The organism is Pseudomonas sp. NFACC37-1 (assembly GCF_900101575.1).
Taxonomy (GTDB): Bacteria; Pseudomonadota; Gammaproteobacteria; order Pseudomonadales; family Pseudomonadaceae; genus Aquipseudomonas; species Aquipseudomonas fluorescens_AA.
Genome location: NZ_FMUZ01000044.1, coordinates 1 through 42,505, shown reverse-complemented (window position 1 = coordinate 42,505; position 42,505 = coordinate 1). Strand labels below are relative to the sequence as shown.

Genomic DNA, 42,505 nt, shown 5'->3' with positions numbered 1-42,505 from the left:
CATCTGATCGAACGTTCCCTGATTTCGCCAGCCGCGAAACCGTTGATACACCGTTGACCATGGGCCGAAGCGCTCCGGCATGTCTCGCCACACAGCACCCGAGCAGAGCACCCAGAGCACACCATCGAGCATCAGGCGGTCGCTCAGGCGCGGCCGCCCTCGGCCATGAGTTTCGATGAAGAGGTCGGAGACCACACCCCAGGCCTCATCCAAGAGTTCGTAACGCTTTGCCATCACAGAATTCCTTTCCGTCGATGGCGGAGGACTCTACAAAATCTCAGCGTTTGAGGGGCGGCAATTGGGTTTCTCGGGATTTCGTACAGAACCTAGCACCCTTCTTCAGCCGCTAACATGGGCGACTGTGGTCGCTGGCATGAGACGTGCATTGCTGCACGGACTAATGTCTAAGTCCGGGGTGGTTGTGTGGATCCGTTACATTTAGTGACCCGATTTTCTACTGGGGAGGTTCACCCACAAAGGCGTCTTGTCGCCTGGAATGAGTTCATGAGCGATGTCTACTACCCTATAGATGTCGTAGCGCGCGCCCCTTCTTCGTTCTCAGGGATTATTGAGTCTACCCAAATTGGCGCCGTGGGAATCACCCGTTTTGCTGCCGATGCGCAACGAGCATTGCGAAGAAAGGTACATGGGGGACGAGATGATTCAGACTTTTTCGCGTTGGTCATGCCCACGATGCAGACCGAGCGCTTTTCGCATTTGGGTAGATTAGGAGACGTTGCGCCTGGTCAGGTCGCGATATTTAACTCAGCAGAAGAGTATCGGACTGATATTCCAGATGGTACTAGAAATGTCACAATTAAGATTCCCGCCGACTTGTTCCGGGCTATGTGCCCGAAAATCGATGCAGTTTGCGGCCGAGTCGATGTCGCTAATTCCCGTTTCGTGCCACTTCTGACGCAATTCGCATTGCAAGCTTTGGAAAGCGCGGCCTGTCTTTCTATCGAACATGTCAACAGCTTAGAGAGAGGCTTACTAGAACTAGCCTTCTTGATGATGGATGTTCCCGAGAGCTACGCAGGGGATGATTCAAAACCAGTGATAGACCATTTCTTTCACCGAGTGATGGCCTATATCGCGGCAAATTTTCAGGATCCGGATCTCGCACCTGAAAGAGCAGCTCAGTCCCATAGAGTATCCATCCGATATATTCATAAGATCTTTCAGGCTCACGATACCACTTTTGGGCGTGAGCTTCGTCTCGCACGTCTCAGGCACGCTCAGAAATTACTCCGAGAGAACTTGCAAAATAAATCTCGTCAAATGACAATTGCTGAAGTTGCCTATAATTGCGGCTTCTCTAGCCAGGCACTTTTTTCCGTTCGTTTCAAGGAGGCTTTCGGATACTCTCCGCGGGATGAGAAAAGTCATTAACATCGCTTTATTAAAAGCAATAAGCGGTCACTGGTCATCTGACTATCTCATGGATAAGGGCCAAGCAAGCCCATTTAAACCTGACCAAGTTACATCCTCCAACAGTAAACGAGTCGTGTTTATTGCTTCAGTTCTTAAATCGCGGCGACTCCCATCTTAGGCACCAATAGACTGACCGATATTGGAATCTTCATCTGCGAGTAGTGTGGGTTACGCATTGCGGTCGTGCAGGGGAGCGAAGATCGGAGTTCTCATCCAGCAGATTGACCCCCGCGCGAAAAGCGGTACCGAGAAGCGCAAGCAGACTCGGCTTTGGTCTTTCCTGCTCAGCCCGGAGCTTACGCGCTGGGCACCGCTGAGATCTCCCAGCTTCTGTGCGGAGAACGTCCCGACGTGCACAGGGTCTCCGACTGAGGGAGATCAGAGCATGGCTGGCGTATAAGCCATGCTCCGTGTTGCCTTCTGCTTCGCATAACAGCATCGGCAACCCGAATTCCTGATTTCACAGCCCAATGGCTGGCTCATCGATTTCCCTTGTCAACGCTTCCCCCTCCACCTCACGGTGCAACACGCTTGACTCGGGCCTGGTTGATTCGCCATTTCTTACCAGTAGCGACCTTTCATCGACTTTCCTCAGCCAGCTCTAACTGGCGCTCTAAGCGTCCGGCCAAATCACCTTCCTGACCCCGACGTCAAAGGCGATGGTGTCCGCCTAATCATCGCCGACCCCCTTTGATTAAACGTTAACCCTGGCCCTCGGATCAAACTGCGCCTTGCGCCGCACACCTTTCAGCAACGTGTCGTAAACTATCAAAGTTGATATTCGCCCCGGAATTGACCGCCACCAAGGTTTGCCCACGCAGACCGTGACGGGCGACATATCTGCGAATGCCCGCCACCGCCAACGCACCGGACGGTTCGGTGATGGAGCGGGTATCGTCGTAGATCAGCTTGATGGCGCTGCACAATTCGTCATTGCTGACGGTGATGACTTCGTCGACCCAATCGCGGCAGATCTCAAAACCATAGGCGCCGATTTGCGCGACCGCGGTACCATCGGCAAACCCGTCGACACTCGGCAACACCACCCGCTCCCCGGCCTGCAGTGCGGCGAGCAGGCAACTGGAGCCTTCGGGCTCGACCCCGATGATGCGCACCTCGGGCCGCAGGTATTTGACGTAGGCCGCAATGCCGGCGATCAGGCCGCCGCCGCCCACGGGCACGAAGATCGCGTCCAACGGGCCTTGTTGCTGGCGCAGGATTTCCATGGCCACCGTGCCCTGGCCGGCGATCACATCCGGGTCATCGAAGGGCGAAACGAAGATGCAGCCGGACATCTCGGCCAGTTGCACCGCATGGGCCAGGGCAAACGGGAAGCTCTCGCCGTGCAGCACCGCTTCGGCGCCCCGGGAGAGCACGCCCAGCACCTTCAATTCCGGCGTGCTGCACGGCATCACGATCCGCGCCTGGATCCCCAACTCCCGCGCCGCCAGTGCCACGCCTTGCGCATGGTTACCCGCCGACGCCGTCACCACGCCGCGCGCCTTTTGCTCGGCGGTGAGCTGCACCAACTTGTTATAGGCGCCGCGTATCTTGAAAGAAAAGGTCGGTTGCAGGTCTTCGCGCTTGAGCAACAACTGGTTGCCCAACAATGCCGACAACACCGGCGCGGCTTGCAGGGGCGTACGCACCGCCAAGTCATAGACCGGCGCGGCGAGGATCTTTTTCACATAGTGTTCAAGCAATGCCGTATCAGCGGTGTGAGGGACGGGGAACGTGCTCATAGGTGTCTCCTGGTTTCTTAAAGGCATTGGAGACGGAAAAACAAAACCCGCCTCTAAGGCGGGTTTTGGTACAGCCGTGTGCTATCCCGCCTTATGAGGAATGGCGATAATAATGCTTGGCTGGCTGAAGGCTTGAAATGGCATGTCACGAAACTAACCGGCGGTGACCAAGCAAGTCAATGGCGATGCGCCATTTATTTCGCCCCCAGAAGGGCAATTGGAAATGAGGAGGAGTTGCAAGGCTGCGAGGATCGAGACGTCGAGCTGATAGTCGAAGCCGGCTTGAGCGGCGGCCGGCGATCTCATCGATCCTCTCTTCGAGCGAAGGCAGCACAGTTGTCCGCAGCGCTAAGCCCACACCGATAAGCCTTAGCGGCGGTATGACCGCTAGCATCTGTGGCTCGTCGAAGAAGGAGACGTCGAGACCGTTGAACACGGCTGATTCCAGCCTGTCGGCTACCTCAGAGCGAAGATCGTTAGGCAAGACGCTGAGGTGATGAGCACGTGCCATAGGTGGCGATCTGGGGATCGTTGCTAGTGAGATCAAATTGCCAGCATGGCGGTCGAAGTAGATTGGAAAACTGCTTGACGGCTTTGACGAACACGGCCTCGCTCGAACGATAGGAAAGGAAGTGGAACAGCATCCAATTGCGGTGTAATTCGTCGGGCGTGTGACCAAGTCGTGTGACCAGAGCGTCGTCGAGCGTTGTCTGGATGACAAGCGCATCTCGAATGAGCGGCGAGCCCTCGCACGTGAAGCGGCTAAGAATGGTCTCGATAGTCGCGCCTCGTATGAGCGCCGCCATCATATGGGGCTTCTGGCGCAGAATCTCCGTTAGGGCGTCGGAGATCGTCGGATGGGCGAAGGTCCATCCCCGGAGAAATATCTCGCCTACCTGATTCAGCTGCGATTTTTGTCGATCCTGTTGATCGCATTAGTAGCACTCACCGTTGTTCCTCACGTTGGCTTTCTCATAGCTCTTCTTGACCTGATCACCTGATAGTAATCGAAGGAGTCATGCCGCAGCGCTTCATTCCTTGGTCTCCTCAAATCTGTCCGACCTTGATCGCATAGCCTGACTTCAGGTTGCCAATCAGCAGATACCCGCTGTGCGCTCAGAAAGTCCGTTGTAGGTCGCCCGATTTGCAGCATGTAAATGTGTACTTAAAAACCGTGACTGGAGATAGATTCCAGTGAATCCAGAAACGAAAAAAGCGGCTAAAGACCGCGATTTCCGTGGCTTCTAGGCGTTCAGAGGGCCTTAGTGGAAGCAAATATGGCGCAGCGGACGAGACTCGAACACAAATACGCCTCTCAGATGGCAGCTCTACCAGGATCCATGATATCCGTGGGAGTAAATGTGGGAATAATTTTGTAGACATGAAAAAGCCCAACCTTTTCAGATTGGGCCAAGTCATTGAAAAATATGGTCGGGACGGAGTGATTCGAACACTCGACCCCTAGCACCCCATGCTAGTGCGCTACCGGACTGCGCTACGCCCCGACTAGGCGTGAATCTTGTTCCGCCTCTCAACGGAACGCTCAGGAATATATCGCAAGCTTTTGAAAACTGGAAGTATTTAAAGCAGAAATTTTATTTCTTGAGCACCACCAGCACATCTTCAAGCTCGGCGATCATCTGGCGGATCATTTGTTTGTACTGGGTTGTATCGTCCTTGGCCTCATCACCGGAGAGGCGCAGGCGCGCGCCGCCGATGGTGAACCCCTGGTCGTACAGCAGCGCGCGGATCTGCCGGATCATCAGCACGTCTTGTCGCTGATAATACCGGCGGTTTCCGCGGCGCTTGACCGGGTTGAGTTGAGGAAACTCCTGCTCCCAATAGCGCAGCACGTGCGGTTTTACCGCACACAGCTCGCTGACTTCACCAATGGTGAAGTAGCGTTTGCCCGGGATGACGGGTAGTTCGTCGTTATGACTTGGTTCCAGCATAAGCCTCAACTCGGGCCTTCAACTTCTGCCCTGGACGAAAGGTGACCACACGGCGAGCCGTGATCGGGATTTCTTCTCCCGTTTTCGGATTGCGGCCAGGCCGCTGGCGTTTGTCCCGAAGGTCGAAATTGCCGAAACCGGACAATTTGACCTGTTCGTTGTCTTCCAGAGCGTGCCTGATTTCTTCGAAAAACAGTTCGACCAATTCTTTGGCCTCCCGTTTATTCAGGCCCAGCTCCTCATACAGACGTTCCGCCATCTCAGCTTTCGTCAGAGCCCCCATACGTCACTTCCTTAACGTGGCGTTCAACCTGTTTTCGAGCGAGGTGAGGATATTCTGCGTTGCGGTATTCACCTCATCGTCATTAAGAGTGCGCGATGGATGCTGCCAGGTCAAGCCAACTGCAAGGCTTTTTCTATGCGGATCAATGCCTTTACCCTGATACACGTCAAATAGCCTGAGGTCCGTCAGCCATTCGCCTGCATTTTCACGTATTACGTCCAGTACAGCACTGGAAGCAACGTCACGGTCAGCCAGCAACGCAAGGTCACGACGCACTTCAGGAAAGCGCGATAACTCTTGGAATTTCGGCATTTTCCCTTGGGCCACTTCGGCCAGCACCAGCTCGAAAACGAAGACTGGACGATCGAGGCCCAGGGTTTTCGACAGTTCCGGGTGGATGGCACCGACATAGCCGACTTCACGCCCGTCTCGCTCGATGCGTGCGGTCTGCCCTGGGTGCAGCGCCGGGTGCTTGCCTGGTACGAAAGTGAATGCGTCGAGCGCGCCGGCGAAGCCCAGCACCGCTTCCACGTCAGCCTTGACGTCGAAGAAATCGACGACATCGCGACCTTGCGCCCAGCCTTCCGGCAGACGGCTGCCACAGACGACACCGGCCAGCATCGGCTCTTGCTTCAAGCCGTCCAGTTGACCGACGAAGCGCAGGCCGCTTTCGAACAGACGCACGCGATCCTGCTGGCGGTTGAGGTTGTGCTGCAGCGACTTGACCAAACCAGGCCACAGCGACGAGCGCATGGCCGCCATGTCGTTGGAGATCGGGTTGGCCAGCAACAGCGGCTCGACACCGGGGCTGAACAGCTCGAACTGGCGTGGATCGATGAAGCTGTAGGTGATCGCTTCCTGATAACCACGGGCCACCAGCAGGCGACGCAGTTCCGGCAGATCGCTGCGGGCTTCGGCCTTGGCTTGCGGGGCCAAGCGCGCTTGCGGGTAGCGAACCGGCAGACGGTTGTAGCCATACAGGCGAGCCAGTTCTTCGATCAGGTCGACTTCCAGGCTGATATCGAAGCGATGGCTTGGCACTTCGACGCGCCACTGCCCTGCCCCATCGGCGCTGATGTTCAGGCCGAGGGCGCTGAGCAGGCGTTCGACTTCGGCCGGGGCCATTTCCATGCCCAGCATCTGGGTGATGCGCTGGGCACGCAGGGTGACCGGTGCAATCTTGGGCAGGTGCTGTTCGCTGACGGTCTCGATGATCGGGCCGGCTTCGCCACCGGTGATATCCAGCAGCAGGCCGGTGGCGCGCTCCATGGCTTCACGGGCCAGCTGCCAGTCCACGCCACGCTCGTAGCGGTGCGAGGCGTCGGTGTGCAGGCCATAGGAACGCGCCTTGCCAGCGACGGCGATCTGGTCGAAGAACGCGCTTTCCAGGAATACATCGCGGGTCGTGGCGGATACGCCACTGTGCTCGCCGCCCATTACGCCAGCAATCGCCAAGGCGCGGGTGTGGTCGGCAATCACCAAGGTGTCGCTGCGCAGGGTCACTTCCTGGCCGTCGAGCAGCACCAGCTTTTCACCCTCTTCAGCCATGCGTACGCGGATGCCGCCGTTGATTTCGGCGAGATCGAACGCATGCAGCGGTTGCCCCAGCTCCAGCATCACATAGTTGGTGATGTCGACAGCGGCGTCGATGCTGCGCACGTCGGCGCGACGCAGACGCTCAACCATCCACAGCGGTGTTGGCTTGGACAGGTCGACGTTACGGATCACGCGGCCCAGGTAACGCGGGCATGCCGCCGGCGCCAGGACGTCAATCGAACGCACTTCGTCATGCACCGCCGGCACGGCCGCGACCACCGGACGCGTCACGGGGGCGGCATACAGCGCGCCGACTTCACGGGCCAGGCCGGCCAGGGACAGGCAGTCGCCACGGTTCGGCGTCAGGTCGACCTCGATGCTCGCATCGTCCAAGTTCAGGTATTCACGAATGTCCTGGCCCACCGGCGCATCGGCCGGAAGCTCCATCAGGCCATCGTTGCCTTCGCCGACTTGCAGTTCGGCCTGGGAGCACAGCATGCCGTTGGACTCGACGCCACGCAGCTTGGCTTTCTTGATCTTGAAGTCGCCCGGCAGTTCGGCACCGATCATGGCGAACGGGATCTTCAGGCCTGGGCGCACGTTAGGTGCGCCGCAGACCACCTGGAAGGTCTCCGCGCCATTACTGACCTGGCAAACCCGCAATTTGTCAGCGTCCGGGTGTTGCTCGGTGCTCAACACCTCGCCCACCACCACGCCGCTGAATTCACCGGCGGCCGGCGTGACGCTATCGACCTCAAGACCGGCCATCGACAGGCGAGCAACCAGCTCGTCCCGACTTACCTGCGGGCTTACCCAGCCGCGCAGCCATTGTTCACTGAATTTCATCCTGTTCTCCTAATAGATTCGTTACGGGCCTGCGACCTAGCGAAATTGCGCAAGGAACCGCAAGTCGTTGTCGAAGAACAGGCGCAAGTCATTCACACCGTAACGCAGCATGGCCAAGCGCTCGACGCCCATGCCGAAAGCAAAACCCGAGAATTCTTCCGGATCGATACCGGACATACGCAGCACGTTCGGGTGAACCATCCCGCAGCCCATCACTTCCAGCCAGCCAGTCTGCTTGCAGACGCGGCAGCCTTTACCGCTGCACATCACGCATTCCATGTCGACTTCAGCGGAGGGCTCGGTGAACGGGAAGTACGAAGGGCGGAAACGCACCGCCAGCTCTTTTTCGAAGAACACCCGCAGGAACTCTTCGATCGTGCCTTTCAGGTCAGCGAAATTGATGTCGCGATCGACCAGCAGGCCTTCGACCTGGTGGAACATCGGCGAGTGGGTGATATCGGAGTCGCTGCGGTACACACGGCCTGGGCAGACGATGCGGATCGGCGGCTGCTGCGATTCCATGGTGCGGACCTGTACCGGCGAGGTATGGGTGCGCAACAGCATGTTCGCATTGAAATAGAAGGTGTCATGCATCGACCGGGCCGGGTGATGGCCTGGGATGTTGAGTGCCTCGAAGTTGTGGTAGTCGTCTTCGACCTCAGGGCCTTCGGCAATGCCGTAGCCGATGTGGGTGAAGAACTGCTCGATGCGTTCCAGGGTCCGGGTCACCGGATGCAAGCCACCGGAAGTCTGGCCACGGCCAGGCAGGGTCACGTCGATGGACTCGGCGGCGAGCTTGGCAGCCAGATCCGCCTCCTCGAACAACGCCTTGCGCGCATTGAGGACTTCTGTGACACGCTCCTTGGCAACGTTGATCAGCGCACCGACCTGCGGACGCTCTTCGGCTGGCAGGTTCCCCAGGGTCTTCATCACCTGAGTCAACTCGCCCTTCTTGCCAAGGTAGTGAACCCGGATTTGCTCCAGGGCATTGATATCTTCAGCGCTTTGCACAGCCTCTAGTGCTTGAGCGACCAGCGCGTCCAGGTTTTCCATGTACAGACTCCAGATACAAAATAGGGGAAGAGCTTTAAGGCTCTTCCCCTATTTATGACGTTTGACACCTGGGCCCACAGAGGTGAGCCCGGGTGACTGCCGGGGGTACTTAAGCCAAGGTGGCTTTAGCTTTCTCGACAATCGCAGCAAACGCCGCTTTTTCGTTCACTGCCAGATCAGCCAGAACCTTACGGTCGATCTCGATGGAGGCTTTTTTCAGGCCAGCGATGAAACGGCTGTAGGACAGACCGTTAACACGAGCACCAGCGTTGATACGAGCGATCCACAGAGCGCGGAACTGACGTTTTTTCTGACGACGGTCACGGTAGGCGTATTGGCCTGCCTTGATTACCGCTTGCTTGGCAACACGGAATACGCGGGAGCGCGCGCCGTAGTAGCCTTTAGCAAGTTTCAGAATTTTTTTGTGACGCTTACGGGCAATGACGCCACGCTTTACACGAGCCATGAGTTACTTCCTCTATTCTTGATCCAAAAATTAACGAAGGCGCAGCATGCGCTCGACTTTTGCCACGTCAGACGGATGCAGCAAGCTGCTACCGCGCAGTTGACGCTTACGCTTGGTCGACATTTTGGTCAGGATGTGGCTCTTGAAAGCGTGCTTGTGCTTGATACCGTTAGCAGTTTTCAGAAACCGCTTAGCAGCACCACTTTTGGTTTTCATCTTTGGCATGTTCGGATACTCCGCATTCAGTTGATAAACATAATCGCAAGGCCTGCCGTGCCCTGGTGATTACTTCTTCTTTTTCGGGGCGATGACCATGATCAGCTGGCGTCCTTCCATCTTAGGATGCTGTTCGACCGAACCGTACTCGAGCAGGTCTTGTTCAACCCGCTTGAGGAGTTCCATCCCCAGCTCCTGGTGGGCCATCTCACGGCCGCGGAATCGCAAGGATACCTTGGCCCTGTCCCCATCACTCAGGAAACGTACCAGGTTGCGCAGTTTTACCTGGTAATCCCCTTCCTCCGTCCCTGGACGAAACTTGATTTCTTTTACCTGAATCTGCTTCTGGTTTTTCTTCGCCGCGGCAATCTGCTTCTTCTTCTCGAAGATCGACTTGCCGTAGTCCATCACCCGGCAAACCGGTGGGACTGCGTCCGCGGAAATTTCTACCAGATCAAGCTTTGCTTCTTCAGCAATACGAAGCGCTTCATCAATCGAGACGATGCCAATCTGCTCGCCGTCAGCGCCAATTAACCGAACCTCGCGTGCCGAGATATTCTCGTTGATCGGGGCTTTCGGTGCAGCTCGTTTATCTTGTCTCATTTCACGCTTAATAATAATTACTCCAAATCTGGGCGACCACGCCGGGAAACCGCTTGCGCGAGGAACTCAGCGAATTCGGCGACGGGCATCGAGCCCAGGTCAGCACCTTCACGAGTACGCACAGCGACAGTCTGCATCTCGACCTCCCGATCTCCAATAACCAAGAGAAAGGGAACCTTGAGCAAAGTATGCTCGCGGATTTTAAAGCCGATCTTTTCATTTCTCAAGTCGGACTTGGCACGAAATCCGCTTTGGTTGAGAGTTTTTTCGACTTCAGCGGCAAAATCTGCCTGTTTATCAGTGATATTCATGATCACTGCCTGGGTCGGCGCCAGCCACGCAGGGAACGCGCCCTCGTAGTGTTCGATCAGAATCCCGACGAAACGCTCGAACGAACCGAGGATCGCGCGGTGAAGCATGACCGGGTGCTTGCGGCTGTTGTCTTCGGACACGTATTCGGCGCCCAGACGGATCGGCAGGTTAAAATCGAGCTGCAGGGTACCACACTGCCAGACGCGACCGAGGCAATCTTTCAGCGAGAACTCGATCTTCGGACCGTAGAAGGCCCCCTCGCCCGGCTGCAGGTCATACGCAAGGCCCGCGCTATCGAGGGCGGCGGCCAGGGCCGCTTCGGCGCGATCCCACAGCTCGTCGGAACCGACGCGCTTTTCCGGACGAGTGGACAGCTTCATCTCGACTTCGGTGAAGCCGAAATCCCGGTAGACGTCCATGGTCAGCTTGATGAAGGCGGCGGATTCGGCCTGCATCTGCTCTTCGGTGCAGAAGATGTGCGCATCGTCCTGGGTAAACGCACGCACGCGCATGATGCCGTGCAGCGCACCCGACGGCTCGTTGCGGTGGCAGGCACCGAACTCGGCCAGGCGCATCGGCAGCTCGCGGTAGCTTTTCAGGCCCTGGTTGAACACCTGCACGTGGCACGGGCAGTTCATCGGCTTGATGGCGTAGTCGCGGTTTTCCGACTGAGTGGTGAACATGTTGTCGGCGTAGTTGGCCCAGTGCCCGGATTTCTCCCACAGGCTGCGGTCGACCACTTGCGGCGTCTTGATCTCCAGGTAGCCGTTCTCACGCTGGACCTGGCGCATGTACTGCTCGAGCACCTGGTACAGGGTCCAGCCGTTCGGGTGCCAGAACACCATGCCCGGGGATTCTTCCTGGGTGTGGAACAGGCCCAAGCGCTTGCCGATCTTGCGGTGATCGCGCTTTTCGGCTTCTTCGATACGCTGGATGTAGGCCGCCAGTTGCTTCTTGTCCGCCCAGGCAGTGCCGTAGACGCGCTGCAACTGCTCGTTCTTCGCATCGCCACGCCAGTAGGCGCCGGACAGCTTGGTCAGCTTGAAGGACTTGAGGAAACGCGTGTTCGGCACGTGCGGACCGCGACACATGTCGACGTATTCTTCGTGGTAGTACAGGCCCATGGCCTGCTCATCCGGCATGTCTTCCACCAGACGCAGCTTGTAGTCCTCGCCACGGGCCTTGAAGACTTCGATGACTTCGGCGCGCGGGGTGACTTTCTTGATGACGTCGTAATCTTTCTCGATCAGCTGCTGCATGCGCTGTTCGATGGCGGCCATGTCGTCCGGCGTGAAAGGACGCTCGAAGGCGATGTCGTAATAGAAGCCTTCGTCGATGACCGGCCCGATGACCATCTTCGCGCTCGGGTACAGTTGCTTGACCGCGTGGCCAACCAAGTGCGCGCAGGAGTGGCGAATGATCTCCAGCCCCTCTTCATCCTTGGGCGTGATGATTTGCAGCGTGGCGTCGCTGTCGATGACGTCACTGGCGTCGACCAGTTTACCGTTGACCTTGCCGGCCAGGGTGGCCTTGGCCAGGCCCGCGCCGATGGATGCGGCAACCTCGGCTACGGAAACCGGGTGATCGAACGAACGTTGACTGCCGTCGGGAAGAGTAATAGTTGGCATGGCGCCTCCTCTCCTAGTGGTGACCCCTACCAAAGGTCACGTGGGTTGGGATGAGCCAGTACAAGATCCAGTCCAGGCCATTCAATGACGAACGCCTGCCTTACAGCGGCAGGAGCCTTGCGGCCAACCGGGAAAACCGAACCAGAGTGACTGGGATTCAAATCAGGGTTATTCGGACTCTTTGCCACCGGGACGAACAATCATCCGCAGCCTGGAAATAGCCGAGCCCGGCATGCTAGCACAGATGAACGGTCATCGATGCACAAGGCTGTCACAGGAAGGCAAATCGTCCGCTTTTATGCCAGAGTGCTGAACTTGATCGGCCCTAGCGCCCTCGAATCACAGAACATCGACCCACAAGGAGCATCCCCGCATGCGTCTCAATACTCTGTTCGCCGTAGTCGCCCCCTTTGTTCTGCTGCTGCCGTTGAATGCTCACGCCGACTGGCCGAAGGGCGAGCGGGATAAATACATGGCCCAATGCACCCAGGCGGCTACCCCGCAGATTGGCGCGGCGGCGGCCAAATCCCACTGCGCCTGTGGTGCCGACGCCATCAAGTCCTACCCGGCCTCGGAGATCCAGGCGCTGATGGACAACAAGGCCACCCCAGAACTGCAGCAGAAAGCCCTTGGCGAGATCGCCAAATGCAAGGCCAATGTGCCTGCGAAAAAGTGAACAACTGGAGTCTTTGAAGCCGCCCGGGGCTGATAAAAGGCCAAAAAAAGCGCTTTTTCGTACTATTTATGCAGGTTTTACAGCTTTTTTTATCGTCTTTACTTTCGGCTCAAAGCCTTTAAAACCGGGCCTTTCAGCGGGCAAAGGCGATAAAGTAAACACGACTGATTGGCAAACAGCGCCTACGGGGGGCTCCCAAATCGAACATTTCGACTATGATACCCGGGTGTGCCCAGTTGGCCTGAGCAGCACAGTACACTGAAAATATATGTTTCTTGGAGATACACCATGTCTAATCGCCAAACCGGCACCGTTAAATGGTTCAACGATGAAAAAGGCTTCGGCTTCATCACTCCTCAAGGTGGCGGTGACGACCTGTTCGTACACTTCAAAGCTATCGAAAGCGACGGTTTCAAAAGCCTGAAAGAAGGCCAGACCGTTTCCTTCGTGGCTGAGAAAGGCCAAAAGGGTATGCAAGCTGCACAGGTTCGCCCAGAGTAATTTCTCGGCGTACAAAAAAACCCCGTCCATGTGACGGGGTTTTTTATGGGCGATCGAAAAGCGTCAATCAGCCACAGTTCACCCGGTTGATCACCAGGTTGGCATCGGTATTGAGATTCAGGCGATCGGAGCGGTACTCGAGCGTGACCATGTCGTTGGGCTTGAGGATCCGGGCATTCTGCGCACCGGCACGGGTGCGGGCCTGCTCCAGCAACTGTGGCGAGGCCTTCTTGCCAATGGCGAACTCGGCGGCCTTTGCTTCACAGCGGCTGTGACCGGTCTCGGCAGCCACAGGTTCGGGGGTCGATTCAGAGGTGCTGCTGCAACCGCTCAAGAACATGGCGGCCAGCAAAGTACTCAATGACGCGAGCTTCCAAGGCATGAAGCCTCCTTTTTTCGATGAATAAACAGAGAACGTGCGACAGCCCAAACGGCGCTTGGTTTCAACACCGCAGGCATCAGCCTGGGGAAAGCTGGCAGTTTGCCTGAGCCCGTTCCAGGTGTTCAGACCTGAATCGTGACTGGATATGAACGCAGCTCAATAAACGTCAATGTAATCGAAGGGCGGATTGGGCCAGTTGTCCTTCAGCGCATTGTAGATCTGCATGACCCAGACCTCGTCACTGGCAGCGACCCGGCCGACGTACCCCGAGCCCTTCGCCCAAGTTTCGAGCCGAAACCGCAAACCCTCGATGTCAACGCCACCGACCACACCCGAGGACAAGTAGGCGATGCCGTCCTTGGTCACGCGCAGCTGGGTATGCTCGTCGTCACTGGCCGAGGCCAGCAATTGACGAACCGCCTCGACGGTCAGGCCACCAGGAGCGTTCAAATCTATCTGCACGGCGAAGCTCCTTTGAAAAATAAAGGAACAAGTGTCGCACAGCCCTCCCCCAATGCCTAAGTCGCAGTGCCAAATCCCGGGCAAAAATGTTTAACTCAGCCTACAGACCTCCAACTCGCGAGCCCGACCATGAGCACCGTCAGTATCGAAGCCACCATCAATGCCAAATGGTCGGAGGGCCACAGCTCCTATAGCCCGGGCAGCCCGGAGGAGCTGGCAATCATCTGCATAGAATTGTTGGTGAAAGAGTTGGGGATAGAAGTCGCCCGCAACTTCATCCAGCAGACATTCGAGCGCTACCCGAGCATCGTCGACGCCGCGGATTGAGGCACGCGCCCCACAGGTCCAGCCTGGGGGCGCTATGCCAGGCAGATTACTTCAGGCGCGCCAGGCGCTCGGTCAGCAGGTCAAAGAACCCTTGGGCGTCACCGTTTTCCACCCAGAACGCGTTCTTCGGCGCCTTCAGGCCATCGTACCAGTCGACGATGGTCTGCCCGAACGTCGGGCCCTCGCGACTGTCCACGACGACATTGACTGAACGGCCGGTGAACAATTGCGGCTTGAGCAGGTAGGCAATCACGGTCGCGTCATGCACCGGCCCGCCCGTCATGCCGTAGTGCTCCATGTCGCCCTTGACGTATTCGTTGAGGATATCGCCCACCAGCTTGCTGGCATTGTTGTTCAGCGCCGCGATCTGCTTCAGGCGTGCCTCGCTGGTGAGAATCTTGTGGGTCACGTCCAACGGCAGGTAGGTCAGCTTCACGCCGCTCTTGGCCACCACCTCGGCCGCCTGCGGATCGGCGAACAGATTGAACTCGGCCACCGGCGTGATATTGCCGCCGTTGAAGTGCGCACCGCCCATGATCACCACTTCCTTGATGCCCTGGACAATGTCCGGTTCCTGGACCAACGCCAGTGCCAGGTTGGTCTGCGGCCCCAGCATGGCAATAGTGATGCTGTGGGGCTTGGCCGCCTTCAGCGTGTCGATCAGGTAGTTGACGGCATTGCCTTCGGCCAGCCCTTTCTTCGGCTCGTGCACTGTGACACCCGACAGGCCTTCCTTGCCATGGATGTTCTCTGCGTAGATGGGCGTGCGCATCAAGGGTTTCGGCGCACCGGCATAGACCGGCACGTCTTCGCGCCCCGCCCACTCACGGGCCAGGCGAGCGTTGCGCGAGGTCTTGTCCAGGCGCACATTGCCGGCGACGGTGGTCAGCGCACGGATATGCAGCTCCTCGGGCGACGCCAGGGCGAACAGCAGCGCCACCACGTCGTCGGCGCCTGGGTCGGTGTCGATGATCAGGTCGATCTTTTCCGCCGCCTGGGCGCTCGTTGCAGTGATCAATGACAAAAGCAGCAGACTCCGGATCAGTTGATGCATTTTCTCAGCATAGCGGTGCATAGCGCACTCCTTGTGCAGGGTTGAACAGGGTTAGAACGTCACTCCAGCGACCAGCACGATATTGCAGTATGGCGAGCATTCGCCTGTGCGAATGATCGCCCGCGCCTGTCGGCTGATAACCTTGAATTGCTCATGGCTGACCAACGCCCGCTCACCCAACGCCCGCTCGGCATTCAATGTCTCCAGGGTTGTCAGAGCCAACGGCTGCTTATCGAGGATTTCCTCGGCCAGGACATGGCTTTCCACCTGCATTTCGCTGAGCACCACCTTCAAGGTGCTGACAAAATCAGGAATGCCATGGGTCAAGGCCAGGTCGATCAATTCGACCTGGGGCGGCACGGGCAGGCCGGCATCACCGATGACCACCTTGTCGCCATGGCCGAGGGAAGCGATCAGTCGGGACAGTGCCACATTCAATAACGGCGTCTTTTTCATGATTTGAAAGCCTGTACTTCCAGCAACGTGGGGATTGAAGGTTGCGCGCCGGCGCGGGTGACCGACAGCGCGGCGGCGACCTGGCCGAAACGAATCGCATCGACCTCGCTTTTGCCGCTGGCCAAGGCTGCCGCGAAGCCTCCGACAAAGGTATCTCCGGCGGCCGTGGTGTCCACTGCCTTGACCCGCGGGGCCGGGAAATGCTCGAAGCTGGCGCCGTTGGCAAACATCAGCCCCTGGGCCCCCAGGGTGACGATCACCTTGCCGGCACCGGCGGCGATCAAATGCGCGGCGGCGGCCTCCGCGGTTTCCAGGGAATCCACTGCCAGCCCGCTCAGCACCGCTGCTTCGCTTTCATTGGGAATCAAGTAGTCGATGCAGGCGTACCAGTCGGCGGGCAACGTATGGGAAGCCGGTGCCGGGTTGAGGATGACGATCTTGCCCAACTCACGTCCGCGCTTGAGGGCATGGCCGACGGTGGCATCCGGCACTTCGAGCTGACAGACGATGACATCGGCGCTTTGCAGCACGTCATCGACACCGTCCAAGACCTGGGCAGTGAGCGCTCCGTTGGCACCGGCGACGATAACGATCGCATTCTGGCTGTTGTCATCGACGACAATCAGCGCCACGCCGCTGGAACCCTCCTCTACGCGGACCGCCTGGCAGTCGATGCCCTCGGCCAGCAACGCGCCGCGCAATTGTTCGCCATAGGCATCGTCGCCCACGCAGCCGACCATCGACACCTGCGCCCCCAGGCGCGCGGCGGCTACCGCCTGGTTGGCGCCCTTGCCACCCGGAATGGTGGCGAACGACTCGCCGATCAGCGTTTCACCGCCACGGGGCAAGCGCGGCGCCCGGGTCACCAGGTCCATGTTCAGACTGCCTATTACCACTACTTTTGCTGGCATACATCACTACTCGTCAATTCGGTTCAGCGGTATTGGGCGAATGTACCGGACAGCGGTGCAGTCGACTCTCGCAAGACAATACTCGGCGTCACGATCCGCTGGTCGGTGGCAAGGCCCGGCGTAGCGATACGCCGCAGCAGCACTTCGGCCGCCATCTCCCCGAGCTGCAGGATCGACTGCCCCACCGTGGTCAACGCCGGGTAGACATAGCGGCTCATCTGGATGTCATCGAAACCGATGACCGACAGTTCGCTGGGCACGCGCACGTTGCGTTCAGCCGCAGCGCGCAGCACACCGATGCCGATCATGTCGTTGGCCGCGAAGATCGCGCTGGGCGGTAGCTGTTCAAGCAGTTGCGCGGCGGCGCGGTAACCGCCGGTACTGGTGAAATCGCTCTCGAGCATGCGCTCGACAGGCAGCTCGATCCCGGCCTCTTTCAGCGCCCGGCAGTAACCGGCCAGGCGCATCTGCGCCACGCTGGTATCGGCCGGGCCGCCGATGAAGGCGATGTCGTGGTGACCCAACTCCAGCAGGTGCCGGGTCGCCAGGTAGGCGCCGTATTCATGATCGATGCGCACCAGGTCCGCGTCGACACCATCGAGCCCGCGGTCGACGATGACCATGGGCGTGCGTACGCTGGCCAGGCCCTCGGCCAGGCCGACATCACCTCCGGCGGACGCGAAGATCAGGCCATCGATGCGTTTTTCCAGCAGCACCCGCAGGTAGCTGCGTTGCTTGTCCGGGTTGTCGTCGGAGTTGCACAGGATCACGCAATAGCCGTTGCGCTCACAGTAATCCTCAATGCCCCGGGCCAACTCGGCAAAGTAAGGGTTGAGGCTGTTGGGCACCAACAGGCCGATGGTCGCCGTGGTCTTGGCCTTGAGCGAACGGGCCACGGCGCTGGGCACATAGTCCAGGCGCTCGATGGCCGCCTCGACCTTGAGCCGCACCTCTTCGCTGACCGGCCGCGTCTTGTTTACCACGTGGGACACCGTGGTGTAGGAAATCCCCGCGAGCGCTGCTACATCCTTGATCGTCGCCATGGTTCAGCCCCGCCGACTGGCGCGCTGACTGCGATAGGTATCGAGCACGACCGCCACCACGATCACCGCGCCGGTGATGATGCGCTTGGTCGGCTCGGTAGCGCCGATCTGCGCCAGGCCCGCCGCCAGCACGGAGATGATCAACACACCAAAGAAGGTACTGATGACCGAGCCGCGCCCACCCATCAGGCTGGTTCCGCCGATGACCACCGCCGCGATCACCTGCAGTTCCAGCCCCGAGCCGGCGTTCGGGTCCGCGGCCTCCAGGCGGGAAATCTGGAACAACGCCGCCACGCCGGCCAGCAAGCCCATCAGGCTGAACACCAGGATCTTGTAGGGTTTTGGATTGATGCCGGCCAGGCGCACGGCTTCTTCATTGGTGCCGATGCCGATCAGGTAGCGACCGAACACCGTGCGGGTCAGCACCGCCTGGGCAATGAAGATCACCAGCAAGGCGATGATGAACGAAGGCGAGATGCCAAAGGCGATGGGGTTGGACAGCCAGGCGAACGAGTCGCCAATGTAGGCGGTCCGGGATCCGGTCATCTGGTACGCCAGGCCCCGGGCCATTTCCAGCACGCCGAGGGAGACGATGAACGATGGAATCCGCCAGGCAACGGTGATCGAACCGGTGACCGTACCCGCCAGCGCCGCCACGGCCATGCCGAGCAAGGCCGATGGCCAGACACTCCAGCCCCAGCCGAGCACGGCCACGCTGACCGTCGAGGCCGCCAGTGCCAGCACCGAACCCACCGACAGGTCGATGCCACCGATGATCAGGATGAACGTCATGCCGACCGCCAACACCATCAGGTCGGGGATCTGGTTGGCCAAGGTGCTGAACGTGTCATAGGACAGGAAGTGGCTGCTCAGGGTTGAGAACAGCGCGACCATGGCCAGCAGTGCGCCAGCCAGGCCCAGGTAGGTCCCGAGGCCATAGAAGTTGCCACTCGATTTGCCGACGGCAGATGCGGTTTTCATGAAAAATCCCTAGGCGCTGCTTCGTTGAGCAACGCATCACGTTTCTGGTAGCCGGCGAATGCGGCGGCAAGCAAGTCATCCTGGGTCCAGCTGTCGCGCTCGAAGGTGTCGATCAGGCGCCCGGCGGACAGCACGCCGATTCGGTCGCAGATCAACATCAGTTCCCGCAGATCACTGGACACCACGACCAGCGCCTTGCCCTGGCGAGTCAGCTCGCCGAGCAGCGCATAAATGTCGAATTTGGCGCCGACGTCGATGCCACGGGTCGGCTCGTCGAACAGCATGACCGCACAATCGCGTTCGAGCCAACGACCGATCACGACCTTCTGCTGGTTGCCGCCCGACAGCTCGGACACCAACTGGGTCGGGCTGGAGCTGCGGATGCGCATGGCATCGACCTGGCGCTGCGCCAAGGCCAGTTCGGCGCTGCCGTTGACCAGGCCGGCACTGGAAATCTCCGGCATGTTACCCAGGGCAATGTTGGCGGCGATGGACTGCGTCAGCAGCAAGCCTTCGCCCTTGCGGTCTTCGGTGATCAACGCGATGCCATGGGCCACCGCATCGGACGGCGAGCGAATGCTCACGACCTGGGCTGGCGAACCCAACGCCACCGTGCCGCTGTCGGCCGGATCGGCACCGAAGATCAGCCGCAACAGTTCGGTGCGCCCTGCCCCGATCAGGCCAGAGATGCCGAAGATCTCGCCACTGCGGACTTCGAAGGACACGTCGCGGACCTTGTCGGAACGGGTCAGGCCTTTAACGGTCAACGCCGGCGCGCCGATCTGGCGGGGGCCAAGGTCGATATGCTCGCCCAGCTCCCGGCCGACCATCAGGGTCACCAGTTGCTCGCTGTCGTAGTTGGCCATCGGCTCGACGCAGACCAGGTTGCCATCGCGCAGTACCGCAATGCGCTGGGCGACCCGTGCCAGTTCTTCGAGGCGATGGGAAATGTAGATGATCGCCACGCCACGCGCCTGCAAGCGGGTGATCTGCTCAAAGAGCATTTCGACTTCGCGGGCAGTCAGCATGGCGGTCGGTTCATCGAGAATCAGCACATGGCAATCGCCAATCAGGTTGCGGGCGATCTCGACCATCTGTTGGTGACCGATCCCCAGCTCGCCGACCAGCGTGTCGGGATCGATCGCATCGAGCCCCACCTGGGCCATGGCCTCGATGGCCGCCTTGCGCAATTGCTTGCGACTGATCCAGCCGCCGTGGCTGGGCAGGTTGTCGAGGAACAGGTTTTCAGCCACGGACAGGGTCGGCAGCAGGTTGAGTTCCTGCATCACCATGCGTACGCCCAGCTCTTCAGCCTGGGTCCGGCTGCCGGGACGATAATCCTGCCCCTGAAATTGCATCTGCCCGGTCGTCGGCGTCACCAGCCCGCCGATGATCTTGGACAGGGTGCTTTTGCCGGCGCCATTTTCACCGGTCAGCGCCAGCACTTCACCGCGCATCAACGTCAGGTTGATATCGGTCAGTACCGGCTGGGCATAGGTCTTGCCGATACCGCTGACGCACAGGACAGCGTTCGGGTCGCGAACGGACATAACAAACTCTCCAATGCGCTCGCCCGGATGGGCGAGCACCGTTGTGTCGCCAGGATTACGGCTTGGTCACCAGCTCGACCGGAGTTTCGATAACGCCGTTGGTACCGCTGTCGACTTTTTCGCCCTTGAGCATCTTCAGCGCTGTTTCGATGCCGAACACGGCCTGCTTGGCGGCGAACTGGTCGGCCGTCGCCAGGACACGACCGTCCTTGAGCATTGGCTTGATGGCGTTGATGTTGTCGTAGCCGACCACCTGCACTTTGCCGGCCTTGCCCGCCGCGCGCACGGCCGATACGGCACCGACCGCCATGCTGTCGTTACCGGCCAGCAGTGCCTTGATGTTCGGGTATTCGCTGAGCATCGACGCGGCAACCTGGTTGCCCTTGTTGATTTCCCAGTCGCCGGATTGCAGGGACACGACCTTGACCTGCGCCGCCTCCATCGCATCCTTGAAGCCCGCGGTGCGTGCCTGGGCGTTGGTGGTGGTGGAGACACCTTCGATGATGCCGACTTCGTCACCGGCCTTGAGTTGCTTGGCCAGGTACTCGCCCACCAACCGCGCGCCCTTGCGGTTGTCGGGGCCTACGAACGGCACATTGATGTTCTTGCTCTTGACCACGGCCGGATCGAGTTGGTTATCGATGTTGATGACCGTGATGCCGGCATCCACGGCTTTCTTGATCACCGGCACCATGGCCTTGGAGTCCGCTGGCGCGATGATCAGGGCATCGACCTTGGACACGATCATCTGCTCGACGATGCGGATCTGGTTGGCGGTGTCGGTTTCATCCTTGATCCCGTTGGAGATCAGGTCGAAATCGGCGGAGTGTTCCTTCTGATAAGCCTTGGCGCCGTCTTCCATGGTCAGGAAGAATTCGTTGGCCAGGGATTTCATGACCAGGGCAACCTTGGGCTTTTCTGCGGTCTGGGCGAATGCCGAGGAGATAGGCAGCGCAGCGGATGCGGCCGCAAGCATGGCGACAGCGAGAAGACGTCCAGCGAATGGCAACTTCATGGGTTCACTCCGATCTTATGATTATTGTGAGCAAATCAATGCACGGAATGCCGCGCAAACGTTTGCGTGAAGTGAACTATGGTAAGGCTTCGCAGATTTGTCAACGTTGCGGTTTGATCCGCAACGTCGCAGCTCAACGTAGAAGCTCAGGCCGTCGTATTGACCACCGAACCCGAACCGCTGCCCTTGGACAACTCCGTGACCAAGTGACCAGTGACTTCCAGCAAAGCGCCACTGGTGTCGGCGATCTGTCCCTGGACTGCCATGACCGCCGAAGTCTTGGCTTCCTCCGTGGCATAGTCGCGTGCCTGTGCAGCAGCCAGTTGCTGTTGCTGCTCCCTGAGTTGCTGCTGAAGCTCTTGCATCCGCTTGAGCAGCACCTGGACCGCCACGCTCTGGGTGCTACCGCCCTCCTGCGCCTGGTCGGTTGCTTCAGCGCCGGCGCCCATGCCCGTGCCCGTGCGGACCTTGCCCGAGGTTTGCGTTGTACCCAAGGCCTCATCGGCGGCCTGGTCTTCTGCCTCGCTCAAAGCCTTCAGGGTGGCGGCGGATTTTCCACCGATGGTCACCGCTGCCGCATTGGGAAAGCCGATGGAAAACGACATGTCAAAACTCCATGAAGGGGGATTCCTACGAAGGTCATCGCCCGCCGAAGCCGTTTCTTGAGCGCCCACTGAAACCTATCGATAGCTTCGTCACCCTGAGCGGGTAACGCCTGTGTACATCAGCCTATAAAAAATTCCTTTTTCCCACACCAAAACGAAAAAAGGGCTGTCAGACGATCTTCTTGAATTTTAAGTAGTTGCGTAAATGCCTACGGTTAAATACTGTATGCCCGTACAGCTTAATAAGGATAATCCTGTGGCCACCCCCTCCGCTGCAACCACCCCCTTAGATTCCTATACACGACTCGGCCTCCGGGTCTCGAAAATCATCAACGCCCCCACCGCGCAAAAAGCCAAGGCCGCCCTGATCTTCCGCCTACCCGACGAGCCGGTGGATGAGTGGGAGCGCCTCTTGGAAGAGATCGACGAGAACGACAACGTGACCCTCGCCTATCGCGACGATGGTGGTGTGCAGGTTTTCTGGGTTGTGCCGAAGGAAGATTGAGCCTGATGAGTGTTCGCTGTTTAGCTTTTTTGCTTGTGTTCATCGCCATGGGCGCACAGGCCGGTGCTCCGCGCACCTTCAACGAAGCCAAGAAAATCGCCTGGAAACTCTACGCCCCGCAATCCACCGAGTTCTACTGCGGCTGTAAGTACACCGGCAATCGCGTGAACCTGGCCGCCTGCGGTTACGTACCGCGCAAGAATGCCAGCCGTGCCGCCCGCATCGAGTGGGAGCATATTGTCCCGGCCTGGCAGATCGGCCATCAGCGTCAATGCTGGCAAGAAGGCGGTCGCAAGAACTGCACCCGCTATGATCCAGTCTATCAACGGGCCGAGGCCGACCTGCACAACCTGGTGCCCAGCATCGGGGAAGTGAATGGCGATCGCAGCAATTTCAGTTTCGGCTGGCTGCCGGAGCAAAAGGGCCAATACGGCTCATGCCTGACCCAGGTGGATTTCAAGGCAAAGAAAGTCATGCCCCGCCCCTCCATCCGGGGGATGATCGCCCGGACCTATTTCTACATGAGCAAGCAATATGGCCTGCGCCTGTCGAAACAGGACCGGCGCCTGTATGAAGCCTGGGACAAGACCTACCCGGTCGAAAGCTGGGAACGTCAGCGCAACCAGAGCGTGGCGTGCGTCATGGGACGTGGGAACGAGTTCGTGGGACCGGTGGACATGAAGGCCTGCGGTTGACCTCGCACTTGTGAACAGCACAAAACCAACTGTGGGCGCGAGCTTGCTCGCGATAGCGGTGGATCAGCCAACGTTGATGTTGACTGACATGTCCCTATCGCGAGCAAGCTCGCTCCCACAGGTTTTGGGCCTTGGCTGATTTTTTGGGCTGCCCGATTATTGAGCCGTCGGGTAATCCACCACCAACGTCTCGATGTTGCGCTTCTTTGCCCGGACCAGGGCGGCCATGACCTGTTCCTGCTTGGCTTGGGCTTCGGCCTCGGAACTGAAAGGGCCGACCAGGACGCGCTCCTTGCCGTTCTCCCGCACCACGTTCGACATGAAGCTGTGCTCGATGAGCCAACCGGTCAGGTCGCTGACAGCCTGCGGTGTCTCGCCACGAACCTCGACGGCCCACTGCGGCGCGGCAGCGACGGCCGGTGCGGAGGTCGCGGCGGCTTTCGGTTTCGCAGCTTCGACGTCACGCCCTTCACCGCATCCTGCCAGCACCAATACCGCGATAACCCAAGCCAATTTACGCACAACGTTTCCCCTGGAAGACATGAGGCACGGATTTTAGCACCCGTGCCCGTCAAGATCGCCGCAAACAATGCTCAAAACACGAGAATCCTGCCCGGCGTCTCTGTATAGTCGCACCCTGGGAATTAATGCTGCATCTGCACGTCAGAAAGAGGCACCCACATTGTGACACTTAGCACTAATCTATAAGCAGTACCGACATCTGCACTGTCTGAATCAGGTGCCCTATAAAGCAATCAAGGAGAACACCATGCTGATACTCACCCGCAAAGTCGGTGAAAGCATAAACATTGGTGACGACATCACGATCACCATTCTGGGCGTTAGCGGCCAACAAGTACGGATCGGCATCAACGCCCCGAAAAACGTTGCGGTGCATCGTGAAGAGATCTATCAGCGTATTCAGGCCGGCCTTACCGCCCCTGACAAGCCGCAAACTCCCTGAACATTGCAGCAGTCCGCAGCCAGCCCGTTTGCATCGTCGCAATGGCTGGCTAAAGATTCTGGCCGACTGCGCCGCACCCTGCCCCACCCCGCCTTCTTTCGCCCCGCCCGTGAATCGATACTAATGGCATGGCGCTTGGCATGGCTGTCAGACGTTTCGTTTTAATGATGACGAAGCAGGCGTTCGCGGCCGGTCAGCCCAAGCCCACGCCGCGCGCCATGCCTGTGGCGGCGACGACCATCAAGATCAGCAACAAGGCTTCGATGTGGCTGATCCGTGCAAGTCGGCCGGCTTTCGAAGGATCGATCGCCCTCCCTTTGCCCAGTGCCATTCGCCATTTGATCAGGGCGATCATCGGTACGATCTCTAGCAGCAGAATCAGCAGCAGCAACGTCATCTTCAAGTGAAAAAGCGGTTGATGCAGGTAGTAATCCGTGCCTTTTTCATACCCGCCGAAAGCGCGCATCCCACCGGTTACCAACAGCACCAGGGCCGACAGGCCCCACAGGTTGTCAGCGACCAAGACACCCCGTATCGCATCCACACCGCCTGCCAGGCGCCTTAGCGCCGTGCCGCGCGTCAGCACCGCCCAGAACCCTAGGGCGAACGCCAGCAGATGAATTGCCGCAAGCGACCAATGAGCCAACATGGAAGACTCCTGACAGTGGGAACGTCGAATCGACCAGACAGTACTAGCTCATGAAGGAATGATTGCCAGGCTGAGCACAAAAAATTGTGGGATCTTCAATGTATGCGATGCCTGTGGACCGCTCAAAAAACTGTGGGAGCGAGCTTGCTCGCGATGGCAATCTTTCATTCAACATTATCGTTGACTGATTCGACGCTATCGCGAGCAAGCTCGCTCCCACAATTGGATGAACGCCACTGGCCCTGTGGGAGCGGGCTTGCCCGCGAAGACGGCGGCTTATTCAACATCTCAGTGACAGAGACACCGCTTTCGCGAGCAAGCCCGCTCCCACATGGACTCGGGTTGACTCAGTCCGCCAATCGCCAGGTCGTCCCGCCCTTCCCGTCTTCCAGCACCACGCCCATGGCGGTGAGCTGGTCGCGGATGCGGTCGGATTCGGCCCAATTCTTATTGGCCCGGGCAGCCAGGCGTGCCTGGATCAATGCCTCCACCTCGGCGGCGTCCACACGGCCTGCGGCACCGGCCTGCAGGAAGTCATCGGCTTCGAGCTGCAACACACCCAGCACGCTGGCCAGTTCTTTCAGGCGGGCCGCCAGACCAGCCGCGGCATTGAGATCGCTCTCACGCAGGCGGTTGATCTCACGCACCATCTCGAACAGCACCGCGCAGGCTTCCGGCGTGCCGAAGTCGTCGTTCATTACTTCGGTGAAACGCGCCACGAACGCTTCGCCACCGGCAGGCGGCACGGCGGGCAGGCCCTTCAAGGCATGATAGAAACGCTCCAGGGCGCCCTTGGCGTCCTTGAGGTTGTCTTCCGAGTAGTTGATGGCGCTGCGATAGTGGCTCGACACCAACAAGTAACGCACGACTTCCGGGTGGTACTTGTCGAGCACGTCGCGGATGGTGAAGAAGTTGTTCAAGGACTTGGACATCTTCTCGCCGTTGATCCGGATCATGCCGCAATGCATCCACGCGTTGGCGTAGGTCTTGCCGGTGGCTGCTTCGCTCTGGGCGATTTCGTTTTCGTGGTGCGGGAACTCCAGGTCGCTGCCGCCGCCATGAATGTCGAACGTCTCCCCCAGGCAGCAGGTGGACATCACCGAGCATTCGATGTGCCAGCCCGGACGCCCGGCGCCCCATGGCGATTCCCAGCTCGGCTCGCCCGGCTTGACGCCTTTCCACAGAACGAAGTCCAGCGGATCTTCCTTGGCTTCGTCGACCTCGATCCGCGCACCGATGCGCAGGTCTTCGATCTTCTTGCGCGACAGCTTGCCATAGCCCATGAACTTGCCGACGCGGTAGTACACGTCGCCATTGCCCGGGGCGTAGGCGAAGCCCTTGTCGATCAAGGTCTGGATCATCGCGTGCATGCCCGGAATGTGGTCGGTGGCACGCGGCTCCATGTCCGGTTTCTTGATGTTCAGGCGCGCTTCATCTTCATGCATCGCGGCGATCATGCGCTCGGTCAACGCTTCGAACGACTCGCCGTTCTCGTTGGCGCGGTTGATGATCTTGTCGTCGATGTCAGTGATATTGCGCACATAGGTCAGGTCATAACCGCTGAACCGCAGCCAGCGGGTCACCAGGTCGAAGGCGACCATGCTGCGACCATGGCCGAGGTGGCAGTAGTCGTACACGGTCATCCCGCAGACGTACATGCGCACCTTGTTGCCATCCAGCGGCTTGAAGACTTCTTTGCTCTTGGTGAGCGTGTTGTAGATCGTAAGCACGGTGTTTCCTTAAGACTTGATCACTGGCCCCACGAATCACGCAGGGTCACGGTACGGTTGAATACCGGCTGGCCTGGTTTCGAGTCCTTGATATCCGCGACGAAGTAGCCTTCGCGCTCGAACTGGAAACGGTCTTCCGGCTGTGCATTGCCCAGCGAGGGTTCAGCACGACAACCGGTCAGCACTTGCAGTGAGTCAGGGTTGATGTTGTCCAGGAAACTCGCGCTGTCTTCGGCCTTCTCCGGGTTCGGAGAGCGGAACAGGCGATCGTACAGGCGCACTTCGCACTCGACGCTGGCAGCGGCCGGCACCCAGTGGATCACGCCCTTGACCTTGCGGCCCTCAGGGTTCTTGCCCAGGGTGTCCGGATCGTACGAGCAACGCAGCTCGACGATGTTGCCGTCGGCGTCCTTGATCGCTTCGTCGGCACGGATCACGTAGCTGCCGCGCAGGCGCACTTCGCCGTTCGGCTCCAGGCGCTTGTAGCCTTTTGGCGGCTCTTCCATGAAGTCATCGCGGTCGATGTAGATTTCACGGGCGAACGGCAGTTTGCGCACGCCGAGTTCTTCTTTTTGCGGATGACGCGGCAGTTCGAGGTTTTCGACCTGGTCTTGCGGGTAGTTGGTGATCACGACCTTCAACGGACGCAACACGCACATGGCGCGCGGGGCATTCGCGTCCAGATCCTGACGGATGCTGAACTCGAGCATGCCGAAATCGACCACACCGTCGGAACGGTTGGTGCCGATCATCTCGCAGAAGTTGCGGATCGACGCCGGCGTGTAGCCACGGCGGCGGAAGCCCGACAGCGTGGACATGCGCGGATCGTCCCAGCCATTGACGTGCTTCTCGTCCACCAGTTGCTTGAGCTTGCGCTTGCTGGTGATGGTGTAGTTCAGGTTCAAGCGGCTGAATTCGTACTGGCGCGGGGTGGCCGGCACGGGCAGGTGCTTGAGGAACCACTCGTACAACGGACGATGGCTTTCGAACTCCAGGGTGCAGATCGAGTGGGTGATGCCCTCGATGGCGTCCGACTGACCATGGGTGAAGTCATAGTTGGGGTAGATGCACCATTTGTCGCCGGTCTGGTGGTGATGGGCGTGACGGATGCGGTACATGATCGGGTCGCGCAGGTTCATGTTCGGCGAGGCCATGTCGATCTTGGCACGCAGCACCCGTGCGCCGTCCGGGAACTCACCGGCGCGCATGCGAGCGAACAGGTCCAGGTTCTCTTCCACGCTGCGCTCACGGAACGGGCTGTTCTTGCCCGGCTCGGTCAGGCTGCCGCGGTATTCCTTGGCCTGCTCGGGGGTCAGGTCGCACACGTAGGCGTTGCCGGACTTGATCAGTTCCACCGCCCAGTCGTGCAACTGGTCGAAATATTGCGAGGCGTAGCGCACCTCACCGGACCATTCGAAACCCAGCCACTTGACGTCGCTTTCGATCGCGTCGATGTACTCCTGGTCTTCCTTGGCCGGGTTGGTGTCGTCGAAACGCAGGTGCGTGACGCCGCCGAACTCCTGGGCCAGGCCGAAATTCACGCAGATCGACTTGGCATGACCGATGTGCAGGTAGCCGTTGGGCTCCGGCGGGAAACGAGTGACGATCTGTGTGTGCTTACCCGAGTCCAGGTCCGCCTGGATGATCGGGCGCAGGAAATTGACCGGCACGGCCGGGCCGGTCTTGGAATTCGAGGTAGGGTCGACAGTGGGCTTGCTCATAGGATCCTTGAACAGACAAGTGCGCGGCCGGGTGCGGCCTGATAAATCAAAGCCCGTATCATAGCCGATGCTGTCAAGCACCTGACAGGCCAGGCCGGCAAACGATTGAATTTAATCGCCGGCCAGATGAAAAACAGCCTCGAAATTCGTGCCCGGCACGCTAAACTGCCCAACCTGGCCGATTGCAGCCAGACCGGTTGCGGGCGTTTGTGCCCCGAAACCCACGAATTCCTTGAAAGAGTACCGACCATGAGCAAAGTCAAACTGACCACCAACTTCGGTGACATCGTTCTGCAACTGAACGCCGAGAAAGCGCCGCTGACCGTGGCCAACTTCATCGAATACGTCAACGCCGGCCACTACGAAAACACTGTGTTCCACCGCGTCATCGGCAACTTCATGATCCAGGGCGGCGGCTTCGAACCGGGCATGAAGGAAAAGAAAGACAAGCGCCCGAGCATCCAGAACGAAGCCGACAACGGCCTGCCGAACAAAAAGTACAGCGTTGCCATGGCCCGTACCATGGAGCCGCATTCGGCCTCCGCGCAGTTCTTCATCAACGTGGCCGACAACAGCTTCCTGAACCACAGCGCCAAGACCGTACAGGGCTGGGGCTACGCGGTGTTCGGTGAAGTGATCGAAGGCACCGACGTGGTCGACAAGATCAAGGGCGTCGCCACCACTTCCAAGGCTGGCCACCAGGACGTCCCGGCAGACGACGTGATCATCGAGAAAGCCGAGATCATTGAGTGATACTGCTGATTTCAGACTTGCATCTGGAAGAGGAGCGCCCGGACATCACCCGGGCGTTTCTGGATTTACTCGCCACACGCGCCCGCTCGGCGCAAGCGTTGTACATTCTGGGCGACTTTTTCGAAGCCTGGATCGGCGACGATGCCATGACGCCGTTCCAGCGTTCCATCTGCCAGGCCCTGCGCGAATTGAGCGACAGCGGCACGGCCATCTTCCTGATGCACGGCAATCGCGACTTCATGCTGGGGCAGGCCTTTTGCAAAGCGGCCGGCTGCACCCTGCTCAAGGACCCGAGTGTCGTGCAACTCAATGGCGAGCCGGTGCTGCTGATGCACGGCGACAGCCTCTGCACCCGCGACGAAGGCTACATGAAGCTGCGGCGCTGGCTGCGCAACCCGGTGACGCTGTTTATCCTGCGGCACCTGCCGCTGGGCAGCCGCCAGAAACTGGCGCGCAAACTGCGCAGCGAAAGCCGCACGCAGACACGCATGAAAGCCAATGACATCGTCGACGTCACGCCCGAAGAGATCCCGCGGATCATGCAGCAATACGGGGTGAAGATCCTGGTCCACGGCCACACCCACCGCCCTGCCATCCACAAGCTGCAACTGGGCGAACACGCCGCCCGGCGCATCGTGCTGGGGGATTGGGACAAGCAAGGCTGGGCGTTGCAGGTGGATGAACAGGGGTTTGCGTTGGCGCCGTTTGGGTTCGCCCCGCCGCCGCAGCTGCCTGCCCCCCACCCAACCTGAGATCCCCCTGTGGGAGCGAGCTTGCTCGCGATAGAGGTGTTTCAGTCAACATAAAAGTTGACTGTCAGGCCGCCATCGCGAGCAAGCTCGCTCCCACATTGAATTGTATTGACCTTTGGATCAGTGCCCCGCCGACGCCGGCCCCGCCTTCGCCGCGAACGGCGGTTTGGCCAGCCAAACCAGCAGGATCAACCCCATGAACGCCCACCCCAGCAGCGTGAAGTAATCCACGGTGGAGAGCATGTACGCCTGGCTGTTGAGAATCTGGTCGAGCTGGGCATAGGCCGGTGTGCTGGCACCGCCGAGCTGGTTGAGCGCTTCACGGGTGGCGGGCTCGAAGGTGCTGATGCTTTCGCTCAGGTAGGCATGGTGCTGGTCGGCCCGACGGATCCAGATCCAGGTGGTGAGGGACGCGGCAAAGCTGCCGCCCAGGGTCCGCAGGAACGTCGCCAGCCCCGCGCCGTCGGCGATCTGGTGGGGCGGCAGGTCGGACATCAGGATGCTCAGGGTCGGCATGAAGAACAGCGCCACGCCGATGCCCATGAACAACTGCACCAAGGCAATGTGCTGGAAATCCACCTCGTTGGTGAACCCGGCGCGCATGAAACAGCTCAGGCCGATGGCCAGGAACGCCAGGCCCGCCAGCAAGCGCAGGTCGAACTTGTGGGCATACTTGCCGACGAAGGGCGACATCAACACCGGCAGGATACCGATGGGTGCCACCGCCAATCCGGCCCAGGTCGCGGTGTAGCCCATCTGGGTCTGCAACCACTGCGGCAGAATCAGGTTGATGCCGAAGAACCCTGCGTAGCCCCCCACCAACACGATGGTACCGATGCGAAAGTTGCGATAGGCGAAGAGCCGAAGATTGACCACCGGATGCCGGTCGGTCATCTCCCAGATCACGAACACCGCCAGGGCAATGACCGAAATCACAGCGCCCATGATGATGAAGTTCGACTCGAACCAGTCCAGGTCGTTGCCCTTGTCGAGAATCACCTGGAGCGCACCGACACCGATGATCAGCGTGATCAACCCCACATAATCCATCGGCTGATGGCTGGTGACCACCGGCCGCGCCTTGAGTTGCTGGCGCACCACCATCACCGCGAAGACGCCGATGGGCACGTTGATGAAGAAGATCCACGGCCAGCTGTAGCTGTCGGTGATCCAGCCGCCGAGGATCGGTCCGGCAATCGGCGCCACCACCGTGACCATCGCCAGCAACGCCAGGGCCATGCCCCGCCTGGCCGGCGGGTAGACGGCGATGAGCAAGGTCTGGGTCATCGGGTACAACGGCCCGGCCACCAGCCCCTGGAGTACCCGAAAGCCAATCAGCTCCGGCATCGAGGTGGAAATGCCACACAAGAATGAAGCGAGCACGAACAGCATCGTCGCCCACAAAAACAGCTTCACCTCGCCAAACCGACGGCTGAGCCAGCCGGTGAGCGGCAGGGCGATGGCGTTGCTCACCGCGAACGAGGTGATCACCCAGGTGCCCTGCTCCGAGCTGACGCCCAGGTTGCCGGAAATGGTCGGCAAGGCGACGTTGGCGATGGTGGTGTCGAGCACTTGCATGAACGTCGCCAGCGACAGCCCGATAGTGCTGAGCAACAGGCTGGGCGGCGTGAAGGACGCGTTATTGCTCATTGCGAAATCCTATGAAACAGAGGTGGCGAAATCGTTTAGGTCAGGACACAAACCCTGTGGGAGCGGGCTTGCTCGCGAAGACGATTCCACGTTCAACATCTGTGTTGACTGATACTGCGCATTCGCGAGCAAGCCCGCTCCCACAGGGTTCTGCACCATCCTGCTGATGCAGAGGCCGGCCTGCGACAGTGCTCAGCGCTGCGCGGTCTTGCTCGCCGCGGAACTGTTGTCGTGGATCAGGCGGGTGATCATCGCGTCGGCCTCGGCCAACTGCCGGTCATAGACCTGGGTGCTGAACGAGGCTTTCTGCGGTGGCTGTTGGGCCAGCACCGGGCCGCTCTGGTCGTGCAGGTTGACGCTGACCTGGGTCGACAGGCCGACTCGCAGCGGATGTTTGGCCAGTTCTTCGGCATTGACATGAATGCGCACCGGCACCCGCTGGACGATCTTGATCCAGTTACCGGTGGCGTTCTGCGCCGGCAGCAAGGCGAACGCACTGCCAGTCCCGGCGCCCAGGCTGTCGATGGTGCCGCTGTACTTCACATCACTGCCGTACAGGTCGGCTTCGATGTCCACCGGCTGGCCGATGCGCATGTCGCGCAATTGGGTTTCCTTGAAGTTGGCGTCGATCCACAGCTGGTCCAGCGGGATCACAGCCATCAACGCCGTGCCCGGCTGCACCCGTTGGCCCAGTTGCACGGTGCGCTTGGCCACATAGCCGGTGACCGGTGCGATCAAGGTGCTGCGGGCGTTGGTCAGGAAGGCCTGGCGCAATTGCGCGGCGGCAGCTTGCACATCGGGATGGGACGACACCACGGTATCGTCCACCAAGGCGCTGGTGGTCTTGAGCTGTTGCCGGGCATTGGCCAGGGCATTCTGCGCCGAGGTCAGGTCATCCCGGGCGTGGGACAACTCCTCCTGGGAAATCGCTCCGCCGGCCGCCAGGTTCTTGCGGCGGCTGTAGTTTTCCTGGGCCTTCTGCACTTCGGCCTCTTGGGCATTGACCTGCGCCCGCATGCCATCGACGTTGCTGTACAAGCCACGCACCTGGCGCACGGTCCGGGCCAGGTTGGCCTGGGCACTTTGCAGCCCGACTTCGGCATCGTTCGGGTCGAACTGCACCAGCACCTGGCCTTCACGCACCAGGTCGCCGTCATCGGCACCGATGCTCACCACGGTGCCGGTAACCAGCGGCGTGATCTCCACCACGTTGCCGTTCACATAGGCATCGTCGGTGCTTTCGCTCCAGCGGCCATACAGTTCATGCCAGCCCCACACGCCCAGGCCCGCGAGTATGACAATCAGCGCCAGTGCCAACAGCATGACTTTGCGCTTGCGTGGGTTGCCGCTGTCTTGTGTATTTTCGGATTGAGTCGTTTCGGCAGTCGCCATGACAAGTACCTCGAATCAGTGGGTCGGCGTGGCAGGGGTCGGCGTGGCCGCCGCCAGGGTCTGGGCTTCGAAACCACCGCCCAGGGCCTGCATCAGTTGGATCGACAAATCGATCTGCTCGGCATTCAGGTTCGCCAGTTGGCGCTGGGCCTGGAGCAATTGCTGCTCGATGCTCAGCACGTCCAGGTAATTACCGATGCCCGAGCCGTAGCGCTGGACCACGGTGTCGTAAGAGTTCTGTGCGATGTCGGTGGCATGTTGCTGGGCACCGATCTGGCGAGCGATGTCGCGCAACTGGTTGATGGTGTCACTGACATCGCCAAGGGCCGTGACCAGGCTCTTGTTGTACTGCGCCACCGCCAGGTCGTAATCGGCGTCCCGGGCATCCAGGTCCGCCCGTAGGCGACCACCGTCGAAGATCGGCAACGACACGGTGGGCGCCACATTGAAGAAGCGGCTGGGCGAACCGAACATCGCATCGCCGAGCAATGACTGCACCCCCGCCGCCGCGCTCAGGTTGAGGTTGGGGTAGAAGTTGGTCTTGCCGGCCTCGATGTTCTTGCTGGCCGCCTCGACCCGCCAGCGCGCCGCGACCAGGTCCGGACGGCGGCCCAGCAACTCAGCCGGCAGGTTCGACGGCAAGGCGACCGCGCTGGCTTGCAGCACCTTGGGCCGGGCGATTTCACTGCCGCGATCCGGGCCCTTGCCCAGTAGCACCGCCAGGGCGATCTTGGCGCTTTGCAGGCGTTTTTCTGCGTCGATCAAGGTCGCATCGGCGCTGGCTTCCAGGCTTTCGGTCTGCTGGAACTGGTACTCGCTGTCGATACCGGCGCTGAGGCGGCGCTTGCCCAGGTCGAGCATCTGCCGGGTGCGCTTGAGGTCTTCGGCGGCCAGGTCATGAATGATGTGGGCCTGGCCCAGGTCGCTGTAGGCCCGGGCCACGTCGGCGGCCAAGGTCAGTTGCGCGGCCTGGCGATCGATCTCGGCGGCGCGGGCCTGGCCCAGGGCGGCTTCCCAGGCGGCACGCTGGCCACCCCAGAGGTCGAAGTTGTAGTTGAAGTCCACGCTCAGCGAACGCAGGGTGCTGTAAGCCCCGCCCTGCCCTTGCGGATCCTGGTCACGGGCCAGACGCGAACGGCTGACGCTGCCACTGGCATCCAGGGTCGGCAGGCGCGCCGCGTTGGCGGCATAGGCCGCGGCACTGGCCTGGTGGACCCGGGCGCTGGCGACCTGCATGTCCGGGCTGTCGCGCAGGGCTTCACGGATCAGGCCGTCGAGCTGCGGATCACCGAGGCTTTTCCACCAGTCGTTTTTCGGCCACGCGGCCGGCGACAGCGTGACCCCGGTCAGGGACTGTCCAGCCTGGAGGCTCTTGGCCTCGAGGCTGACGCCTTCGGTCTTCAGGCCGCTGTAGCTGGCACAACCGGCGAGGCTCATGGCCAACAGCACCAGGCTCAAGCGGGTACGCAAGGTTTGATGTTTCATTTGTCCCCCAATCGCAACACGGTGATGGGATCACCGGCGGCGAGCAGTATTTTCTTGAGGATGTCTTCGAGGGTTTGCAGCTCCTCGCGGCTGATGGCGCCGGCCAACTGGTTCATGGCGTCGGCACCAATGAACGGCAGGCGATCAGCGAGGGCCTGGCCGGCTTCGGTCAGCACCAACTGCACCTGGCGCCGGTCCTCTGCCGAGCGCTGGCGGACCAGGAAACCTTTCTGCTCCAGGCGATCGAGCATCCGCGTCATCGAGCCGCTGTCCAGGGACAGGTAGCGACACAGCTCCACCGGTGTGTCGATGCCGTGCTGGGCCATGATGATCAACACCTTGAACTGGGCGGCGGTTATACCGACGGGCTCCATGTGGGTGTCGATGATCCGGTCCTTGAGCAGCGCGGCGCGGCCGAGCAGCATGCCGAGGTGGCAATTGTGAAATTCGTCTGGGGTGAAATGCTTCATCTGAGCACCGTTTGCTGCCTAGGCAGTGAATTTATGTCGAGATATTACTGCTTAGGCAGCAAATGTCAAACAAATAGTTAGCTTGCTACGTACAAGCAGACAAAATGCAGACAAAACTGTGGGAGCGGGCTTGCTCGCGAATGCGGTAGATCAGTCAACTTATCTGTTGAATGACACACCGCATTCGCGAGCAAGCCCGCTCCCACAATGATTGGAAAGGACTTCAGAAATCGCGCTTGTAGAAGATATCCAGCGAACTGGCGACGCCGCTGGCGGCTTCGAGGTAAACCTTCTTGCTGAGCTTGTAGCGCAGGGCGATGGTGTTGGCCGGTTCGAACACGCCGACGCCGTAGCGCAGGCTGAGTTTTTCCGAGAGGTTGCCGCTGGCGACCACGCTGGTGGTGTTGCCGCTGCCTTGGGTGTCGAGTTGGAAATCGTCGATGCCCAGGTTATTGGCCAGGCTGCTGGTCACGCCCGAGCTGCCCATCAACCCCAGGCCCAGCGCCGCCTGGGCGAGCATGTTGTTGTCCTCGCCCGTGGTGCTCAGCGGCCGGCCCAGTACCAGGTAGGACAACGCCTGCTCCTGGCTCATGGCCGGCTCCGAGAAGATTTGCGTGGTCGGTTGCTCGGCGCTGCCGCTCAAGCGGATGCCGGCGATCACGTCGTCGGTCTGGCGAATCGCCTCGATGTCCAGGTAGGGCTGGTCGATGGGCCCGGCGAACAGCAGCCGGGCCCGACGCACCGTCAACCGTTGCCCGTAGGCCCGATAGCGGCCGTCGTTGAGCCACAGTTCACCGCGGGTGTCCAGGTTGTCGCCGATGTGCACTTGCCCCTGGACGTTGGCCGTCAGGCCGAAACCCGAGAACGCGAGTTTGTCCTGGCCGACGATCACGTCGATGTTCATCGCCATGGCTATCGGCGCCTTGCCCTCCTCGGTCTGGTGGCCGACGATCACCGTGTCATCCGACACCTTGACGGTAGACGGCGGCAGTTCGCGGACGGTGATCTCGCCTTTGGGCACCAGGACCTTGCCGGCAATGGAAAGCCGCTCGCCCTGCATCGTGATGTTCAGGTCCGGGGCGACATCGAGCACCGCGTACGGTTCGACGGTGACCGGCAGTTGGGAGCCCTTGAGGGCCAGGTTCAGGGTCAGGGCTTCGCCCCAGCCGATGTTCCCGGTCAGGCTGCCCTGCCCGCGCTTGCCGCTTTTCCAGGCGCCGTCGAGCCGTACCGTTTCGCCGGCAATCATCGCCCGCACCTGCAGGGCTTCGAGGCTGATCGGCAGTTCCGGGCCGGAGACTTCGCCGTCGCTGAGCACCAGGTTGCCGTTGACCTGGGGCGCGAGCAAACCACCCGACAACGTCCCGCTGCCGTTCAGGTGACCGGTGAGGGTTTCCACCATCGGCACGAACGGCCGGGCCACGGACAAGTCAAGGCCGGTCAGGCGGAACGAACCGCTCAAGGGCTTGCTGGCCGGCAGCGGATTGATCTGCGCCTGGAGCATCAGCTCGCCGAGCTTGGCACCGACGAAATTCAGGTCGGTGTCGATGCGCTTGGGGGTCAGGCGGCTATTGAGCGTCAAGGTCTGGTAGGGGAAGTCCAGCCATTGCGCCTTGTCCCCGGCCTTGTCACGGATGCGCAACGTACCGCCACTGGCGTCCACCAGGACCCGGCCATTCGGGCCACTCGCCGGCAGGTCCAGTTGCAGGTCCGCATTGAGCCGACCCTGCCAGGCAAAATCCTTGGGCATCCACTGGGCCAGGCTTTCGATGGGGAATTGCTTGAGGTGATAGCGCAGCTTCGGCTCCGGCATCAGCCGCTGGTCTTCACCGCACAGGCTGGCATCAAAGGAACGCCAGCAATGGGCGCCGACGTTAAGCGTGCCATCGGTCAGGCGCTCCAGTTTCGCCGGGGCTTGCAGGCGCCAGGCTTGCCCGCCGGCCTGTACTTCGCCACTGGCCAGGCGTCCGCGCCAATTGCCCTGGTCGAGGGCGCCGTCGAGCGCCAGGGTCGTGTCGAGCTGCGGCCCTTGCAAGTCCAGGTTGAGTGTTTGCCGATTGATGTCGCCCTGTCCGCTGACGGTCAGCACGCCCAGGGACGTTTCGCCGGCGCGGATGCCGCTGGCCTTGAGGTCGAGCTTGCCGCGCTGGGTGCTGTCGAGGGTCGCGTCCAGGTTCAGGCTTTGTAGGCGATTGTCCTGCAACGCCAATTGCGTGCCTTGCAGACCGAGCTTGCCTTGGGGCGCCTTGAGCGTGCCGGCGACATCGACCCGGCCAACGACCTGGCCGCGCAATTGCGGCCAGAGCTGGGCCAGGCGGGCGAGCTTGATGTCGATCTGGCCGGTGAGTTTCTGTTGCAGGCTGCCGGTGCCGTTGATGCGGTTATCCCCCAGGCGGATGTCCAGCGCGCTGAGGTTCCACTGCTCGCCGGCACCACTGGCCTTGGCCTGGAACAGCGCCGGTTGGCCGCGCAGCTTGCCCTTGAGATCCAGGTCCGCGTCGAGCTCGAGTCGGCCGTTCTTCATCGCGCCTTTGCTGCGCAACGGCCCGGCCAGGGTTCCGGGCAGCTCGCCGAGCCAGTACGCCGGGTTGATGGCCGACAGTTGCAGCGCCGTGTCCCAGGCAATGCCGTCGGCAAATTGCAGGCTCAGGTGTCCTTCGGCCTTGCCCTGCCCCGCGGCGAGCTTGAGTTGCGGCAGATGGATCTGCGTCAGGTTGCCGCTGAACGGGCTGTCCAGGCTGAACGCCCCGGCGGGGCCGTCCAGCGCGGCCTGGAAATTGCCCAGGTAGTTGCCATCGGTGTACGAGACTTCGCCATTGAAGCTGCGCAATGTCACCTGTGGCTCGTCGATCAGTGGATACAGGCGATGCCAGGGGAAATCCAGCCAGGCGACTTTCGCCTCGGCGCTCAAGCCGTCGCGCCAGTCCACCTGCCCGCTGAGTTTCAGGCTTTGCTGATTGCCGGCGTCCAGATCCAGGCCGGCGATCCGTGCGCCATTGGCGTCCACGGTGCCTTGCAGCAGCAATGCCACTGGCCCTTTTTCGGCGGGCAATGTCGCCTTGCCAAGCAATTGATAGCCATTTTTCAGATCGCCTTCGCCGGTCAATTCCAACTGATTGAGCAACAGCGTGTCCGGCAGCTCGGCGCTGGCCTTGAAACCGTCGGCGGTGATACGCACCTTGGCGGGCAGGTTGTCCGCCAGCGGTTGCAGCTCACCGGTCAACTGGCCTTGCAGGTAGCCGCTACTGTCGGCCTTGAGGTTGAGGGTCTTGAGCAGGTTGCCGTCGACTTTCAGGTCCAGGGCCCAAGGCGTGGCGCCCGGTGCTGGCAAGGTCAACCGGCCTTCGGCATTCAACGGCCAGTCGCCGCCGGGCTTGAGCAGGCCGGACAGTTTCAGACCCAGCTCATCGCGCTGCAACTGCACCGAGTCGATCTGCAGGCCCTCGGCGGTCCAATGGGCGGCCAATTGCAGGCCCTTGAGTTGCTCGCTGCCGTTGAACGACAGGCTGCCGACTTGCACATCGCCCAATTCGATCGCGAGCGGCAAGTCCAGGTCCGGCAAGCTGATCGGGCCGCTGCTCGGCTCATCGGCGGAGGCAGGCAATTGCAAGGCGACCTGGTCGGCCTTGAGCTGTTCGATGCACAGGGTCATGCGCGCCAGGCACAACGGCGACCAGGCGAATATCACTCGATCCATCGCCACCCGACTGTCGCCCTGCTGCCACAGCAGGTGATCGGCGCTCCACTGCCCGCCCAGCCGCCCCTGGAAATTCTCCACGGCCAGCCCCGGCACCAGGTCGAGGGCCCAGCGGCTGCCAAATGCCGTGCCCAGCACCGTGCTCAAGGCCAGCACGACCGCCAGCAGCCCCCCAACGAGGGCCAGTAGCGTTATCTTCACACCACGCTTCACAGCTCAGGCCCCATGGAAAAGTGCAATCGAATACCGCCTTCATCGTCCATCGCATGGGCCAGGTCGAGGCGGATCGGCCCCACCGGCGACACCCAGCGCACGCCGACACCCACGCCGGTCTTCAGGCTCGGCAGCTCAAGGCTGTTGAAGGAGTTGCCCTGGTCGATGAACGTCGCCACTCGCCATTTTTCCGCGATGGAATACTGATACTCGAGGCTGCCGGCGACCATGTAGCGACCACCGATACGGTCGCCCTCGGAGTTTTCCGGCGACAGGCTCTGGTAGTCATAACCCCGCACGCTCTGATCGCCACCGGCGAAAAAGCGCAGGGATGGCGGAATGGATTTGTAGCCATTGGTGGCGCTGCCGCCGATTTGCGCCCGCGCCAGCAAGCGATGCTTGTCGAACACCGTGGTCAGGCCCTTGACCATGGCGGTACCGTATACAAGGTTATTGTCCGAACCCAGCCCTTCCTTGGCGACCTTGGTGTCGAACTGCAAACGGTAGCCGTTGTGCGGGTCGATGCGGTTGTCGCTGCGCAGATAGGAATAGCTCACGCCCGGCATCAACAGCGTGCTCAGGCCAGCATCGTCGCCGAGGCGGTACTCCTCGCGCTGCCACTTGAGCGACACCACCCGCTGCCAGCCGCTGGGCAACTTGCTGTGCCATTCCGGGCCCACGGTGAGCAGTTTGCTGAGGCTGTCAGTGCCGGCCAGTTCTTCATATTGATAACCGCCGGCGTAGCGCATCTTGTCGGTCAGCGGCGGGTCCAGCGGCACGTCGTACCACAGTCCGACGTTTTGCCGGGGCGCCGACACTTCCGCTTCCCAGCCATAGCTGTGGCCCTGGGGGTTGACCCAGTGGCGTGTCCAGTTGGCTTTGGCCCGGGGGCCTACGTCGGTGGAAAAACCCAGGCCCAGGCCCATGGTGCGTGGCTTGCGCGTATCGAGCTTGACCGCCACCGGAATGACATTGTTGGTGGCGGCGGTGGGGGCCGCATCCACCCGAACGCCTTCGAAATAGCCGCTCGATTGCAAGGCCTGGTTGAGTTCGGCAATCAGCTCGGAGTCGTACGCCGTGCCGGCCTTGAACGGCACCATGCGTTGCAGCAGGTCTTCGTCGAACGGCGTGTCGCCCTCGAAGCTCACCGGGCCCAAGGCATAGCGCGGGCCGCTGTCGTAGACCAGTTCGATATCGGCGATGCCCGCCTGGGGGTCCACCAGGAGTTTCTGCTGGGTGAAACGACCGCTGAAATAACCGTAGCGCGAGGCCTGGTTCTGGATCACCCGTTTAGCGTCTTCATAGCGACCATGGTTGAGTACCGCGCCGGGCTTCAGCGCGGCGTTGTCGGGCACGCGAAAAGCCTTGAGCGAAGCCGCCGGCCCATCGATGCGCACGGTGACGTTGCGCAGGTGCACCGGCTCGCCGGGGTCGATGGTCAGCACCAGCCGTGGATCCTTGCCGCCCTTGACCTCGCTGTCGATCTGCGGCTGGTAGTAGCCCAGCGCCTGGGCGGCCTTGCGCGCCTGTTCCTCGGCGCCGCGACTGAAGCGCAGCAAGGCTTCCTCGTCACGGTCCCCCACGCCACCGATGTAACCTTCGACGTTGGCCTTGAGTTCATCATTGGACGGCTGGACGCGTACTTCCAATTCACTGTTTGCCAGTGCCGCGCAGCTGAAGGACAGCAAGAGCGCGCCACCGGTCATTCTTCCTGGGAGATTCATGGCGCGGATGCTATCACGAGCGTAGGTGCTTGATAGAGCCGGACATTTCCTAAAAGTTCGCCCGACTATGCCGTTGCGCTTTGCAGAATCTGCGGGTTGGCGTGGAAGAACACATGCTCGCGGATCGGTCCTACCGCGACTTCACCGATTTCCTCGTATCCCTGGCGTTTATAGAACTCAAGGTAGCGCGGGTTGCCGGTGTCCAGCACCACCCCTTGGGAATGCTCGTCCACCGCACACCAGTTATGGACCGCCTCGAGCAACTGCTCGCCGAAATGCTTGCCCTGGAACTGTGGGTGCACCCCCAGCAGCGGCAATACATGGACTGCATCCGACGGCAGGCAGGCCAGCACCGCCGCGTGGTACTCCAGATAGCGCCGGGTGCAGCGAAAACCGGTGCTCAAGACCATGCGCAGGCGCCAGGCCCAGCTTTCGGTGATGCCCAGGCGCCGCTGCGGCGGGGCGATCAGGGCGATGCCAATCAGGCGGTCGTTGACCAGCAGGCCGATGGCCGGCAGGTCCTGGAGAAAATGCTGTTTGACCAGCTCACGCACCGTGGCCCGTACCCGCTGTTCATAACCGGGACGCTCGGACTCGAACAGGTAGCTGAAGGTAGGCTCATGGCGATAGGCCTGGTACAGCAACGAACGGGCTTCGCGGGAATAACCACTGTCGAGCATATGGACGTCGGCGATGGCGGTTTCAGGCATGACGGTAGATCTCCTGGGGCGAGGCTCGATGGGGCCCTGCTCTTATTGAGTACGAACCCGATTGGGTTACGATCGTTCCTACACCCACAGGACATTAGCAGCGCATTTGTCCTACTGCCACGCTGGCTCCCTTCCCACATGTCAGCTAGCATCGCAGTTTTGCCAGGACAGCCGACCATGAAGATCGTCTCCTTCAACATCAACGGGCTGCGCGCCCGCCCCCATCAGCTGGCGGCGCTGATCGAGAAGCACCAGCCGGATGTGATCGGGCTGCAGGAAACCAAGGTTCACGACGAACAATTCCCCCTGGCCGAGGTGCAGGCCCTGGGTTACCACGTGCATTACCACGGGCAAAAAGGCCACTACGGCGTCGCCCTGCTCTCCCGCCAGGCGCCGCTGAGCCTGTACAAAGGCTTCGAAAGTGACGACGAGGACGCCCAGCGGCGCTTCATCTGGGGCACCTTCGCCGATGCCAACGGCGTACCGGTGACCATCATGAACGGTTACTTCCCCCAGGGTGAAAGCCGTGACCATCCGACCAAATTCCCGGCCAAGGAGCGATTCTACAGCGATTTGCAGCAACTGCTGGAAAGCCGCTTCAGCAACGACCAGCCGGTGGTGGTGATGGGCGACGTGAACATTTCCCCGGAAGACTGCGACATCGGCATCGGCCCGGACAACATGAAGCGCTGGCTGAAAACCGGCAAATGCAGCTTCTTGCCGGAAGAGCGCGAATGGATGGCCCGCCTGAAGAACTGGGGCCTGGTGGACAGCTTCCGCCACCTGAACCCGGACGTCACCGACCGTTTCAGTTGGTTCGACTACCGCAGCCGCGGTTTCGAGGACGAGCCCAAGCGCGGCCTGCGCATCGACCTGATCCTCACCTCCCACGGCCTGCTGCCGCGGGTCAAGGACGCTGGCGTGGACTATGAGCTGCGGGGCATGGAAAAACCGTCGGACCACGCGCCGATCTGGTTGCAATTGAGCTGATCGCGTCCCCCTAATGAAATGGTCCTCTCAGACCTCCCCCAGTGAAAGCTAAGCTTTCACTGGGGGATCTACCGGAGACCGCCGCCATGAATACTGACAATCTTGCTATTACCAGCTTGGATCTAGGCAAAAACTGCTTCCACTTCTACGGTCAAGATAACCGCGGGCGCCACCTGTTCCGTGCCAAGGTTTCACGCGCTCAGGTTTTTGCCTTCATTGCTCAACTGCCCGCTTGCACCCTGGCTATGGAAGCCTGCGGCGGTGCGCATTTCATGGGCCGATTCGCAGTCAGTTGTGGCCATCAACCCAAACTCATAGCAGCCCAACATGTACGTCCTTACGTCAAAAGCAACAAGAACGACTATGTCGAT

Annotated in this window: 43 protein-coding genes, 1 tRNA gene and 1 pseudogene; 11 read left to right on the top strand and 34 right to left on the bottom strand. The window is 60.4% G+C overall.

Annotated elements, in window-relative coordinates; all coding sequences use genetic code 11:
- The coding region (locus BLP82_RS27440; protein ID WP_139197972.1) for a transposase at positions 1-234 on the bottom strand (234 nt) is incomplete at its 3' end.
- Positions 235-504: 270 nt separating this feature from the next.
- On the opposite strand from BLP82_RS27440, the gene BLP82_RS27435 reads away from it, so the two are divergent.
- A complete protein-coding gene (locus BLP82_RS27435; RefSeq protein WP_092175824.1) occupies positions 505-1,392 on the top strand; it encodes an AraC family transcriptional regulator in 888 nt (295 codons plus the stop codon).
- 761 nt (positions 1,393-2,153) lie between these two features.
- Here BLP82_RS27435 and ilvA read toward each other — a convergent pair.
- From ilvA to thrS, 12 genes are all read right to left on the bottom strand, one after another.
- Positions 2,154-3,176, bottom strand: coding sequence for a threonine ammonia-lyase, biosynthetic (gene ilvA / locus BLP82_RS27430; RefSeq protein ID WP_092175819.1), 1,023 nt, complete (start codon positions 3,174-3,176; stop codon positions 2,154-2,156).
- A gap of 145 nt (positions 3,177-3,321) precedes the next feature.
- Positions 3,322-3,612 (bottom strand): hypothetical protein, encoded by a 291-nt coding sequence (locus BLP82_RS31405; protein WP_218189442.1) that lies wholly within the window; start codon positions 3,610-3,612, stop codon positions 3,322-3,324.
- Between the two features lie 40 nt (positions 3,613-3,652).
- Positions 3,653-3,985 (bottom strand): hypothetical protein, encoded by a 333-nt coding sequence (locus BLP82_RS31400; RefSeq protein ID WP_218189441.1) that lies wholly within the window; start codon positions 3,983-3,985, stop codon positions 3,653-3,655.
- Between the two features lie 619 nt (positions 3,986-4,604).
- Positions 4,605-4,681: transfer RNA gene (locus tag BLP82_RS27420), tRNA-Pro, on the bottom strand.
- A gap of 90 nt (positions 4,682-4,771) precedes the next feature.
- Positions 4,772-5,128: a MerR family transcriptional regulator gene (locus BLP82_RS27415; RefSeq protein WP_003179985.1), complete on the bottom strand. Its 357-nt coding sequence runs from the start codon at positions 5,126-5,128 to the stop codon at positions 4,772-4,774.
- Positions 5,109-5,411, bottom strand: coding sequence for an integration host factor subunit alpha (gene ihfA / locus BLP82_RS27410; RefSeq protein WP_002553164.1), 303 nt, complete (start codon positions 5,409-5,411; stop codon positions 5,109-5,111). The genes BLP82_RS27415 and ihfA overlap by 20 nt, the downstream gene beginning before the upstream one ends.
- Before the next feature lie 3 nt (positions 5,412-5,414).
- Positions 5,415-7,793, bottom strand: a complete 2,379-nt coding sequence (gene pheT / locus BLP82_RS27405; protein WP_092175815.1) for a phenylalanine--tRNA ligase subunit beta — start codon at positions 7,791-7,793, stop codon at positions 5,415-5,417.
- A gap of 36 nt (positions 7,794-7,829) precedes the next feature.
- Entirely contained in the window at positions 7,830-8,846 is a 1,017-nt protein-coding gene (gene pheS, locus BLP82_RS27400) for a phenylalanine--tRNA ligase subunit alpha (protein WP_003203624.1), read from the bottom strand.
- A 109-nt stretch (positions 8,847-8,955) separates the two neighbouring features.
- Positions 8,956-9,312, bottom strand: coding sequence for a 50S ribosomal protein L20 (gene rplT, locus BLP82_RS27395; protein ID WP_002553161.1), 357 nt, complete (start codon positions 9,310-9,312; stop codon positions 8,956-8,958).
- Between the two features lie 30 nt (positions 9,313-9,342).
- Positions 9,343-9,537 carry a 50S ribosomal protein L35 gene (gene rpmI / locus BLP82_RS27390; RefSeq protein WP_002553160.1) on the bottom strand — a complete coding sequence of 65 codons (195 nt, stop codon included), beginning with the start codon at positions 9,535-9,537 and terminating at the stop codon, positions 9,343-9,345.
- Between the two features lie 60 nt (positions 9,538-9,597).
- Positions 9,598-10,149 carry a translation initiation factor IF-3 gene (gene infC, locus BLP82_RS27385; protein ID WP_169432615.1) on the bottom strand — a complete coding sequence of 184 codons (552 nt, stop codon included), beginning with the start codon at positions 10,147-10,149 and terminating at the stop codon, positions 9,598-9,600.
- Positions 10,149-12,071 carry a threonine--tRNA ligase gene (thrS, locus tag BLP82_RS27380; RefSeq protein ID WP_014337550.1) on the bottom strand — a complete coding sequence of 641 codons (1,923 nt, stop codon included), beginning with the start codon at positions 12,069-12,071 and terminating at the stop codon, positions 10,149-10,151. Before thrS ends, infC begins: the two co-directional genes overlap by 1 nt.
- Positions 12,072-12,444: 373 nt before the next feature.
- Between thrS and BLP82_RS27370 the strand changes: the two genes are divergently transcribed.
- Both BLP82_RS27370 and BLP82_RS27365 read left to right on the top strand, forming a co-directional pair.
- Positions 12,445-12,747, top strand: coding sequence for a hypothetical protein (locus tag BLP82_RS27370; RefSeq protein ID WP_092175811.1), 303 nt, complete (start codon positions 12,445-12,447; stop codon positions 12,745-12,747).
- Positions 12,748-13,035: 288 nt separating this feature from the next.
- A complete protein-coding gene (locus BLP82_RS27365) occupies positions 13,036-13,248 on the top strand; it encodes a cold-shock protein (RefSeq protein ID WP_003179963.1) in 213 nt (70 codons plus the stop codon).
- A 67-nt stretch (positions 13,249-13,315) separates the two neighbouring features.
- On the opposite strand, the gene BLP82_RS27360 is transcribed toward BLP82_RS27365, so the two are convergent.
- Both BLP82_RS27360 and BLP82_RS27355 read right to left on the bottom strand, forming a co-directional pair.
- Positions 13,316-13,630: an I78 family peptidase inhibitor gene (locus tag BLP82_RS27360; protein ID WP_060738177.1), complete on the bottom strand. Its 315-nt coding sequence runs from the start codon at positions 13,628-13,630 to the stop codon at positions 13,316-13,318.
- Positions 13,631-13,786: 156 nt separating this feature from the next.
- Positions 13,787-14,092, bottom strand: a complete 306-nt coding sequence (locus BLP82_RS27355; protein ID WP_092175807.1) for a hypothetical protein — start codon at positions 14,090-14,092, stop codon at positions 13,787-13,789.
- A gap of 129 nt (positions 14,093-14,221) precedes the next feature.
- Here BLP82_RS27355 and BLP82_RS27350 point away from each other — a divergent pair, with 129 nt between their 5' ends.
- Entirely contained in the window at positions 14,222-14,419 is a 198-nt protein-coding gene (locus BLP82_RS27350; RefSeq protein WP_092175803.1) for a hypothetical protein, read from the top strand.
- A gap of 46 nt (positions 14,420-14,465) precedes the next feature.
- Here the strand turns inward: BLP82_RS27350 and BLP82_RS27345 are convergent, their stop codons facing one another.
- From BLP82_RS27345 to BLP82_RS27310, 8 genes are all read right to left on the bottom strand, one after another.
- A complete protein-coding gene (locus BLP82_RS27345) occupies positions 14,466-15,494 on the bottom strand; it encodes a nucleoside hydrolase (RefSeq protein ID WP_072339745.1) in 1,029 nt (342 codons plus the stop codon).
- Between the two features lie 30 nt (positions 15,495-15,524).
- Complete coding sequence (rbsD, locus tag BLP82_RS27340; RefSeq protein ID WP_092175800.1) at positions 15,525-15,929, bottom strand: D-ribose pyranase; 405 nt, start codon at positions 15,927-15,929, stop codon at positions 15,525-15,527.
- On the bottom strand, positions 15,926-16,840 hold the full coding sequence (gene rbsK / locus BLP82_RS27335) for a ribokinase (RefSeq protein ID WP_092175796.1): 915 nt from the start codon (positions 16,838-16,840) through the stop codon (positions 15,926-15,928). Before rbsK ends, rbsD begins: the two co-directional genes overlap by 4 nt.
- Positions 16,841-16,863: 23 nt before the next feature.
- Positions 16,864-17,883, bottom strand: a complete 1,020-nt coding sequence (locus BLP82_RS27330; RefSeq protein ID WP_092175792.1) for a LacI family DNA-binding transcriptional regulator — start codon at positions 17,881-17,883, stop codon at positions 16,864-16,866.
- A 3-nt stretch (positions 17,884-17,886) separates the two neighbouring features.
- Entirely contained in the window at positions 17,887-18,864 is a 978-nt protein-coding gene (locus BLP82_RS27325; protein WP_060738184.1) for an ABC transporter permease, read from the bottom strand.
- Positions 18,861-20,414 (bottom strand): sugar ABC transporter ATP-binding protein, encoded by a 1,554-nt coding sequence (locus BLP82_RS27320; RefSeq protein ID WP_092175787.1) that lies wholly within the window; start codon positions 20,412-20,414, stop codon positions 18,861-18,863. The genes BLP82_RS27325 and BLP82_RS27320 overlap by 4 nt, the downstream gene beginning before the upstream one ends.
- A gap of 55 nt (positions 20,415-20,469) precedes the next feature.
- Positions 20,470-21,429: a sugar ABC transporter substrate-binding protein gene (locus BLP82_RS27315; protein ID WP_060738186.1), complete on the bottom strand. Its 960-nt coding sequence runs from the start codon at positions 21,427-21,429 to the stop codon at positions 20,470-20,472.
- A 146-nt stretch (positions 21,430-21,575) separates the two neighbouring features.
- Positions 21,576-22,034 carry a hypothetical protein gene (locus BLP82_RS27310; RefSeq protein WP_092175783.1) on the bottom strand — a complete coding sequence of 153 codons (459 nt, stop codon included), beginning with the start codon at positions 22,032-22,034 and terminating at the stop codon, positions 21,576-21,578.
- A 205-nt stretch (positions 22,035-22,239) separates the two neighbouring features.
- Here BLP82_RS27310 and BLP82_RS27305 point away from each other — a divergent pair, with 205 nt between their 5' ends.
- Positions 22,240-22,539 (top strand): DUF1654 domain-containing protein, encoded by a 300-nt coding sequence (locus BLP82_RS27305; protein ID WP_053121397.1) that lies wholly within the window; start codon positions 22,240-22,242, stop codon positions 22,537-22,539.
- Positions 22,540-22,544: 5 nt separating this feature from the next.
- On the top strand, positions 22,545-23,234 hold the full coding sequence (locus tag BLP82_RS27300) for an endonuclease (protein WP_060738188.1): 690 nt from the start codon (positions 22,545-22,547) through the stop codon (positions 23,232-23,234).
- Positions 23,235-23,390: 156 nt separating this feature from the next.
- Here BLP82_RS27300 and BLP82_RS27295 read toward each other — a convergent pair whose 3' ends face one another.
- Positions 23,391-23,756: a penicillin-binding protein activator LpoB gene (locus tag BLP82_RS27295; protein WP_092175779.1), complete on the bottom strand. Its 366-nt coding sequence runs from the start codon at positions 23,754-23,756 to the stop codon at positions 23,391-23,393.
- A gap of 247 nt (positions 23,757-24,003) precedes the next feature.
- Between BLP82_RS27295 and csrA the strand changes: the two genes are divergently transcribed.
- Complete coding sequence (csrA, locus tag BLP82_RS27290) at positions 24,004-24,198, top strand: carbon storage regulator CsrA (protein ID WP_003179932.1); 195 nt, start codon at positions 24,004-24,006, stop codon at positions 24,196-24,198.
- Between the two features lie 193 nt (positions 24,199-24,391).
- On the opposite strand, the gene BLP82_RS27285 is transcribed toward csrA, so the two are convergent.
- The 3 genes from BLP82_RS27285 to BLP82_RS27275 form a co-directional block, all read right to left on the bottom strand.
- Positions 24,392-24,847: a DUF2214 family protein gene (locus BLP82_RS27285; RefSeq protein ID WP_092175774.1), complete on the bottom strand. Its 456-nt coding sequence runs from the start codon at positions 24,845-24,847 to the stop codon at positions 24,392-24,394.
- Positions 24,848-25,194: 347 nt separating this feature from the next.
- Entirely contained in the window at positions 25,195-26,577 is a 1,383-nt protein-coding gene (gene cysS / locus BLP82_RS27280; protein ID WP_092175770.1) for a cysteine--tRNA ligase, read from the bottom strand.
- A gap of 20 nt (positions 26,578-26,597) precedes the next feature.
- A complete protein-coding gene (locus BLP82_RS27275; RefSeq protein ID WP_092175766.1) occupies positions 26,598-28,298 on the bottom strand; it encodes a glutamine--tRNA ligase/YqeY domain fusion protein in 1,701 nt (566 codons plus the stop codon).
- Between the two features lie 249 nt (positions 28,299-28,547).
- Here BLP82_RS27275 and BLP82_RS27270 point away from each other — a divergent pair, with 249 nt between their 5' ends.
- On the top strand, positions 28,548-29,051 hold the full coding sequence (locus BLP82_RS27270) for a peptidylprolyl isomerase (protein WP_072405388.1): 504 nt from the start codon (positions 28,548-28,550) through the stop codon (positions 29,049-29,051).
- Complete coding sequence (locus BLP82_RS27265; protein WP_092175762.1) at positions 29,048-29,803, top strand: UDP-2,3-diacylglucosamine diphosphatase; 756 nt, start codon at positions 29,048-29,050, stop codon at positions 29,801-29,803. The genes BLP82_RS27270 and BLP82_RS27265 overlap by 4 nt, the downstream gene beginning before the upstream one ends.
- A 120-nt stretch (positions 29,804-29,923) precedes the next feature.
- On the opposite strand, the gene BLP82_RS27260 is transcribed toward BLP82_RS27265, so the two are convergent.
- The 7 genes from BLP82_RS27260 to BLP82_RS27230 form a co-directional block, all read right to left on the bottom strand.
- Complete coding sequence (locus BLP82_RS27260) at positions 29,924-31,453, bottom strand: DHA2 family efflux MFS transporter permease subunit (RefSeq protein ID WP_092175758.1); 1,530 nt, start codon at positions 31,451-31,453, stop codon at positions 29,924-29,926.
- A gap of 192 nt (positions 31,454-31,645) precedes the next feature.
- On the bottom strand, positions 31,646-32,845 hold the full coding sequence (locus tag BLP82_RS27255; protein WP_092175754.1) for an HlyD/EmrA/EmrK family protein: 1,200 nt from the start codon (positions 32,843-32,845) through the stop codon (positions 31,646-31,648).
- 15 nt (positions 32,846-32,860) lie between these two features.
- Positions 32,861-34,330, bottom strand: a complete 1,470-nt coding sequence (locus BLP82_RS27250) for an efflux transporter outer membrane subunit (RefSeq protein ID WP_092175750.1) — start codon at positions 34,328-34,330, stop codon at positions 32,861-32,863.
- The gene (locus tag BLP82_RS27245; RefSeq protein WP_072405232.1) at positions 34,327-34,800 is read right to left on the bottom strand and encodes a MarR family winged helix-turn-helix transcriptional regulator; all 474 of its coding nucleotides are present in this window, start codon (positions 34,798-34,800) and stop codon (positions 34,327-34,329) included. The genes BLP82_RS27250 and BLP82_RS27245 overlap by 4 nt, the downstream gene beginning before the upstream one ends.
- A 223-nt stretch (positions 34,801-35,023) precedes the next feature.
- On the bottom strand, positions 35,024-38,710 hold the full coding sequence (locus BLP82_RS27240; RefSeq protein WP_092175745.1) for a translocation/assembly module TamB domain-containing protein: 3,687 nt from the start codon (positions 38,708-38,710) through the stop codon (positions 35,024-35,026).
- Entirely contained in the window at positions 38,707-40,434 is a 1,728-nt protein-coding gene (locus tag BLP82_RS27235) for an autotransporter assembly complex protein TamA (RefSeq protein WP_218189440.1), read from the bottom strand. Before BLP82_RS27235 ends, BLP82_RS27240 begins: the two co-directional genes overlap by 4 nt.
- Positions 40,435-40,499: 65 nt before the next feature.
- Complete coding sequence (locus BLP82_RS27230) at positions 40,500-41,144, bottom strand: GNAT family N-acetyltransferase (protein WP_092175736.1); 645 nt, start codon at positions 41,142-41,144, stop codon at positions 40,500-40,502.
- Positions 41,145-41,321: 177 nt separating this feature from the next.
- Here BLP82_RS27230 and xthA point away from each other — a divergent pair, with 177 nt between their 5' ends.
- A complete protein-coding gene (xthA, locus tag BLP82_RS27225) occupies positions 41,322-42,134 on the top strand; it encodes an exodeoxyribonuclease III (RefSeq protein WP_092175732.1) in 813 nt (270 codons plus the stop codon).
- A gap of 86 nt (positions 42,135-42,220) precedes the next feature.
- Positions 42,221-42,505, top strand: a pseudogene (locus tag BLP82_RS30985) (IS110 family transposase); the annotation flags it as partial.

Excerpts from the sequence above, each read along its gene's own strand:
- BLP82_RS27435 (WP_092175824.1), top strand. The coding sequence starts at position 505 with ATGAGCGATGTCTACTACCCTATAGATGTCGTAGCGCGCGCCCCTTCT.
- ilvA (WP_092175819.1), bottom strand. The coding sequence starts at position 3,176 with ATGAGCACGTTCCCCGTCCCTCACACCGCTGATACGGCATTGCTTGAA.
- BLP82_RS31400 (WP_218189441.1), bottom strand. The coding sequence starts at position 3,985 with ATGATGGCGGCGCTCATACGAGGCGCGACTATCGAGACCATTCTTAGC.
- BLP82_RS27415 (WP_003179985.1), bottom strand. The coding sequence starts at position 5,128 with ATGCTGGAACCAAGTCATAACGACGAACTACCCGTCATCCCGGGCAAA.
- ihfA (WP_002553164.1), bottom strand. The coding sequence starts at position 5,411 with ATGGGGGCTCTGACGAAAGCTGAGATGGCGGAACGTCTGTATGAGGAG.
- pheT (WP_092175815.1), bottom strand. The coding sequence starts at position 7,793 with ATGAAATTCAGTGAACAATGGCTGCGCGGCTGGGTAAGCCCGCAGGTA.
- pheS (WP_003203624.1), bottom strand. The coding sequence starts at position 8,846 with ATGGAAAACCTGGACGCGCTGGTCGCTCAAGCACTAGAGGCTGTGCAA.
- rplT (WP_002553161.1), bottom strand. The coding sequence starts at position 9,312 with ATGGCTCGTGTAAAGCGTGGCGTCATTGCCCGTAAGCGTCACAAAAAA.
- rpmI (WP_002553160.1), bottom strand. The coding sequence starts at position 9,537 with ATGCCAAAGATGAAAACCAAAAGTGGTGCTGCTAAGCGGTTTCTGAAA.
- thrS (WP_014337550.1), bottom strand. The coding sequence starts at position 12,071 with ATGCCAACTATTACTCTTCCCGACGGCAGTCAACGTTCGTTCGATCAC.
- BLP82_RS27370 (WP_092175811.1), top strand. The coding sequence starts at position 12,445 with ATGCGTCTCAATACTCTGTTCGCCGTAGTCGCCCCCTTTGTTCTGCTG.
- BLP82_RS27365 (WP_003179963.1), top strand. The coding sequence starts at position 13,036 with ATGTCTAATCGCCAAACCGGCACCGTTAAATGGTTCAACGATGAAAAA.
- BLP82_RS27360 (WP_060738177.1), bottom strand. The coding sequence starts at position 13,630 with ATGCCTTGGAAGCTCGCGTCATTGAGTACTTTGCTGGCCGCCATGTTC.
- BLP82_RS27350 (WP_092175803.1), top strand. The coding sequence starts at position 14,222 with ATGAGCACCGTCAGTATCGAAGCCACCATCAATGCCAAATGGTCGGAG.
- BLP82_RS27345 (WP_072339745.1), bottom strand. The coding sequence starts at position 15,494 with ATGCACCGCTATGCTGAGAAAATGCATCAACTGATCCGGAGTCTGCTG.
- rbsD (WP_092175800.1), bottom strand. The coding sequence starts at position 15,929 with ATGAAAAAGACGCCGTTATTGAATGTGGCACTGTCCCGACTGATCGCT.
- rbsK (WP_092175796.1), bottom strand. The coding sequence starts at position 16,840 with ATGCCAGCAAAAGTAGTGGTAATAGGCAGTCTGAACATGGACCTGGTG.
- BLP82_RS27330 (WP_092175792.1), bottom strand. The coding sequence starts at position 17,883 with ATGGCGACGATCAAGGATGTAGCAGCGCTCGCGGGGATTTCCTACACC.
- BLP82_RS27325 (WP_060738184.1), bottom strand. The coding sequence starts at position 18,864 with ATGAAAACCGCATCTGCCGTCGGCAAATCGAGTGGCAACTTCTATGGC.
- BLP82_RS27320 (WP_092175787.1), bottom strand. The coding sequence starts at position 20,414 with ATGTCCGTTCGCGACCCGAACGCTGTCCTGTGCGTCAGCGGTATCGGC.
- BLP82_RS27315 (WP_060738186.1), bottom strand. The coding sequence starts at position 21,429 with ATGAAGTTGCCATTCGCTGGACGTCTTCTCGCTGTCGCCATGCTTGCG.
- BLP82_RS27310 (WP_092175783.1), bottom strand. The coding sequence starts at position 22,034 with ATGTCGTTTTCCATCGGCTTTCCCAATGCGGCAGCGGTGACCATCGGT.
- BLP82_RS27305 (WP_053121397.1), top strand. The coding sequence starts at position 22,240 with ATGCCTACGGTTAAATACTGTATGCCCGTACAGCTTAATAAGGATAAT.
- BLP82_RS27300 (WP_060738188.1), top strand. The coding sequence starts at position 22,545 with ATGAGTGTTCGCTGTTTAGCTTTTTTGCTTGTGTTCATCGCCATGGGC.
- csrA (WP_003179932.1), top strand. The coding sequence starts at position 24,004 with ATGCTGATACTCACCCGCAAAGTCGGTGAAAGCATAAACATTGGTGAC.
- BLP82_RS27285 (WP_092175774.1), bottom strand. The coding sequence starts at position 24,847 with ATGTTGGCTCATTGGTCGCTTGCGGCAATTCATCTGCTGGCGTTCGCC.
- BLP82_RS27275 (WP_092175766.1), bottom strand. The coding sequence starts at position 28,298 with ATGAGCAAGCCCACTGTCGACCCTACCTCGAATTCCAAGACCGGCCCG.
- BLP82_RS27270 (WP_072405388.1), top strand. The coding sequence starts at position 28,548 with ATGAGCAAAGTCAAACTGACCACCAACTTCGGTGACATCGTTCTGCAA.
- BLP82_RS27260 (WP_092175758.1), bottom strand. The coding sequence starts at position 31,453 with ATGAGCAATAACGCGTCCTTCACGCCGCCCAGCCTGTTGCTCAGCACT.
- BLP82_RS27255 (WP_092175754.1), bottom strand. The coding sequence starts at position 32,845 with ATGGCGACTGCCGAAACGACTCAATCCGAAAATACACAAGACAGCGGC.
- BLP82_RS27250 (WP_092175750.1), bottom strand. The coding sequence starts at position 34,330 with ATGAAACATCAAACCTTGCGTACCCGCTTGAGCCTGGTGCTGTTGGCC.
- BLP82_RS27245 (WP_072405232.1), bottom strand. The coding sequence starts at position 34,800 with ATGAAGCATTTCACCCCAGACGAATTTCACAATTGCCACCTCGGCATG.
- BLP82_RS27235 (WP_218189440.1), bottom strand. The coding sequence starts at position 40,434 with ATGAATCTCCCAGGAAGAATGACCGGTGGCGCGCTCTTGCTGTCCTTC.
- BLP82_RS27230 (WP_092175736.1), bottom strand. The coding sequence starts at position 41,144 with ATGCCTGAAACCGCCATCGCCGACGTCCATATGCTCGACAGTGGTTAT.
- xthA (WP_092175732.1), top strand. The coding sequence starts at position 41,322 with ATGAAGATCGTCTCCTTCAACATCAACGGGCTGCGCGCCCGCCCCCAT.